This window comes from Mycobacterium sp. 852002-51163_SCH5372311 (assembly GCF_001667115.1).
GTDB lineage: Bacteria > Actinomycetota > Actinomycetes > Mycobacteriales > Mycobacteriaceae > Mycobacterium.
Map to the genome: position 1 here is coordinate 1 of NZ_LZIJ01000024.1, position 48,685 is coordinate 48,685.

Genomic DNA, 48,685 nt, shown 5'->3' on the forward strand with positions numbered 1-48,685 from the left:
CCCCGCCGGCTGCCCGCCCCCGCCCGGCGTGCCGCGCGCGGGCCGGCCGGGTCAGACGCCGCCGGCTGTGCCGGGCACGCCGGCGCCGCTGCCGGCCCACGCGCCGCCTGGCGCACGCACGGAGCTCCCCGGGCCGGTCACCGGTCCAAGCCCGCCGGCGTTGCCACCGGCCCCGCCGCGGGGCCCCGCTCCGGTTGGACCCGGGCCGCAGCTACCGGCCCCGTTCATCACCCCAGATGGGACGGGAGGTAGCTCGCAATGAGCACCATCTTCGACATTCGCCAGTTGCGACTGCCGAAAGTGTCTCGCACTGCTCTGATTATCGGCTCCATGGTGGTGGTGTCGGCGCTCCTCTCTCTTGCCGTCGGCACGCAGCTCTACCGGAGACTGACCAACACGACCGTCGTCGCATATTTCTCTGAAACGCTTGGGCTGTATCCCGGTGACAAGGTTCAGATCATGGGCGTGCGAGTCGGTTCCATCGACAAGATCGAGCCGGCCGGCGACCGGATGCGAGTCACCCTGCACTACAACAGCAAGTACAAGGTGCCCGCCAACGCCACCGCGTCAATCCTCAATCCCAGCCTGGTGGCGTCGCGCAACATCCAGCTGTCACCGCCCTACACCGGTGGGCCGGTGCTGAAGAACGGCGCGGAAATCCCGATCGAGCGCACCCAGGTTCCCGTGGAGTGGGACCAGCTGCGCGAATCGATCAGTTCGATCCTGCGCCAGTTGGGCCCCACCGCCGAGCAGCCGAAGGGGCCGTTCGGTGAGTTGATCGAATCGGCGGCAGACAGCTTGGCCCGAAAGGGCAAGCAGGTCAACGAAACCCTGAACAGTTTGTCGGACGCGTTGACCGCGCTGAACGAAGGCCGGGGGGACTTTGTCGCGATTACGCGAAGCCTGGCGCAGTTCATCAGCGCGCTGTACCAGAACGATCGGCAGTTCACTGCGCTCAATGGCAACCTGGCCGAGTTCACCGACTGGTTCACCAAGTCCGACCATGACGTCGCAGACACCGTCAAGCATGTCGACGAGGTGCTCACCACGGTCCGAAAGTTCCTGGGCGACAACAGCTCAGTACTGGCGCGCGATGTCAACAACCTTGCCGACGTGACCACCACGATTTTGCAACCCGAGCCGCGCGACGGGCTGGAGACCGCGCTGCACGTGCTGCCCACCTATGCGGGCAACTTCAACAACATCTACTACCCGCTGCACAGCTCGCTGGTGGGGTTGTTCGTGTTCCCCAACTTCGCGAACCCGATTCAGTTCATTTGCAGTACGATTCAGGCCGGCAGCCGCCTGGGCTACCAGGACTCCGCTGAGCTGTGCGCGCAGTATTTGGCGCCGGTGCTGGACGCCATCAAGTTCAACTACCCGCCCGCCGGTGTCAACCTTTTCAGCTCGGCGGCGACGCTGCCCAAAGAGGTGGCTTACTCCGAGGACCGGCTGCGCCCGCCGCCGGGATACAAGGACACCACCGTCCCGGGAATCTTCGCACGTGACACTCCGTTTTCGCATCGCAACTCTGAACCGGGTTGGGTCGTCGCGCCCGGTATGCAGGGCGTGAAGGTCCAGCCGGGTACCGCGAGTCAGCTGACGCCCGAATCTCTGGCGGAGCTGATGGGTGGACCCAACATCGCGCCCCCGCCGCCGGGAACCAATCTGCCCGGATCGCCGAACGCCTACGACGAGTCCAATCCGCCACCGCCGCCGGGTTTCCCGCCGCCCGCACAGACTAGGCCGGGACCGTGAAACGCCTCGTCGGCGCTGGCCGCCGCGGACTGGTGTTGCTGCTGACGGCAGCGGTATTGACGTCGTGCTCCTGGCGCGGGATCGTCAACGTGCCCTTGCCGATCGGCCGTGGCACGAGTTCGAATCACCTGACCGTCTACGTGCAGATGCCCGACAGCTTGGCGCTGAACACGAACAGCCGGGTGAGGGTCGCCGACGTATGGGTTGGCACGGTTCGGGACATCAGGCTGAAGAACTGGATGGCCGTCCTGACCTTGGACCTGGACCCAAACGTGAAGCTGCCGGCCAACGCTACCGCGAAAATCGGCCAGACCAGCCTGCTGGGCACGCAACACGTCGAATTGGCCGCGCCGCGAGACCCGTCGCCGCAGCCGCTGAAAAGCGGTGACACCATCGGCGTGGCGAATTCAACGGCCTATCCCACCGTCGAACGGACGTTGGCCAGTGTCGCGGTAATCCTCAACGGCGGCGGCATCCCGAATCTCGACCTCATTCAAACCGAGGTCATCAAGATTCTGGACGGTCACGTCGACCAGGTTCGCGAATTCCTCAAGAAGCTGGCCACCTTCACCGCCGAGTTGAACCGCCAGCGCGACAGCCTTACCCGCGCAATCGATTCCACCAATCACCTGCTGTCCGTTGCCGCCGACCACAACGACACGCTGGATCGGCTGCTCACCGACATTCCGCCGCTGATCCAGCATTTCGCCGACACTCGCGAATTATTCGCTGACGCAACGGAATCCCTGGGGCGGTTCAGCGACGCGGCCAATCGGGCGCTGTTGGATACCCGTCCCAACCTGCACAAGAGCCTGCAGTCGTTGCAGCGGCCGTTGCAGCAACTCGAGCGGTCGTCGCCGTACGTCGTCGATGCGCTGCGACTGGGCCTCACCGCGCCGTTCAACATCGACAAAGTGCCGCAGGTGATCCGCGGCGACTACGTGAATGTGTCCGGGGTGTTCGACCTGACATTGTCCACCATCGACAACACGATGCTGAGCGGCACGGGATTCTCGGGTTGGTTGCGCGCCCTCGAGCAGGCGTGGGGACGCGATCCCAACACGATGATCCCAGATGTGCGCTATACGCCGAACCCGAACGATGCCCCGGGCGGACCGCTGGTGGAAAGGGACGAGTGAAAGATGTTGACTCGGCTCATCAAAACGCAACTGGTGTTGCTCACAGGATTGGCGCTTATCGCCGTGCTGGTGCTGTGCTGGTACTACTTGCGGATACCGAGCCTTGTCGGCATCGGTCGGTACACGCTCTATGCCGATTTGCCGCAATCGGGTGGACTGTATCGCACGGCCAACGTTACTTATCGGGGCGTCACCATAGGGAAAGTCACCGCGGTCGCACCCACTGAGCGGGGCGTACGCGCAACGATGAGCATCGACAACGGTTTTGAGATTCCCACCGATGCGTCGGCGAATGTGCACTCGGTTTCGGCGGTCGGTGAGCAATACATCGACCTGGTGTCGAGCCGCAAGGGTGGCCCGTATTTCGCCAATCAGCAGACGATCACCAAGAGCACGGTGCCCAGCCAGATCGGCCCGGCGCTCGACGCCGCGAACCACGGATTGGAGGTGCTGCCGAAAGACAAAGTGGCGACGCTGCTTCGCGAGACGTCACAAGCTGTGGGCGGACTGGGTCCGGCTCTTCGGCGGCTGGTCGACGCCACCCAGGCGATCGCGCACGATTTCAGGGGCAGCATCGACGACATCGACGACATCATCGCCCGTTCGGCGCCGATCATCGACAGTCAGGTCAATTCCGGTGACGACATCGCACGCTGGGCCGCCAACCTCAACATGCTGGCCGCGCAGACCGCCGCGCAGGATCCGGCGCTGCGCAGCATCCTGGCCAATGCGGCGCCGACTGCCGAACAGGTGAACGCCACGTTCGGCGAGGTTCGGGAGTCGCTGCCGCAGACGCTGGCCAATCTCGAGATCGTGATCGACATGCTCAAGCGCTACCACAACGGCGTCGAGCAGGCGTTGGTGTTCTTGCCGCAGTCCGGCGCGATCGCCCAGTCGGTCACGTCGCAATTTCCCGGCCAGGCCGCACTGGGCGTCGGCGCCCTGGCACTCAACCAGCCGCCGCCGTGCATGACCGGCTTCATGGCGGCATCGGAGTGGCGGGCACCGGCGGACACCAGCACCGCGCCACTACCCAAAGGCACCTACTGCAAGATCCCGATGGATTCGACGAATGTGGTTCGTGGAGCGCGCAATTACCCGTGCGTGGATGTGCCGGGCAAGCGGGCGGCGAGCCCGCGGGAGTGCCGCAGCAACGCGCCCTACGTGCCAATGGGTACCAATCCCTGGTACGGCGACCCGAACCAGATCCTCACCTGCCCCGCGCCGGCCGCGCGTTGCGACCAACCGGTGAAGCCGGGTCTGGTGATCCCGGCACCGTCGGTCAACAACGGCTTCAACCCGCTGCCCGCCGATCGGCTGCCGGGGACACCGCCGCCGGTCAGCGATCCTCTGCAGCGCCCCGGGTCGGGCACCGTCCAATGCAATGGGCAGCAACCTAATCCGTGCATTTACACCCCGGCTCCGGCGTCGATTTACGACGTGCAGAGCGGCAAAGCTGTTGGGCCAGATGGGGTTGTCTACTCGATTCAGAACTCAAGCCAGTTCGGAGATGACGGGTGGAAGCAGATGCTGGCACCTGCCGGGTGAGTTCAGGATTTGGGCTCTCGCGGGCAGGAGGTCACATCCGTCACACCAGTCACCGGAACGAGGTGGTTGTCTTTTAGTCCGGCTCCGAGCGACAAATCGATTGTGGAGCTTGGTTAGTGGATGTTGACTGCGTAGCTTGCCGACCGTGAGCTATCGGGACGGAGCTTCTACGCCGCTGGCGATATATGACCGGAGCTGGGCGGCCACCGCTGGTGGCAAGTCGCGGTGGTTTACTCCGCCAGCAGCGACAGGTCGCTTCCACCGGTGGTCGAGTAAACGCTTACCAAGTGAACCGTCCTGTAAAAGACGCGGTCCCCAGATCCGAACTTCTTTGAGAACACCCCGAGTCCACTCGGCAGTGAAATGGGTGGGGCGGAACTGGTGCACGAAGTCTTGGCCGTTGTAGCCGCAGGTCATGTCGGGAAGGCTCCCGGGAGTGATTTCGAAGCGTGCATGAAAGTTCCCATTCTCGGATTGACCTGCTCCCACTGGCCGGTCCCGCGGGTCGACGAGTACACCGAACTGGCCGGGACCGGATCCATCGGTACCGGTGGTGGCGGCGGGTGCTGGTTTAGCGATGTCGGCGACGACGCTGGCATGGTCGGAAGCGCCGCTCGTTCGGGGTTCATGCAAAATTGCGACGTCCGAGATTGAACAATGCAGTGCTGGGGAAACAAAGATGTAGTCCAAACGAAACCCGTTGTAATCGTGTGACTTCCCAGTGGTTTTGTCTTTGCGTTTGGAATACCAGGTGTAGTCCAGGATTTCGGGGTGAAGGTGTCGCCACATGTCGACGAACCCGATGTCAGCGAGATACTTCATATAATGCGACATCGCGAACATTTCGCCCTCGGTGTCGATGCGGAATCCAGTATTGAAGTCGCCCATGATGATTGCCCGGCGTTCCTTGTGGTCGACGGCATACTTAATGGTGCGTTCCCAAAGCAACTCCTTGCGTTTGGCGCCGGAAATGCCGCGACCATCCTCGAACTTGTGGTCCGGGGCGCCGGGGATGTGTACGGCAAGTACATCTAGGTCTAGCTCGGTGACGCGAACATTCAGCCATCGTTCGCAGTCGATATCAGGCGAATGCTGATCCGCGGCTTGCTCGAGTTGCCACTTGCTCGCGACGAGTATGCCGTTCTGATTGACCACTGGATTCGACGTCGCGATGAACGGATAGCCAAGTCGCTCCAGCTCGGTGCGTAGCGTTGGTTCATTCCGAGTCCGGAACTCCGTGAGCGCCAGCAGGTCTGGGCTGACACCCCCAATGTGGCGGCATATCGCTGTGATTCGCGATCCGCCCCCGTGGCCAATGTTCCAGTTGAGAATGCGCATCGTTATCACCCTAGCCGGACCTCGCCGGCACTTCGGTCATTGCCTCCGCGGCTACGTCCGATTCGCGGCTGCTAGCTCACTTCGCGGCTGTACGATACGCACCTGTCGGCGGGTGGGTCGGTGGCTGAGCCAAATGTCGACGTCCGCACACGCTGGGACACCATCTAGTGGCTGCGGATCAATCGGCCAATCGTGTTGTCCTTCTCGCTGACCCCTGCATGAGCTGCCGCTCGAAAGAGGCAACGTCGGGCATCGTCGATCCCTCCGATATGGAGTGGTGGCAGGTGCGTCAACGTCGTCAATTATGCGCCGTCAAGTGTCAAGCGGCGCCGGTACGCCAAGCACAGGCCCTTTGCCGCTCTAGTGGATTAACTGGCATTAGCCCGGAGGCAACCGGCGTCGAGTTTCGCGGCGAACTGCGGCGATCACCAGGCAAGCGAATGTGAGGGCGCCGACCGCTATAAGCGCGGTCGCTGTCCCCGTAAGCGACAGAGGAATCAGACGCAAATGGAGGACGTCCGCCGCGACAATCAGCAGGACGATTCCGGCCGCTTCAAGAAGTGCAGAGAGGCCGAGGAGGGTCTTGTCGCGTCACGACGGCGCGATCATTTTGAGGAAAACCAGCAGCCCGGGCTGTGCCGGTGGCTGATCTCGGTTTCGTCCCCCGGGATCGTTCTGGTCCATCGGCCCATAAGCAGGCCGGATGAGGCGTCGTGGAGTGCCAACGCCTGAGCTCACAAACTTGTCGGTGGTCGGCGTTACCTTTGGGTCAGCTTCATGAGACGCCGTCGCCAAGCTCCGACTGGATGGCGCGCCAACCCCACGCTCGTGGGTGGCTCGGATGACGAAGCGACCGGTACCGACCGGTGCCGGTAAGGGCGCCACCAGGCGGAGGCTCTGACATCGGAGGTATCAATGGCGCATTTCTCAGGCTCGTCGCCGGAATCTCAGATCATTCTGCTTGGTGACCACGACACGGTAGTAGGCCACCGCACCGACTTGTCCGAATATGCGGCGCACCAGGGATGCGCTATCGCCGAGGCGTTCTCGTTTGCACCGGGCGAGCCCGCATCCCATGACGACCTGACCGAGGTTGAGGCGGTGGTCTCGGCGCTGGGCCGCGCGATCGCGCGCCGCATGCACATCTGGGTTCCCTTCCCGGGTCCGGATTTCGGACGTGAGCAACATTGGCGGCGACTGAGTTTGGTCCTGCAGCGCCACGGCCTCACCTTTTTGTTCGGTCGGGAAATTGAGCCGTGCCCCTCCAGCGGAGGATTCAGCGAGATCGACTACGCACTGCGACGGGAAGTCCAGGCTGTAGACGAGCTCGACAATGCGGCTCTCGCCGTCGCGGGAACCGAAAGTCTCAGCCGCGAAATCGAATTGGCCTTGGTTACCAGCAGCACCGCGGCGCCCGTGGGATCCGCAGTGCGCCGGCTCGCTGCGGGCGGTGGTACCGATGCCGCTCCGCGCACGGAAACCGTTTCACCGCCGACGCTTCCGGCGCCGACGGCAGCGTGGGCGCATCGTCAGCCGGTGCTGAAGCGTTACGTGCGCTGGCTCGTGCACGAGTGCGGCGTCACGCAAGTGGCCACCGCTCGGGTTCTCAATTCGGCGGGACAGCGAACTCCGAAAGGCCGCCTGTGGCAATCGAGCTCAGTGTCAGCGCTGCTGAACGGTCGCTACGACCGCGGCGGCGAGTCGTGCCGGTGACGCATTCGCTGCGGCGGCGGGCACAAGGGCGTTACCGCATTATTGCGAGAGACACGCCTGCGTAGTCAAGTGCGTCACTGAAAAGTCGCTAATAGGTGGACATTTCGATGAGTGCGTCCGGAGCAGTGACTCCTGTTACAAGTGTGACGAACCGACGGGCGCCAAAGCACCGCGTCATTCGCTGAACAGCGCCATCGACGCGGTAAACCCGTGCAACGCATTGCGGCCCGCGATCGGACCGATCTCACCCGCGGCGAAAAAACCGGCGAGCGGAATTCCGCCGAGTAGATCCTCGATCGTGGACGCGTCGTGATCAGCCACGCCAAACATCCGACGGCCACGCCCGTTACAGGTGAACAGCAACGCGCCGACGGGACGGCCGGGCATCGAGGCTCCGGCCCGCTCGACTGCCAGGCGCAAATCCTTGTCGGCGCCTACCGCGTCACGAACCTGGAACTGCAGCGTCGCGCCGACTTCGACAACCTCGCCGATCTCGATCGCCCCGGTCGACGGGTCGGCGCCGAGCAGCCCGCGGATCAGGAAGTCCCCTTGACCCGGAGCCGCAAGGTGCTCGTCGACAACGATCCCGACGTGCAGCCCGCGGCTGACCAGTTCCTGTTCTTCGCGCCTCAGTCCCTCAACAATTTCACGCAGCCGGTGCAGCGGCGGCCGCCCGCCCAGTTCGGTGATCACCGCGCCGTCCGCGCCAGTGACAATGTATGGATTGCCGATCGGCCGGCAGCCCTGCGACACGATCGGGATTCCGCGCATGCCGGGCAGGCGCACGCCAACAAGGCCAGACGTCACCACGTCCTGGTCACGGAACAGCCTGGTATCACCCGGTCCCCGCCCCCCGCTCACCACGCCGCCGACCACGGTCGTTCCCGGCAGGTCGGCGTTGAGGTGCTCGATGAGCAGGCTCGACGGGAAGGTATACGGATCTGGCAGTAGCAGGTGCAGATCCTGCGCGGTGCGGTCGAACCGGTAACCCGTCAGCAGGCCGCCCGAGCCGGTGCGGACGAAGTCCAACTGGAACGTCTCGGTGGTGAGGCCGGACGCCAGCCACACGGCGACGGCGGCCTTGTCTTCTATCTCGCGGCGGCCGGCGACGACTCCTTGTGCAACGCAACCGATCAGCGCGGGCGGCTCGACTGTCTCCTGCACCGCCTCCAGGATGTCGGCAGCCGCGTCCGTATGCGCTCGCGAGCCGAGTAACACGGCCAGTGACGGCGCCTCACCCGTGAGTTCGTCACGCGCGTGCGCGGCGGCCTCGACGGCGGCCTGCCGTGCATTGGCCGCGGTGGAAATACCGACTCCGATCCGCACCCTTCCATGATGCGCCGCTCAACAGCATGACGACACGTTCGGCGCAGGAACGTTGCGTAACGCGGCCGTCAGGCGGCGCGACCGTGTCGGTGGAAGGCGGTTAGATGCACGTCATCGCCCGGGAGGTTGTAGTACCGGCGCTTCCGCGGAATCACTTGGCGTGGGCTCGTGCCGAATGCGTTGACGACCGTCGGCCACCTCGCCTGACAAGTATATTGGTTCTGATATAAGATGGGTATCGCTCTGAAACCTGTCAGATGGCTGGGCACCACTCGCAACGACATCCGTGAGCAACGCCCGGCCATCCGTTATCAGTTTGGCCAGCAGCTGTTTCGACTTCAGATGGGGCTGATGCCGAATAACTACAAACCCATGGGCGCCGTGGGTCCTGGTGCGTACGAGATACGAGTGCAGGATGCCAACGGAATTGCGCGACTTGTTTACGTCGCGAAGTTCCATGGCGTGATTTGTGTCCTGCACGTCTTCACGAAGAGGTCGCAGGCGACACCGAAGGAGGATCTCGACCTTGCCAGGAAGCGCTATCGAGAGGCAAGAGATGGCTGACAGTGTGTTCTACGACCTTGCCGATACCCAAGAGCAGGCAGCCAACTTAACTGCGCGCGGTCTACTCATGGTCGCGATCGAGCAGCGGATCAGGGAAGAAGGTTGGACGCAGACCGAAGCCGCCGCGCGGCTTCATGTGACGCAGCCTCGGGTTTCAGATCTCTTGAACGGAAAGATCAATAAGTTCAGTCTTGACGCCCTGGTCAACATGCTCGCACCAGTGGGCCTCACGTTCGATGTCCGGCGCCTGGAATCCCGGCGGGCTCCGAAGAAGGCGAGAAGCGGCCGTGTGCATCGTTCAACCAGAGCCAGATCGCAGCCGTAATGCGCTCTCAAAGCGCTGACGATCAGACTTGCTCGCTCAACGACGCTATAGGCCCAACGCGGCCCGCAGCCGGCCCACGTTCATGCCGCCGCGCGCAGCCGCATCGGCGGGGAAGCTGTCGAGCAGCTTCATCAGGTCGCCGCGTCGGGTGGGATCGTCGGCGGCCTGGCGCGGAGTCTGGCCGTCGAGCGCGGGAATGGGTAGGTCGAGCCACTTCGTCTCGTACTCGCGGATGAATTCCTGGATGACGGTGGACATTTCGGGATCGTCTGGATCGAGCGCGTCCTCGTCGGCCATTGCGAACTGCTCGGCCATCTCGGCGGCTTCATCAACGTCGCGCACCGGATGGCGGGAGTCGTCGAGCACGCTCATATCGGGGTCCAGACGCGCCAGCGTGGCCAGCACGCGATCCATTCGCTTCTCGCTGTTGGTTTGCACCCGCAGCGCTTCGCCCTCGAGGACCAGCGTGGCCCGGATCCGCGACATGCCGTGGGTGCTGACGTGCTCGAACCACCGCGGCTCGTCGCCGACCCGATCGTAGGTGCCGTCGAGCAAGCCCTCGATCTCGGCCGCATCGGTGACCTCCACGATGGCCTCGCAGATCGCCAGCGGATCGCCCTCGGTATTGGTCAGGGTGGCCGGCACAAACCGGCGGCTCAGCTGCGCCACCAACGACACCGGATCGGGGTCCGTGTCGAGCAGGTCGATCAGTGCGTCGCGCTCATGCAGCGCAACCGGTTCCAGGCCGCCGACGAACTGCATGCTGTCTCCGGCCGGCACCACACGCGCGCACACCAACTGCCCTGGCTTGAGCTGGCGGCTGGCCGTCGCTTCGCGCACCTCGTGCGTGTCGCCGGTGCGGACGTCGCGCACAGTGACGGACTGTCCGCGGCGGACCTGTTCCACCTCGAACACAGACCGGTCAACCAGCAGCCACTGCTGCGCAAGCAGCCGCTCGTCGTCGGGCAGCAGCTTGCCGCGGATGTCCAAAAACTCCTCAAACACGCCGCCCTCGAACAGCACCGCGTCCAGTACCAGCGGATCATTCATCGCTTCAGTCAGATCGTCAGGATCTTCGAGGGAATAACGGCAGCGCTCGTAGGCCACCTCGGCCAACAGCTCGTTCCACTCGGTCAGCACGGTGTGCTGGCAAGCCTTCGCATACAGCCAACCCACCCGCTCGGCGAGCGGCAACTGCTCGCGCCCCAGGTGGCATTTCTTGTATTTGCGGCCAGATCCGCACCAGCACAGCTGATTTCGGCCGAGGTCACGACGAGGCTCGCTTCGGTGGCGCTCCAGTAGTTCGACCAGTGGGTCGTCAGGCGAGGCTTCGGCGCGACGCAGCAGTGCCAAACCGTGCTCGACGTCGCCGCGATCGGAGGCGAAGCGGGCCAGGTCCAGCAACGGCAGCGGCCACTCAGGATCCATCGACTCGGCCGCCAGCAGTTCGCGTTCGGCCGCGTCGATGTCGCCGATCCGTTCCAGCGCCACGGCACGCAGCCACCGACACGCCACCCGCGCCGGGCGGGCCACCTTCGGCTCCAGAACTTCGGCGAAGACGCCCAGCGAGGCCGGCTGGCCACGTCCGGCACCGATTGTTTCGTCCACCAGCAGACCGGCCAGTAGCGGATCGGCAAGGGCGGCTGCGACCTCGGCGACCGGATTATCGTCGTCTTGCCCCGCTGCGTCGTCGGGTGCCGTCGGCACCGCATCTGGTACCACGTGATCCGCGCCGACGGCTTCTACTATCTGCGACACCTGCTCGTATAGCTGAACCAGCGTGTACAGGATGGCCGCATCGTCCTCGTCAAGGTCATATCGCCTTGCCAGCGCTGCCGACCCGCGATCGAATTCCCAAGAGGCGAAATCGAATCCGGCGGGCGCGAGCCATTCGTCGCGACGCGCAAGACCGAAGTCGTCGACGATTTCGCAGAGCGGCAACAGCGGCTCGGTGAACAGCGCAGGGTCCGCGACACACGCGGTCCATACCGCGGAGTCAAAGTACACCGGCTCGTCGGGATCGAGCGTTGCGGCCAGTCGTTCTCCCGCCGCGCCATGCCCGACCGCTGTCACCCGCTCGACCACAAACCCGTCATCGCTCAGCCGCACGCCGACCACGTCGCCCTCGGCGACGCCCAAACCTTCCAGCGTGCCCGGCGTCAAGAGCAGTGCCCCATACCCGACCACCTCGTCGGAAATGCCCCGCTGCTCGAGCAACTCGTCGTCGAAGTCCGCCATCGCCACTTGCGCTGGTGAACCATCGGCGAAGCGCTGATACTGCTCGTACTCGCTCAGGGTGGTAATCGGGGCGAGGTCCGGCGTCACCCGCAGTAGGTCGTGGGCCACCTCGTCTGCGCCGAGCCGATGGGTGAACACCCGGCCGGCTATCAGTGTCGGCAGCCAGATCCAGCGATCGTCGACCAATTGCCTTGTGGGGAACTCGATTTCGATACGGACCGCGCGCAATATCTGATCCGGATCGACCACGCCGCTGTCGCGCAGTCGTCGTTCGATCTCGGCCTCGTCCAACGGGCCGTGTTCGGTCAGAACTCTCGCAAGGACCTGCTTCGCGTCGAACGGTTCCGCCACGGAAAACCACCCTATGCCGCTGGCGGCAACGGTGGGGAGCCGCCCGCCCGTTGTCGCCATTTTCGATATCCACGCCGTGCCGCGAACGCACCGACGATGGCGGTCACGCACCACACCGCGATCGCTGCGTATGCCAGCGGCGCCGACCGGTCCCGGATCGAAGCGCCGAGCGCGGTGTAGACGAATGCACGCGGCGCCGAGCCAATGAACGAGCCGACGGCCATCTGCCACAACGGAACTCCGAATGCCCCGAAGGCATACGAAGCAAGTGCATCTGATATGCCGGGGACGAACCGCTGGCCGACGACCGCCCATAGTCCACGTCGTTCCACCAGCGCGTCAATGCGGTCCGCGCGCTTCGTCCCCAATAGTGCCCGCGCGCCGTCTCGGCCGGCCCGGCGCCCGACACGGCTCGCGACGATAGCGGTTCCCACCGCCGCACTCAGCGTCACCAAGATCCCGACCACAGGGCCGAACAGCAACCCGCTGCCCGCGGCCAGGATCGAACCCGGAACGAACACCGCGCCCAGGAGGGCCGATGCCACCACGTAGGTCAGTGGCGCCACCGGCCCCGTCGCCGGAACCGCGCGACGCACCGCCTCGACGTCGATGACTCGGGCGACGGCTACCAGGTAGAACATTCCGAGCAGGAAGCCGGCGAACAGGCTGAGCTGCACGACGTGGCGTCGTCGGGACGGGGGCACGGGGGCGTCGTCAACCATATCGCCTGCGATTCTTCCGCACGGGCAGAAGCGTGGGTGCCTCGGAGGAGGCGGGACCTGGCACCGTCTGCGCAGCGATTTTCGCGGTATTGACTACCGCGCTCGGAAATTTCCTGCGGCAACGGCATTCAAGTCACACCAGCCACATCAGTCCCCTGCGTGGCTTGTCCAGATATTTGGCAAGTGATATCGCCGGCGCTATCAATTTGCGAGCCATAACATGGCCTGCGTTTTGGTACCAAAGTGGCCTGTGTGACGAGCGGCTCGACTCGTCACGGACGTACGGTCCCACGTAGGCGCTGCGCCAGACCGCTGGCTCGCGCCGCGCGGCGGCCGATCGCAGCCCGGACGGACGCGTCCGAACCGACCACGCGCACCTTGCCCTCGGCGCGAGTCACCGCGGTGTAGAACAATTCCCGCGTCAGCAACCGCGAGTCCTCGGACGGCAACAGCACCGTCACTTCGCCGGCTTGGCTGCCCTGGGACTTGTGGATCGTCATCGCGTGCATGGTCTCGACGTCGCTCAACCGGCTGGTTGCGAAGTCCAGCGGCCCTGTGGCAGCGGCGACGGCAGCGCGCAGACCGTCGGGACCTGCCACCGTCACACCGGTATCACCGTTGTAGACCCGCAACCCGTAGTCGTTCGCAGTCACCAGCAGCGGGCGCCCGGCGTACCACTCCGACCACGGCGGCAGACCCGTCTGCTCCGAAAGCCACTTCTCCACTTGCCGATTCCAGTGCCGAACACCGAAAGGCCCATGCCGGTGGGCGCACAGCAGCCTGTGTTCGTCCAGCGTCGCCAGTGCGGTATCGGCCGCCCCCAGCACCGCGGCCTCCCGCAGCCGAAGCGCGTGCGGCATCAGGATCGACCGCAGCCGCTCGGTCGGGTCCTCGTCCTCGATGAACTCGATGTGCTCGTCACCCGATCGCAGCAGCGCCAACGCATTGTCCGCTTCGCCGGTGCGGATCGCCTCCGCGAGCAAGCCGATCGACCGCCCGAACCGATACGACGTCCGCAGCTCCGCGACCCGCACATCGTCGCGGCCCGACAGGCCGTCCACCAAGTCCGCGAGCACCGCACCGGCTTCCACCGACGCGAGTTGGTCGGCATCGCCGACCAGGATCAGCCGTGCATCCGGACGTACCGCTTCCAGTAGCCGCGCCATCAAAGTCAGCGACACCATCGAGGTCTCGTCGACCACAATCACGTCGTGTGGCAGCCGATTAGCGCGATCGTGCCGGAAGCGTGACGACGAATCGGGTCTGCGACCCAGCAGCCGATGCAGCGTCGTCGCCCGCAGCTCTACCAGCCGCGCGCGATCGGACGCATCAAGCTTGGCAACCTGCCCCTGGACCGCTTCGGCCAGTCGCGCCGCGGCCTTGCCAGTCGGCGCTGCCAACGCGATCCGCGGCTGCCCCGAGCCGCCGAGCTCGGCCTGCTCGGCAACCAGCGCCAGCAGTCTTGCGACCGTGGTGGTCTTGCCGGTGCCGGGACCGCCGGTGAGGACCGTGACCGCTTGCGACAGAGCGACTTCCGCCGCTTCCCGCTGCTCCCGGTAGCCTGAAGGGAAAAGTCGCTCACAATCGGGCATCTTGACGGGTGTCGTCGAAGCCAGCCGCGCGAGCAGGTCGTCGCACACCTGCTTTTCCTCGCGCCAGTAGCGGTCAAGGTAGAGCAGGTGGTCGTCGTGGAGATGCAGCACCGGCGGGTCAGCCAACAGCGTGCTCGAGCGCACCGCGGCCAGCCACTCCGCCGGATCGGGCCACACCGCATCGTCTTGCAAGGCCGATCCCACCACACGCGCGACCGTCGCCAGGTCGACGCACACCGATCCGCCCCGCAGCGCCCGCACGGCCAGCGCTACCGCCAGCGCCACCTGTTCGTCCGTCTCCTGGCCCAATTCGCAGAGCCGTTGCGCAACACGCACATCGGCCACGTCAAGCACACCGGCTTCGTTGAAGGCCCGCAGTACGCCGGGTGCTCGGATGGCGACCTCGACATCGGTGAGCGTCATGCCGCCCGCCGCCCCTCGTCCAGACGATCGGACAGCGCCGTTACCAGCCCGGCCGGCGGCTGCCAGCTGAACACTCCGCACGGATGCCCGTCGACCACCGGCGTATCCGCGCCGCACATGCCCCGCACGAACACGTACAACACCCCGCCCACGTGCCGCGCCGCGTCGTAACCGGGCACCCGCCAGCGCAGAAAGCGGTGCAGCACAACGGTATACAGCAACGCCTGCAACGGATAATCCGAATGCAACATGGCCTCTGCCAACCGTTCGCGGCGGTAATCGGCAGCGGTGTCGCCGAGGTGGTTGGTCTTGTAGTCAACCACCAGGTAGCGCTGGTCGGGAAGGCGCAGTACCGCATCGATCGAGCCCGTCAGATATCCGCGCAGCGACTGATCACCCAACCCGCCCGAGGCCAATCGGTCGGCGTACGACGCCAGTGGGTCATCGGCGGGCAGATGCGCTCGCAGCAGCTCACCTACGTCCGACAAGGAGACGTCAGGCGCGGCGCCACGCGCGTCGCCGCCGGCCAACGGAATCTCGAACTCCAACTCGCGCAACCGATCCCGCAGCCCGATCTCGCGTAGCGTCAACCCGCCGGCCAACGGTCCCAGCGGGGTGTCGTTCATGGGCACCAACGCGGCCCCTAGCTCGGTAGCGCCGACACCGATGGGCCACCACGCCAACTGTCGACGAACCTGCTCTGCCAGCGCGGCCGCCAAGTCGGGCACACCCGGATCCGTGGCCTCGAGCACCGCGTGCACCAGCGACCCGAATGCGGCACCGGCCGGCATCCCGGTCAGCGGCGAAGCTAAGTCATCGAAGTCGTCGCCATCGCCAGGCACGGTGACCACGACGTCGTCCACCTCGTCGTCGCGCACGTCAACCTCCGGTTCGCTCTGGGTGCCGACGAGACCGGCGGATTCGCTGCCACGAATCAAGGCCGAATAGGAAGTGCGTCGCCAGCTGGTGTCGATTGCCCGATGGAAGTGCCGTACTTCGAAATGGGAATCCGGCAGCGCGGCGGGCTTAACCGCCGGCGTCGCTATCGTCGATTCCTCCACCGCGGGTCCGCCGGCGTCCTGCCACCGGCCGAACAACGTCCACGCGTCTTCGTCGGTGATCGCGGAGTCGCACTTGTCCGGCACCTGCGCCTCATCCAGGCTGCGACCGCGCAACAGCCTGGTCAAGCCGCCGTTGCGCTCGTCCCACGACGGCGCCCACCATGCCACGACCTGTGACTGCGCCCGGGTCAGCGCGACATAGGTGAGCCGAATGTTGTTGCGCGCCTCTTCGGTTCGGTGCAGTTCTTCGACTTGGCGGCGATCGGGGCTGCCCTTACCGCCGATGTGCAGACAGCGTGTTCCGTTCTCTTCGTGATACAGCAGAATGTCGCTCTTGCGGACATTCCGGTTGAAGGCGAACGGCAGATAGACGATCGGGAACTGCAGTCCCTTGGCCACGAAGACCGTCATGATCTGCACCGCGGCCGCGTCGCTGTCCAGACGGCGGTTGCGTTCGGACTCACCGCTGCGGTCGGCGCACTGCCGCCGCAGCCAGTCCCGCAGCGCCGGTAGCCCGGAGTGCTCCCGATGCGCGATCTCGTGCAGCAGCTGCGCGATGTGGGCCAGGTCGGTCATGTGCCGCTCGCCGCCGTGCTGCGCGAGCACCCGGCGGCCCATGCCGTGCAGCTGCGCGGCTTCGAAGACCGCTGCCATGCCGCGCTGCCGAGCGTGTGAGGCCCACTCCCGCAGCGTGGCGGCCACTCGGTCGGTGAGCTTATCGCCTTCGGCGGCAAGGGTTTCCGCGGTCTCCCCGAAGAACATAGTGCACGCCGCGGCGCGAACCAGCCCGCTGCGGTGCGGGGCATCGAAGGCTTCCAGCAGACACAGCCAGTCTTTGGCGGCCTGCGACTCGAACACGTCGGTGTCGCCGGTGTAGATCGCCGGAATACCGGCGGCGGCAAGGGCGTCCCGGCAAGCGCGTGCGTCCTTGTGCTGCTCGACGATCACCGCGATATCCCCGGCCGCGACCGGCCGATCGTCGTAGGTGGCGCCGGAGGCGAGCAGCGATCCGATGTCGGCGGCCAGATCCCTCGGAATGTGCCGCCGCAGAATGTCGATCGGGATGTTGTCTATTTCGTCGTAGCCCAGAGCGGGGCGTTTGACGACGCGCAGCCGGAACGGCGCGTCATGCGGAGCACCGGTGAGGCGGCGTCCGTGGTGACGAGCGTGGATTTCGTGTACGACGATGTCCGGGTGGCCGAGTGCCGCCCCGCGCAGCACGGTCTGCAAGCTGTCCACCAGCGCGGAGTCACTGCGCCAGTTGACGCCCAGCGTGTACCGGGCTTCGGCTGTGCGGGCGGCCTCCAGATAGGTGTGGATGTCACCGCCGCGGAAACCGTAGATGGCCTGCTTCGGGTCACCGATCAGAATCAGGGTGGAGTGACCCGCGAACGCGCATTCCAGCACCCGCCATTGGATCGGATCGGTGTCCTGGAACTCGTCGACCAGGACGATGCGCCACCGCCCGCGCATCCGCTCTCGTGCCGGTGAGTCTTCTGCGGCAAGAGCTTTCGCGAGCCCGGTCAACAAATCGTTGAAGCCGACGACGCCCAGCCGGCGTTTGCGGCGTTCGAGTTCGCCGCACAGGGCCGCGGCGAACCGTAGTCGGGCCGCGGGTGCGCTCTCCGGTTCGGGATCAAGCGGTCGCAGCTGCGCACACGGGTCGTCGACGACGTCACGGGCGAGGGTCAGCGCATCTTTGTAGGCCAGCACGGGCTCGTTGTCGCCGCCCCCGAACCGGGCGAGGTAGAGGTCGTCGACGATTTCGCCGACCAGGTCGTCGAGACTCTCCTGAAGCGCGACGTCGGCGGCGGTATCCCCGGCAACGCCAAGCGATTTCAGTACCGACCCGCAGAATTCGTGCGTGGTCGCGATGGTGGCCGCGTCGAAGTTCGCCAGCGCGTCACGCAGACGCGTGCGACTTTCGTCGCGCTCGCTTTCGGTGCCACGCATGAGGTGCGCGACGAGGTCGTCTGCCGGTGGCATGCGGCCCTCCAAGGCGGTCAGCGCCCGAAAGATCTGATCGCGCACCCGTTCCCGTAGCTCCCGGCTGGCGGCGCGGTTGAACGTGATCAGCAACATCTCGTCGAGCGTCGCGGCGGTCTCGGCGAGATAGCGAGTGACCAGCGCGGCCAGCGCGAATGTCTTGCCGGTGCCGGCGCTGGCTTCCAGCACCGTGGTGGAGCCCGGCTTCGGCAGCGGGCCCACCAAGTCGAACGGGTCCATCAGGGCTTCCTTTCGGCAGCCAGCAGCGGTAGCCACAACCGGGCGGCAAGCGCACCCAACCGGGTTTCCTCGCCCGGCATTTCCAGGCCGGGCACGGGCGGCCCGAGCAACACGTCGAATGGAGCTTTGAATCCCCAGACCCGCACGTGCGCGGGCTCCCCGTCTTCGCCGTCGTGAAAATTGTTGGACTCCCATTTGCCGCGGGCGTACTGCACCGGATCGCGCCCGCGGTGGCGGCGTTCCGCCCACGCGTAGGACGTCTTGAGCGGCAACGCCAGCGGCTCGCGCCGGCCCGCGGCGAAAATCGCTACCAGATCGCGCAATACGGCCACCGGATCTGGCGGCGAGCCGAGCGCACAGACCTCGATGGTGTCCTTGCTGCCTCGCCCGACGCAGATGGCGGTCCAGTCGCGGTCCGGGTGACCGGCGGCCAGCGCGACCAGCGAGATCCACGCCTGCAGTTTGTGTTTGGCGGCCAGTCTGGAATAGCTGACCTCGACGATGCGGTTCTCGAAGACCCGGTTGACGGTACCGGTGACACCGCGACCGTCCCCGAGGTCGACAGCGATGTCATGAGCGAGCGCCTGCACCCGCTGGTGGCTTTGCGCGATGCCGGCCAGCTGTGCGGCGGTTTGGCTGATCGTCTCGGCCTTGCGCCAGCCCAACCGCAGCGGAGGCAGCGTGCCGCGGCGCCATTCGGCGTTGATCGCGAACTTGCGGTCCCTGCCCCGCAGCAGGTCATGCAGCATCCGGTCGCCGACCACCCACGCCTGTAGCGGGTCGATGTCGACGGGCATTGCATCCTCGATCCCGTCGACATCCCACGGCAACGTGCAGTCGAGTGCCCGGAAAAACCCTTTGACCGGATCCTTGAAGAAGTCGAGCAGATCGGCCAGCTCCACGTTCAGGACCGGCCCGACGGGTAGCGGCTCGGTTAGGAAAGCTTTTGGCGCACAGCGAGTTCCGGAGGCCGCCTGAGCGGCGGCCAGCGCCGCCGGGTCGAAGGTGAATGCCTCACCGGGTGCCAGCGCACCCGGAGTGACGTTCTTGCGGTCGAACGGCTGCAGCGGATGTTGGGTCAGGATGTGCTGGCGCACCGGCGTTTCCGTCGTCTGGTCCAGCGCATCGAGCACTTCGGCGAGCGGCACGGCTGGCGGCCGCGGGTGCCCGGTGTGCTCGTCGTTGCCCGTGTAGGTGATCACCAGCGTCTCGGTGGCCGAGCACACCGCGTCGAGCAGCAACTGCCGGTCCTCCGAACGGATGTCACGTTCCCCGGTCATCGGTTCGCGGGCCAGCGCGTCGTCGCCGTCCGGGACGTCGAGCCGAGGGAATACGCCGTCGTCGAGTCCGACCAGGCAGACCACCCGGTGCGGTACCGAGCGCATCGGCACCATGGTGCACACGGTCAACGTGCCGGTACGGAAGTTGGCCCGGGTCGGGCGCCCGGCCAACTGCGTGGACAGCAGGGCACGTATGTCGGGTAGCCGCAGCGTTGTCGATGCCCGGGAACCGGCCTGCGCGACGACGTCGGCGAACTCACGTTGCAGCTGCGCGTGTTGCCAGGCATCATCCGACTGCGTGAGCAGGCCGATGCCCGCCGTCAGCGCTTCCACCCAGCCGGCCAATGGCTTTGTGCCGCTGAGGGTTTCGATCACACTCTGGAGGCGCTCGACGTATTCGGCGAGCCGTCCGGCCAGCTCGACGCGATTGCTGCCGACGTCGTCCAGTGGCAGCGCCGTGCCGACCCAAGCTTGCGAGTCGTCGGACATCGCCACCCCCGTCAGGATGCGGTCGAGCCCGAACCGCCAGGTGTTGTGCACGACATTGTCAAGGCCGTACGGCCGGCGGTGGTCCGGATCGAATCCCCACCGGATGTTTGCCTCGCGGACCCATTCGGTGATCGCGTCGAGGTCGTCGTCGGTAAACCCGAACCGGGCCCGCACCGGCGCGGCCTGCGCGAGGTTGAGCACCTGGCTGGCGGTGGCCCGGCTGTCGGCGATGGCGAGCAGCTCGGCCGCCACCCCGAGCAGGGGATTGGTCTGCGTCAGCGCACGGTCGGCGAGCCGGACCCGCAGTCGATGCGCGGGATGGCCGTCCCCGGCCATCTCACCGAGGCCGAATCCGGCGACCACCAGCGGTGCGTACGTTTCGATGTCGGGGCACATCACCACGATGTCGCGAGGCTCGAGCTTCGGGTCGTCTTGCAGTAGGCCGAGCAACGCCTCGCGGAGCACGTCGATCTGTCGCGCCGGGCCGTGGCAGCTGTGCACCTGGACAGACCGGTCGCCGGCGGCGAGCAGCCGGCCATCGGGGCGGACCGCGTTGGCGGCGATGTCGGCTTGCAGCCAGCCCAGCAATGTATCGGGTTTGCCTGTGCCACTGACGAATTCGTCGATCGACGGCCCTGCTGGTAGTGCTCGCTGCAGCTCGCGCAGGTCGCGACCCAGCGTTTCCAGCAGTGGATGGCGTGCCGCGGCTCGGCTGGTGTCCGTGCGCCGTGGCACCGCGTCGTGGAGGCCGCTGAGTGCCCGCCACAGCTCGTCGCTGGGATGCGGCAGCCACAGGTGCAGGTCGTGATGGGTGGCCAACGCGTCGAGCAGTTCGATGTCGGTGCATGCCAGGCGGGTGTGCCCGAACAGCGAGAGCCGCGGAGACAGGTCGATCGGTCCTTCGCGGAGCCGCGCGACGGCCTTCTGATGCCGGATGTGCGGTGGGTCGGCGGGCACGGCCGCGACCAGGGTGCGCCAGAGCGCGGGCTGCCAGGCCAGGTCGGCATCGAGGTCACCCGCGCTGCCGTCGAGCCAGTCGACCAGAAGCTGCGGCCGCTGCCGGGCGTAGGAGGCGAACAGCCCGGCGAGCCGGCGGGCGACCGCGTAGCGACGACCCCGGCGCAGCTCCGCCTCGGCGACGTCAGTGTCGAAGTGGCCCAAGTGTTTTGCCAGTGTCTTACACCAAGGCTCGTCGAGACTGGTGTCGATGACCTCCAACAGCGGCCACGTCATCGCCTCCGGTGACCAGGGATCGTCGTCACGGGCGCCGGTGATTTCAGCGATCAGCGAGCCTGGATTGCGAAACGCCACTCCGGCGCACACCCCGTCGCCACTGCCCGGCCGGCAGCCGAGTACGTGCGAAAGCCGCTGGCTGAGCCAGCGTTCCACGCCGCGGGCCGGTACCAGCACCAGCTCCTCGGCAAACGGGTCCGGCAGCGGCGCGGCCAACAGCGCGCCGAGGCCGTCGGCAAGCAGATCGGTGCGCTCGGCACGGTGGAGATGAAGCGCCATCGCGGGCCACCCTAGACCGCGCTACCGACAGCGATGGCACCCTGGTTAGCAAGACGAATGCCGGAGGGGTGCGAGAAAGGCGAGTGATGGAAACCTGGGATGCGATCTGTGCCCGGCGCAATGTGCGGCAGTACACCTCAGAACCGGTGTCGGAGGCAGACCTGAATCGCATCGCCGAGGCCGGCTGGCGCGCACCGTCGGCGAAAAACCGCCAGCCGTGGGACTTCGTCGTCGTCACCGACCGGACCCAACTGCAGGAACTGTCCACCGTCTGGCGAGGAGCCGGCCACATCGCCTCAGCCGCGGCCGCGATTGCCTTCGTCCTACCGATACCACCGGACGAACGCAGAAAGGTGACAGACAACTACGACGTCGGTCAGGCGACCATGGCGATGATGATCGCCGCAACCGACCTGGGTATCGGCACCGGCCATTCGTCGGTCGGGGATCAGGAGAAGGCGCGGGCCATCCTGGGCGTTCCCGACGACCGTCAGGTGGCCTTTCTGCTCGGCGTCGGATATCCCGCCGATCGCCCACTTCGCCCGATCCGCAAACCCGATCGGCGGCCCTTCGCCGAAGTCGTGCATCAGGGCCGCTGGTGAAGGAAGATCCGATGGCACACAAAGCAGAGGTAGCGACGCGCGAGCACCGGGGCGACTACGGCTACGACGGGTCCTTCCACACCGTCTCGGCCGGGACACAGCTGCTGGGCGTGGGGGCGGGATCTGCGGCTCTGCTGGCGACGTCGGGTATCAGCGCGGCCCGCGGCCGGCGGTTGGTGGCAGTGCTGACGGCGGCGTTGGCGGTCGACCTGATCGGGACCGCGACCTGGTACATCTACGCGACACGCTCGGGCAAGTTCCGGGTATGGGACCGCATTCTCGACGACTTGCGGCTGCGCGGCGACGAGACGGTGCTGGACCTGGGCTGCGGACGTGGCGCGGTGTTGCTCGCCGCGGCCAAGCGGCTGCCCCGGGGTCGAGCGATCGGGGTCGATCTATGGCAAGCCGACCAGACCGACAACTCGCCGCAGGCCACCCTGAAAAATGCCGAGCTGGAGAATGTCGCCGACCGCATCGAGCTGCACACCGCCGACATGACCGCGCTGCCGTTGGCCGACGAGAGCGTCGACGTGATCGTCAGCAGCCTGGCCATCCACAACATTCCGACCCGCGCGGGTCGCCGGCAGGCACTGCGCGAGGCGGTTCGGGTGCTGCGCCCGGGCGGCCGGCTCGCCATCGCGGACCTGTGGGAAACCCGTCAGCATGCCGAGCATTTGCGGGAACTGGGCTGGCGAAATGTGCGGCGCCGCAACCTGGGATGGCGCATGTGGTACGGCGGCCCCTGGTTTTCCACCCGTCTGGTCAGCGCGACCAAGCCGGACTGAGCTTGCGGGTCGGTTTTGCGCGTGAAGCCTGGGCTTCGCGTGTGAAGCCTGGGCTTTGAAAGTGAAGCCTGGGCGAAAAGTCGGCCCAGACTCCGCCCTACGTTCACGATCAAAGCCCTGGGTTCACGCTCAAAGCCCTGGGTTCACGCTCAAAGCCCTAGGTTCACGCCGAAAGCCCACTGACCGGACATGAAACGGGTCGAGCGGCGCAGCGGCGGGTATGAACCGGCGGGAACCGGGTATTTCCGCCGAGTGCATCCTGGATTCATGAACAGAAGCGAGATCACTGAGCAGATCGTGGTTGCCCGCCTGGCCAAGGGGCTGAGCTGGCAGGAGCTGGCCGATGCCATCGGAAGGCCGGCCGTATGGACCACGTCGGCGTTGCTCGGCCAGCACCCGATACCTGCCGAGCTCGGCAAGGTGCTGGTGGAAATGCTGGGTCTCGACGAGTCAGCCGTGCCGGTGCTGGCGGCGCCGCCGATGCGTGGCGGACTGCCCGCCTTCTCAAACGCGGGTGTGCCCACCGACCCGACCATTTACCGCTTCTACGAAGCGCTTCAGGTATACGGCGGGGCCATCAAGGAACTTATTCACGAGCAGTTCGGTGACGGGATCATGAGCGCCATCAACTTCAGCGTGGACATCCAGAAGAAGCCGCACCCTTCCGGTGACCGGGTGGTGGTGACGTTCGACGGGAAATACCTTGCCTACGATTGGGTTTCGGGCGAAAGCTGACCACGGCGCGCGTCCGCCCCTCGACGCGTTGTCGCGGAGCGGGCGAACCCGGAGCGCCGACACCCGCACCTAGGCTCGAACACTGAGGGGGACCAATGACGACGACTTCGCTGAAGGCGGATCTTGTGCTGTCCGGTGGCGGTGTGAAGGGCATCGGGCTGTCGGGCGCTGTCGTCGCATTGATGGACGCCGGTTACGAGATCCCGCGCATCTCGGGCACCTCAGCCGGCTCGGTTGTCGGTGCGATCTTGGCCGCCGGGTTCGACCAGTTGACCCCCGAGGAGGTCAGGCAGCTCACCATGACAGTGCCCTACCGCAAATTCCTCGACCCGACACACATCACCGGGATCCCGATACTCGGCGCGGCCTGGGGTCTGCTCAGCGAAGAAGGCATCTACAAAGGCGATTTCGCGCACGACTGGATTCGGTCTCAACTGAAAAACCTGGGTGTCGGCACGTTTGGCGACCTTGCGCTGCACGACGACGCCCTACCGGCGGAACGGCGCTACCGGCTGGTGGTCACCGTCGCTGATGTGACCACCGGCCAACTGGTGCGGTTGCCCTGGGACTACCGTCGGGTCTACGGTCTCGATCCAGATGAGCAGCAGGTCGCCGATGCGGTTCGCGCCTCGATGTCGATTCCGTTCTTCTTCCACACCGTCAAACTGACAAGTGCCAGTGGGTTGACGTCCACCCTGGTCGACGGTGGAGTGCTGTCGAACTTTCCGATCGACTCGTTCGACCGGTCCGACGGCAGACCGCCGCGCTGGCCCACATTCGGAATAACGCTGCTGCCCAATCTTCCGCAGGGCAATGACAAGGTGATCCCGGCGTTGGCGCCGTTGCATTGGCTCGGCGGGCCCACCCTATTGGAAGACGTGCTCACCACGATGATCGTGGGCCGGGATCAGGCCTACCTCAACCAGCCGTGGGTCAGCGCGCGGACAATCCGCGTGGACTCGACCGACATCGGATTCCTCGACTTCGACATCAAGGAAGAACAGATGGAAGCCCTCTACCACAAGGGCTACGACGCAGTCGAGGCGTTCCTGTCCACCTGGAACTGGACGCAATATCTCGAACGCTTCCGCCGATGAAGTGGCTGAAAAGGAATTTCAATGGCTGACGATCCGAAAAACGCCGACCTCATTCTCTCCGGCGGAGGCGTCAAGTTCATTGGCCTGGTTGGTGCGATTGTCAGGCTGATGGAGGAGGGCTATTCGTTCCAAAGGGCGTCCGGCGTGTCGGGAGGCTCAGTGGTCGCCGCGATCGTGGCGGCCGCATCCAAAGACGATCAGCTAACCAGTGACCAGGTCAAGGAACTCGGATTGTCTGTGCCGCTGAGCAAATGGCGCGACGCCGCGCCGATCCCATTCCTCGGCCCGGCACTGGGCCTGCTGCGTGACTCTGGCCTGTATCGCGGTGACTTCGCCCACGACTGGGTCCGGGGCGAGCTAAAGAACTTGGGCGTCACCAAGTTTGGTGATCTGGCCATCGATGACGACGACCTCCTCGAGGAGCGGCGCTACCGGGCTGTGGTCACCGTCGCCGACCTGACGACCGGACAGCTCGTTCGGTTGCCGTGGGACTACCGCCGCCTTTACGGTCTCGATCCCGACGAGCAGTTCGTCGCCGACGCGGTGCGCGCCTCGATGGCAATCCCGTTTTTCTATCGCCCGGTGACCTTGCGCAGCGCCAGCGGAGTGGAGTCCACGTTGGTCGACGGTGGTCTGCTGTCGACCTTTCCGATCGACTCGTTGGATCGGCCGGACGCCAAAGCGCCACGCTGGCCGACCTTTGGGATCACCGTCGTTCCGAAGCTCTTCGAGGGCATTGAGAGTGCCCTCCCGGGGTTGCGGCCGCTGCGTCGTCTTGGCCCGCCGACGTTGCTGGAGAAGCTGATACTGACCATGGTGCTCGGTCACGATCTGACCCGCCTGAATGAGCCGTGGGTCAGCGCGCGCGCCATCCGGGTGGTTTCGACCGAAGTCAGTGCACTGGACTTCAATATTTCGAGAAAGCGTCTTGAGGAGCAGTACGACAAAGGGTATGGGGCTGCGCGAGAGTTCCTGTCTACCTGGGACTTTCCGGCGTACCTCAACCGGTTCCGGCGATACCAGGGCGTCTAGCGGGTCGTCGCCATTGGACCTAGACTCCGAACTCGGCTGCTATTCCGTCGATTCCGGCCCGGATGGCCTTGAGCGCGTCGGCGCGGGTGCGCAGCTTGGTCGCGGCGTGAGCCTGCTGGTTGAGACCGGCGAATTCCTGTGCGGCTTCTTCGGCGCGGCTGCGGACCATTTCGGGCAGCACGATCTCGTCGACAAAGCCTGAGGCGAGGGCGGTTTCACCGAAGAACGTCTTGGCAAGCCCGGCGGCTTGCTGATACGCCGACTGGGTCAGCCGCAGCTTCATGATCTCCAGGGCGGCATAGGGAATCGTCATGCCGATCGCGACTTCGTTGGCCTGAATGTTGTACGCGTGGGCGGCAACCCGGTGGTCGCCGGACGACAACAGGAATGCCCCCATCGCGATGGCATGGCCGGTGCACGCCATCACCACCGGCTTGGGGTAGGACAACAGGCGATACGACAGCTCGAAGCCGCCGCGGAGCATGTCGATAGCCGGCTGTACCTGGCCGGAGGTAAGGATTTTCAGGTCGAAGCCGCCGCTGAAAACCCGCTCGTTACCCGTGATCACCAGGGCCCCGACGGCATCGCCGTCGGCTTGGTCGATCGCTTCGTTGAGGGCCTGCTGCATGGTTGGGCCCAGCGCGTTGACCTTGCCGTCGTCCATCCTGATGACCGCGATGGAGTCCTTTTTGGTGTACATGACGGGGCCGCTCATGGGGTACTCCTTCGCTTTTCGCTTCGGGGTGCGCCGCGCCGAACAGGAGGTGCCGGCGGGCCACCGTCACACGCGCTGGTTGCGATGCTTGCCCAGTTCGTCTTCGGCGGCACCCCAACGCAGGTTGACGTCGGTCGGGTGATCGAGCTGCCGGACACGCCACCGGTCCTGAGTCTCCTGGACGGCGGCGTTGATTCGTTCGATTTCGCTGCGGAACACCTCGGGACGTGTTTCCTTGCTCGCGTAGTGGAAGTAGGTGAGCAGGCTGCGCAGCAGTTCCAGCTTCTGCTTCTCCCGCTTCGCCAGATCATGCGACGTCATCAACTCGATGCGCTGAACGGGCGGCAGGGCATCCCAGTCCAGCACCACCTTGGTCTCCAGCGGTTTGCGCGGGCGCCTCCAGAACCGCCACCCCTTCGGTTGCTCGGGGCGGTCGTAGTAGATGACAGACCCTTCGAACCGGGACTCGATGGCGTTGCCGATCTCGGCGCGGTCGAGCGCGGAGTCCCATACCATCCGCCACTCCTGGCCGGGTGCCAGCGCGGGCAACTCGCGGGGGAGCTGCAGTTCGACGACGTCGGCGTAGCCGTCGGAGGCGTTTTCGTATGCCGCGACGGTCGGTGGGGTCGGAAACGAAAATCGAATGTCGTAGGCGGCGGTGCGACCGAAATTGCGGACCACGACCTCGATCACGTGCCAGTCGGTGACATGCGGTTCCATCAGCATGCCGACATGGGGCCGAATCTGCTCAGCGGCGAGCTGGCGGTTGCGCCGGATCTGATAGTTGGTGAAGACAAGCGCCACGATGCCGAGTGCGAGCGCAGCCCACACCGACCACACCAGCCAGGCGTTGGACCCAAAGTCTGTGGCCCCGGACCAGCCTTGAGCCCACCCCATTGAATCCACCTCCCGCTTATACCACAGTTATCTTTTGCACCAAATTCGGCGAAAACCTGGTTGAGATGCTTTTCGCGTGCCTCAACCGCCCATCAACATTCGCCACTGGTCGAGATTTCGGGCGCGATACACGTAGTTGGAACGCTTGACCTCCGACAACGACGCGCTGGGTTCGGCCGCATACCAATGGCCCGGGAACACTGTCGGGTCGCCGGGGAGCTGGGCGAGTTGCTGCAGGCTGCGGTACATCTCGTCGGAGTCGCCACCGGGAAAGTCGGTCCGGCCACAGCCTTCCAGAAACAGGGTGTCCCCGGCGACCAGCCGGCCGTCCAGCAGAAAGCACTGGCTGCCCGGCGTGTGACCGGGAGTGTGCAGCAGCTCGATTTCGATGTCGCCGATGCTCACCTTGTCATGGTTCTCATGCGTGGTCAGGTCGCCCAGACCGATCCCGGTGACCCGCGAAACCCAAACTGCCTCATGGCTATTGACATGCACCGGCACCGCTTTGCGGTCCAGCAATTCGGCCAGGCCCTTCAGCTCGAAGCCCATCATCGACCCGCCCACATGATCCGGGTGATGATGGGTCACCAGCACCCCGGACAGGTGCATGCCGTCGGCCTCGAGCGCGTCGAGCAGATCACCGGCGGCGTAGGCCGGATCGACCACGACACAGTCACCGGTCTCACGATCACCGATCAGGTAGGCGAAATTGCGCATTTGCATCGCGAACATGTCGCCCGCGGCGAAATCGCGACCGGAAAGCAGTTGACGGAAGTAGAGCCGGTCCGAATCTGACACCCACTCAGACTATGACCCGCGAAGTCGACCTACCATTTCGGGCACGTCATCGGGTTTAAGGCCCGCGAAGGGCATCGAGTCCGGAGGTAATGTCTGGCCATGTTCAAGAAGGTCGAGATCGAGGTTGACGACGACCTGGTCCGAGAGGTCATCCGTCGTTACCACGTGCTGGACACGCAAGGTGCCGTGCATCTGGCGCTGCGATCTCTCCTTGGGTTGGCGGGTGAAGTTAACGCCGGAAAGCTGGACGAGGAGTTCGACGAGTTCAGCGATCCGAAGGCCTGGGTTCGACCGCCCCGCGGCGACGGGGGCTGACCGGCGCCTGCGGACCGCGGCTCGTACGCGTGGTTTGGTGACGTTGCGCGCCAGGCTGTACCCTCTTTTAGGCCCTAGAAAGCGCACCCGCACGACTGGTCGCTACGGGTGAACGGCCCCCTTAGCTCAGTCGGTAGAGCGTTTCCATGGTAAGGAAAAGGTCAACGGTTCGATTCCGTTAGGGGGCTCGGCGGACGCCGAGCAGGCTGGCGGCCCCAACCCACGGTGCCCGCCGAAGATGGGGTGGACCAGAGGCGATGTAGCTCAGTCGGTTAGAGCGAACGACTCATAATCGTTAGGTCGCCGGTTCGAGTCCGGCCATCGCTACAAAACAAAAAACGATCACGTGCGAAAGAGACCTGAGAGAGAACCGTCATGGCTTCCAGTACCGATGTGCGGCCGAAGATCACGTTGGCATGCGAGGTGTGCAAGCACCGTAACTACATCACCAAGAAGAACCGCCGCAATGATCCCGACCGGATGGAGCTGAAGAAGTTCTGCCGCAATTGCGGCAAACACCAGCCGCATCGCGAGACACGGTAGTCGGTCCAAACCGTATTTGCCGGGAATTACTAGGTAGGTTTTACAGCCGTGGCTTTGACTACAGACATTGTCGGGATGCATTACCGCTATCCCGACCACTACGAGGTGGAGCGGGAAAAGATCCGCGAGTACGCGGAGGCCGTCCAAAACACCGACGACGCATTCTTCACGGAGGATGCGGCCTCCGAACTCGGCTACAAGGCGCTGGTGGCCCCGTTGACCTTCATCTGCGTATTCGGCTATAAGGCACAGTCGGCGTTCTTTCAGCACGCGAACATCGCGGTACAAGACTCGCAGATCGTTCAGGTCGATCAGGTGCTGAAATTCGAGAAGCCGATCGTGGCCGGTGACAGGCTGTACTGCGACGTCTGGGTGGATTCGATGCGGGAGGCGCACGGCACCCAGATCATCGTGACCAAGAACATCATCACCAACGAAGCGGGTGACATTGTGCAGGAGACCTACACGACCCTGGCGGGCCGTGCCGGTGAGGACGGAGAAGAGGGATTTTCTGATGGCGCTGCGTGAGTTCAGTTCGGTCAAAGTTGGAGACCAGCTTCCCGAGAGGATCTACCCGCTGACCCGCGGGGACCTGGTGAACTACGCCGGGGTGTCGGGTGACTTGAACCCGATCCACTGGGACGACGAGATCGCCAAGGTCGTCGGGCTGGACACCGCGATCGCCCACGGCATGCTGACCATGGGGATCGGCGGCGGCTACGTGACTTCGTGGGTCGGCGACCCGGGTGCGGTCACCGAGTACAACGTGCGGTTCACCGCCGTGGTGCCGGTTCCGAACGACGGCAAGGGCGCCGAGCTCGTCTTCAACGGCCGGGTGAAGTCGGTCGATCCGGACAGCAAGTCGGTGACGATCGCTCTCACGGCAACCACCGACGGTAAGAAGATCTTCGGCAGGGCGATCGCTTCGGCGAAACTGGCGTAGGCATGGCACTCAAGACTGATATCCGCGGGATGATCTGGCGGTATCCGGACTCCTTCGTCGTGGGGCGCGAGCAACTCCGCGCCTTCGCCAGCTCGATCAAATGCGACCACCCGGCTTACTACAACGAGGACGCGGCGGCCGAACTCGGCTATGACAACATCGTCGCGCCGCTGACGTTCGCCACTATCCTTGCGAAGCTGGTCCAGACCGACTTCTTCCAGAACGTCGACGTGGGCATGGAGACTATGCAGATCGTCCAGGTCGATCAGCGGTTCGTCTTCCACAAGCCGATTCTCGCCGGCGATGTGCTGTGGGCCCGGATGGACATTCATTCGGTCGACGAGCGTTTCGGCGCCGACATCGTGGTGACGAGAAACATCTGCCATAACGACGAGGGTGAGCTGGTCCTCGAGGCCTTCACAACGCTGATGGGTCAGCAGGGCGACGGCTCGGCCAGGCTCAAATGGGACAAGGATTCCGGGCAGGTCATCAGAACCGGATAAACCTCGGATTTCCTGCGCTCAACTGGTATCTAGTACACTCGGACGTCGGGGTTTTCCCAGCATCTGCGCCCTTTCCGCGACGAGTCCGTGAATCGACCGAGCGGAGGGCGCGCGTGTCATGTAGGCCCCGACACAAGGTGGCCTGGCCGGACTGGATCCGTCCTGCCAACCGCGAAGGGGCGTAGCTCAACTGGCAGAGCAGCGGTCTCCAAAACCGCAGGTTGCAGGTTCAAGTCCTGTCGCCCCTGCTGAAGGCGCTCCGGCCAGCCTCGTGAGGATGCAGGCCGGGACGGGCCTGCGGAGGGGCCGGATACAGGTAGCGTGACATAGGTGGACACTGGGAAGCAGTGCCCGGTCGGACCAGATCGGGGGGGGCATGGCCCGGCGGATAGCTAGCGAACGAAGGAGCATGCGGTGAGCGACGAAGGCGACGTTGCCAACGACGCCGCAAGCGACGGCGGCGAGACCGAGGAAAGTGGCGGTCGGACGGCGTTGGTGACAAAAGCTGTGACGCGGCCGCAGCGTCCCACCGGCAAACGGACTCGTCAGAAGGTGGCCGATGCCGACGCCGAGTCGTCGGGCGATGTAGAGGTCGCCAAGGAAGAGAAATCAAAGAAGTCCGCAAAGCGTGCGAAGGCCAAGACGGCCCAGAAATCCGTCAAGGCAAAGAAGAAAGCCGGCTCAGCCAACCCGATCGTCTTCGTCTTCAACTACCTGAAGCAGGTAGTTGCCGAGATGCGGAAGGTGATCTGGCCGAACCGCAAACAGATGCTCACCTACACCTCGGTGGTGCTGGTGTTTCTGGCCTTCATGGTGGCACTGGTCGGGCTCGCGGATTTCGGCCTGGCCAAGCTGGTGCTACTGGTGTTCGGCTGAGGCTTGAGAGTGACAGGAAGGACTGCAAACCGTGACTACCTTCGACGGTGACACGTCCGCGGGTGAGGCGGTCGACGTGCAGGAAGCCGGCACCGAGCAGGTCGCCGAGGCTCCGCCCGAAGAACTGGACCCAGCCGCCGCGCTCAAGGCAGAGCTGCGTAGCAAGCCCGGCGACTGGTATGTGATCCACTCCTACGCGGGTTACGAGAACAAGGTGAAAGCCAACCTGGAAACCCGCGTGCAGAACCTTGACGTCGGCGACTACATCTTCCAGGTGGAGGTGCCCACCGAAGAGGTCACCGAAATCAAGAACGGCCAGCGCAAGCAGGTCAACCGCAAGGTCCTGCCCGGCTACATCCTGGTCCGCATGGATCTGACCGACGACTCGTGGGCGGCGGTACGCAACACGCCCGGAGTCACCGGGTTCGTCGGCGCGACATCGCGTCCGTCGGCCCTCGCGCTCGACGACGTGGTGAAGTTCCTGTTGCCGCCGGGAGCGACGAAGAAGGCCGCCAAGGGTGCGGCCAGCACCGCTGCCGCCGCCGAGACCGGCGGGCTGGAGCGTCCGGTTGTCGAGGTCGACTACGAGGTGGGCGAATCGGTGACGGTGATGGACGGACCGTTTGCCACGCTGCCCGCCACGATCAGCGAGGTCAACGCCGAGCAGCAGAAGCTCAAGGTGCTGGTCTCGATCTTCGGCCGGGAAACGCCGGTGGAACTCACCTTTGGCCAGGTCTCCAAGATCTAGCCGGTCGCGTACGCCATACCAGGCCAATCCCAAGGCCGGACAAGCCTAAGCAGGACCCTAAGCAGGACAAGGAAGGATAGGGACACCCCATGCCCCCGAAGAAGAAGAAAGTCGCCGGGCTGATCAAGCTGCAGATCGTGGCGGGGCAGGCCAACCCCGCGCCGCCCGTCGGCCCCGCGCTCGGCCAGCACGGCGTCAACATCATGGAGTTCTGCAAGGCGTACAACGCCGCCACCGAGAACCAGCGCGGCAACGTCATCCCGGTGGAGATCACGGTCTACGAGGACCGCAGCTTCACGTTCACCTTGAAGACGCCGCCGGCTGCGAAGCTGCTGCTCAAGGCGGCGGGTGTAGGTAAGGGTTCGGCGGAGCCGCACAAGAACAAGGTCGCCAAGGTCAGCTGGGACCAGGTTCGTGAGATCGCCGAGACCAAGAAGTCGGACCTCAACGCAAACGACATCGATGCGGCCGCCAAGATCATCGCCGGCACCGCGCGGTCGATGGGCATCACCGTCGAGTAGTTTTCGGCGCGCGTCGCACGACGATGCGGGCCGGCTAGCGGCCCGAGGAGAAGTCCGACAAAATTAAGCAGCGTGGGAGGGCCAGCTTCGGCCCGTTAGGTAACCACGACCCAACACAGATTGGACAGTCAATGAGCAAGACCAGCAAGGCATATCGCGCGGCCGCCGAGAAGGTGGATCGCAGCAACCTGTACACCCCGCTGCAGGCGGCCAAGCTTGCCAAGGAGACGTCGTCCAGCAAGCAGGACGCGACCGTCGAGGTGGCGATCCGGCTCGGCGTCGACCCGCGCAAGGCGGACCAGATGGTCCGGGGCACGGTCAACCTGCCGCACGGTACGGGCAAGACCGCCCGGGTCGCGGTGTTCGCGGTCGGTGAGAAAGCGGAGCAGGCCGAGGCCGCGGGAGCCGACATTGTCGGCAGCGACGACCTGATCGAAAAGATTCAGGGCGGATTTCTGGACTTCGACGCCGCCATCGCGACGCCGGATCAGATGGCCAAGGTGGGCCGTATCGCCCGAATCCTGGGTCCGCGCGGCCTGATGCCGAACCCGAAGACCGGCACCGTCACCCCCGACGTCGCCAAGGCCGTGACCGACATCAAAGGCGGCAAGATCAACTTCCGCGTCGACAAGCAGGCCAACCTGCACTTCGTCATCGGCAAGGCGTCGTTCGACGACAAGAAGCTTGCGGAAAACTACGGCGCCGCACTCGACGAGGTGTTGCGGCTGAAGCCGTCGTCGTCGAAGGGCCGCTACCTGAAGAAGGTCGTCGTGTCGACGACGACCGGGCCGGGTATTCCGGTCGACCCGTCCGTCACCCGCAACTTCACCTCGGAGTAATTTTTCTGCGCGAGCAGACGCAGAATCGCACAAATATCGCGTCGCCGATGCGATTCTGCGTCTGGTGGCCGGATACGCTATCCGCCGCACTCGGCGATACGTCGCCGCAGGAAGTCGCGGCCGGGCTCAGATCCGTTGTGCTGCAACGCCTCTCGATACCAGATAAGAGCTTCTTCCCGGCGACCCGCCCGGCGCAGCAAGTCGGCGCGCACCGACGCAGCCAGATTGGACCGGGCAAGCCGGGGATCGTGCGCCACCTTCTCCAAGGCGGCCAGGCCGGCATCGGGTCCATCGCGGAACCCGACCGCCAGCGCGCGGTTGGCGAGCACTACCGGCGAGTCGGTCATCTGCAACAGCCGGTCGTATGCGGCGCAGATGGCGGTCCAGTCGGTCTGCTTCCAGGACGGCGCCGTCGCGTGCAGAGCGGCTATCACCGCCTGAGGCAGATACGGCCCGGTTGAGCCCTGGGCCCGCCGCAGCCGATCCAGGCCGCGGCTTATGCGGCCGCCGTCCCACCGGCGACGGTCCTGCTCATCGAGCGGCACCAGCGCGCCCGCACCGTCCACCCGGGTTGCCCGACGCGAATCATGCAGCAGCACAAGAGCCGCCAAGGCGTGCGCCTCCGGCTCCTGCGGCATCAGCGCACACAGCTCCGCAGCCAGCCGGACGCCCTCGTCGCACAGTTCGTCTCGGATGGCCGACGGGCCGGCGGTCGACCAATAGCCCTCGGTGAAAACCGAGTAGATGCAGCTCAGCACGTGAGGTGTGCGTTCTGGCAGCAGTTCGGCGGGTGGCACTCGCAGCGGGATGTTGGCATGCCGGATCTTGTTCTTGGCCCGGGTGATTCGCTGACTGACGGCTGCTTCGGCCTGCAATAGGGCGCGAGCGATCTCAGCGACGGTCAACCCGGACACCAGCCGCAACGTCAGCGCCAGTTGCGACTGCCGGTCCAGCGCCGGATGCGCGCAGGTGAACATCATCCGTAGCTCGTCGTCGCGCACCGGATGCGGGTCAGTGTGATCGGTACGGGCCCGAATATCGTCTAACACGGCCGCCAATTCCTTTCCCGGACGGGCAGATTCGCGGCGTAGCCGATCCCGCGCCCGGTTGCGTGCGACCGTTACCAGCCACCCGCCGGGATTGTCCGGCACCCCGTCGCGGGGCCAGGTACGAAGAGCCTCGGCACAGGCTTCCTGAACGGCGTCTTCGGCGACGGTGAGGTCGCCCGACCATCGGGCCAGGGCGGCCACAGCCGGGCCCCACTCGCGCCGGAAGACGCCGCTCAGGTCGGTCATGCGGGGCCTACAGGTGGGAGACTCCGGCCAGCTGCCGCAACTGCACGGCCGAAGCGGGAATCATCGCGGCCAGTTTGACCGCCTCGTCACGATCGGTGGCGGTCAGCAGATAGAAGCCGGTGGCGATCTCCGCTCCTTCTGCGTAGGGCCCGTCGGTCAGCAGCACCTGACCGTCGCGGACACGCACCGTCGTCGCCGTCGCCGGCTCGTGCAAAGCGGCGCCGCCGGCAATGTGATCGCCTGCGGCAGCGGCGAATTCACCGTGCCGGGCCGCCTCCGCCTGCCACTCCGGAGTACCCGGCGTGTGTGCGGATGCGGGTGGTTCCTGTAGCAGCGCCAGCCATTGGCCGCTGCCCGCCCGCGTCCATTCGGGATCGAACACGTGGTAGGTGGGCCGAACCTCGATCGTGCCGTAGGTGGCGACGGGGATATCGCGCGCCAGAGCCAGTGCCTCGTCGAGGTTCTCCGCTTCGAACACGTAGTAGCCGCAGGCTACCTCGGCGCCTTCGGGGAATGGGCCGTCGGTGACGAGCGGCGCGTTCGGGCCGCCTGTGATGCGCACCGCGTCCGCCGCAGGTGTCAGGGCGTCGCCGGCCCGGATTGCCGACGCGGCTTTCGCATGAAAGCTCTCGAATGCCGCCATCATGGAGTCGCGTTCGTCAGGTGTGAGTTCCGGCTCCCGGCTGATCAACAGCGCCAAGTACTGCATTGTGGTCACCTCCGAATAGTGAGCGAAACCCTGTGTTCCACTCTCTACCTATCCGACGAACAGCGCGCCCACAATCCGACAGGGTCTCGTGGCGATTTCGGCGAACGGCCGGATGCAATGTGATGGCACCCGTGCTATCGCATTGCAAAACAACTACATTGCCGCTTTTCTGGTATCCGAGTGGCAGGAGTGACGCAAGCGCGAAGGTTAAGCAGCCGCGCCCGGCTTCAGGTAAGTCACCAGGCTGCAGTCCAGCATCTCGTCGGTGAAGTAGTGCTCGCAGCCGCGCAGGTACTTCATGTACCGGTTGTAGACCTCTTCGGAGGTGACCTCGATGGCCTTCGCCTTGTTGGACTCCAGCGTGTCGCCCCAAATTCGCAATGTCTTGATGTAGTGCGGCCGCAGCGAAAGAGCCTCGGGCACAATGAAACCGGCCTTTTCGCCGTGTTCGACCATCATCTCGGTGGACGGCAACCGACCGCCGGGGAAGATCTCGGTGATGATGAACTTGATGAATCGGGCCGTCTCGAAGCTCAACTTCTTGCCGCGGGCGGCCATCTCGAACGGGTGATAGCTGACGCTGCTCTGGACGGTCATCCGGCCGTCCTCCGGCATGATGTTGAAGCACCTCTTGAAGAAGTCGTCGTAGTTCTCGTGCCCGAAGTGTTCGAAGGCTTCGATCGACACGATCCGGTCGACGGGTTCGCTGAAATCTTCCCAGCCCTGCAGCCGCACCTCGCGTGAACGGTTGGTGTCGATGCTGTCCAGCACCTGCCGGCAGCGGGCGTGCTGGTTCTTCGACAGGGTCAAACCGACGACGTTGACGTCGTACTTCTCGACGGCCCGCCGCATGGTGGTGCCCCAACCGCAGCCGATGTCCAGCAGCGTCATGCCCGGCTTGAGGTCCAGTTTGCTCAGGTTGAGGTCGATCTTGGCGTACTGAGCATCCTCGAGCGAGATGTCCGGCGGCTCGAAGTAGGCGCAACTGTAGGTCCGGGTCGGGTCCTGGAAGAGGGCGAAGAAGTCGTCGGAGACGTCGTAGTGCGCCTGGATGTCTTCGGAGCGGGTCCGGATCTTCGTCGGGCCAGCCTGGTTGTCAGCCATTGTCGTTCTGTTCTCCTGAATGAATTTCGCTATCTAGACGCACGCACCGACGTGCCACCATACCCAATACTCAATCTGGCGCTTGAATTACTTCTCCAAGGTGAACTGGTTGCAGTCGACGTAGCCCATGCGAAAAGCCTTGGCGCAGCCGGTCAGGTATTTCATGTAGCGCTCGTACATCTCCTCGGACTGTAGCGCGATGGCCTCGTCCTTGCGCGCTTCCAGGGTCTGCGCCCAGAAGTCGAGCGTCTTGGGGAAGTCCGTCTGAAGCGACTGCACGTGGGTCACCGTGAAACCGACCTTCTCGCAGTGCTCCTGAACGGTCTCGATCATCGGCAGGCGACCGCCCGGGAAGATGTCGGTGACGATGAACCTGATGAACTTGGCCATCTCCATCGTCAGCGGAATGCCCCGCTCCATCACCTGCTTGACGTGCAAGCCCGTGATGGAGTGCAGCAGCATCCGTCCGTCGGGCGGCAGGGCCTCGTACACGAACTTGAAGAAGTCGTCATACCGGTCGTAGCCGAAGTGCTCCAGCGCCTCGATGGTGACAATGCGGTCCACCGGCTCGCTGAACTCACACCAGTCGTTCAGCAGCACCCGGTACGACCGATTCGTGTCCACTCCGTCGAGCACCTGCCGGCAGTAGGCGTGCTGGTTTTTGGAGATGGTCAGCCCGACGACGTTGACGTCGTATTTCTCCAGGGCGCGTTTCATGACGGAACCCCAACCGCAGCCGATGTCGAGCAGCGTCATTCCCGGCTCCAGCGCCAGCTTGTCCAACGTCATGTCGATCTTGGCGAGCTGTGCTTCTTCCAGGGTCATGCCCTCGCGCGGAAAGTATGCGCAGCTGTATGTGCGCGTCGGATCCACAAACAGCGCGAAGAACTCGTTGGAAAGGTCGTAGTGCGCCTGGACGTCTTCGTCGTTCGGCCGTGTATTGACAGAGCTCATTGGGTTTTTAGACATGAGCGCTCCCTAGTGCTCCCACTGTTGACGGGCACCCTTCACGAGGTAGCCATCCCCGCGACCCTACACGCGGCGGGGCACATCCCTGGCATTTGACGTCGCGTGACCCGGGTTTTCTCGTCCGAAGTCCGTCAGATATCAGCCTGACTGGCGCAAGCACTATTTCTCCAGCGTGAATTGGTTGACGTCGATGTAGCCGACGCGGAATCCGTTGGCGCAGCCGGTCAAATACCTCATGTACCGCTCGTACACCTCTTCGGACTGGATCTCGATGGCCGCGTCCTTATTCGCCTCGAGCGCTGCGGCCCACAGGTCGAGGGTTCTGGCGTAGTGCGGCTGCAGCGATTGCCGGCGAGTCAGCGTGAAGCCCGCTTTCGACGAGTGGTCCTCGACCTTCTCGATCGACGGCAACCGGCCGCCGGGGAAGATCTCGGTGACGATGAACTTGATGAAGCGAGCCATCTCGAAGGTCAGCGGTATGCCGCGTTCGACGCACTGCGGGCCCGTCAACCCGGTGATGGTGTGCAGCAGCAGCACGCCGTCATCGGGCAGCACGCCGTAGGCCATCTCGAAGAAGTCGTCGTAGCGGTCGTGGCCGAAGTGCTCGAACGCGCCGATCGACACGATGCGGTCGACGGGCTCGTCGAACTCTTCCCAGCCGTTGAGCAACACTCGCTTGCTGCGCGGACTGTCCAACTCGTCGAACGACTGCTGCACATGCGCAGCCTGGTTTTTCGACAACGTCAAGCCGACCACGTTGACGTCATACTTCTCGATGGCCCGGCGCATGGTGGCGCCCCAGCCGCAACCGACGTCGAGCAGCGTCATCCCCGGCCGCAGGCCCAGCTTGCCCAGTGCCAGGTCGATTTTCGCGAGTTGGGCTTCCTCCAGCGTCATGTCGTCGCGCTCGAAATAGGCACAGCTGTAGGTCTGGGTGGGGTCGAGGAACAGCCGAAAGAACTCGTCGGACAGGTCGTAATGCGCCTGCACATCGGCAAAGTGCGGCGTCAGCTTTTGGGCCATGATGTTTTGTGTGCCTTCCTGGGCCGTTCCGGGCCGTACTGAGACGTTCAAGGCCTCCCGGGCGCTGCTGTCGCCAAGCACCGGCGCTGCTGTCCGGAAATGGTATCCGATTCAGCGCCGCAGCACGAAACCGAACGCGCGTTGTCGCAGCTCAGCCGGTGTGCCGCTATTTCGTCAGGGTGAACTGCCCGACGTTGATGAGTCGCCTGCGGAAACGGTCTGCGCAGCCGGTCAAATAGTGCATGAAGTTGTTGTAGGTCTCTTCGGACTGCACCGCGATGGCACGATCCCGGTTGGCCTCCAGATTGGCCGCCCACATGTCCAGCGTCCGTGCGTAATGTTGCTGCATCAATTGGGTCTCTTCCAAGAAAAACCCTGCGGCCTTGGAGTTTTCGACGATGTCGTCTTCCGACGGGAGTTCGCCGCCGGGAAATATCGACTCCCGCAGGAACTTCAGAAAGCGGATATCTTTCATCAGCAGCGGAATACCCTGCTCGTGCAGCCACCGGCGGTCGTAAGTGAACAAGCTGTGCAACAACATTCGGCCGTCGTCGGGCAGGATCTCGTAGGCGCGTTCGAAGAAGGCTGGATAGCGCTCTTTCTTGAAGGCATCGAACGCCTCGATGGTGATGATGCGGTCGACCTTCTCGTCGAACTCCTCCCAACCCTGCAGTCGCGCCTCGGCATGCCGCTGCGTAGGGATGGCGGCCAGCCTGGCTTTACTGCGCTCACAGTGGTTGCGGCTCAGCGTGATTCCGATGACGTTGACGTCGTACTTCTCCACCGCGCGGACCAGCGCTCCGCCCCACCCGCATCCGACGTCGAGCAACGTCATCCCCGGCTCGAGGTTCAGCTTGTCCAGCGCAAGGTCCAACTTAGCCAGCTGCGCTTCTTCCAGCGTCATGTCGTCACGCTCGAAGTAGGCGCACGTGTAGACCCAGGTGGGATCGAGGAATAGCCCGAAGAAGTCGTCAGAAATGTCGTACGCCGACTGCGACTCTTCGTAATACGGTGTCAATTTGGACATTTTGCGACAACCTCCCGCCTGATAACCGTACAACCCTGTGAGGCATGTTTGTCGTACCCACGAGGCAAAGTGTTAAAGCATGCTGCTCGGCATCACCCGGCTGCAACAAAGTTACTTCGCAGCTCGTTGATCACCCGATCCCACAGTTGCTGCGGCAGATCATGACCCATTCCGTCGAATAACACCAATCGTGCTCCTTCTATCGCGCGCGCGACCGCGCGGCCTCCGAGTGGCCGCATCAACTTGTCTGCCCGCCCGTGGATCACCACGGTCGGCGCGGCGATGCGCCGGTCATAACGCAGCAGGCTGCCGCTCCCGAGGATCGCACTGAAATGCCGCGCAACCCCCCAGGGATAGTAGCTGCGGTCGTAGCTCTCGGCGGCCTCGGCACGGACTTGTTCCACCGGGGCGCGGTAGGCCGGACTGCCGATGATCTCGGTGACGCGCACCGCGTTCTCGACGATGACGTCGCGCGGCGAATCCGGCGGCGGTCCTTTGAGAAGCGCCAGCAGGGCCCGTGGCGCCGGCGGCGGCAGGAACGGGCGATTGTTGCTGGAGAAGATCACCGCGAGGCTCTTCGTCCGTTCGGCGAAACGCGCGGCGAAGATCTGTGCGATCATGCCGCCCATCGAAGCTCCGACGATGTGGGCCCGCTCGATTCCGAGGTGATCCAGCACCGCCGCGGCGTCGTCCGCCATGTCCTCCAGGGTGTATGCGGCGCGCCCGGGCAGGCCGATCCAGAAACGCAGCATCCGGGCCGGCAGCGACTGGCCGCCGCCCCGCCGCTCGGTCTTGTCGGAAAGGCCGACGTCTCGGTTGTCGTATCGAATGACCCGCAGGCCGTTGTTGACGAGTTGCTCGCAAAAGGCGGTCCGCCACAGCAGCAGCTGAGCGCCCAGACCCATGATCAGCAGTACGGGCGGATGGCCGGGATCGCCCATGTCCTCGTAGTAGAGCTTCAGCTCGCCTTCAGGGCCGGCCCCTGATTTGGCATAACCGCTGCGGACCTCCACTTGCGCCGCCTCCTCAGGCCTCGACATCGGGTTGATGCTCCCGGCTGACCTCGACCATGAAGTTCGCGAAGTACCCGGTCAGTTGTGGGTCGGACATCATCTGCCACTTCGGCGCCAGCAGCTTCATGTACCGCTCCACGTACAGAAACTGCTTGCCGATCAGCACCAGCTCGCGCGGCAGTTTGACGTCGTAGGCGTCGGCCAGCGTCGACAGCTGCCGGCCGATGTCGGCGTATGACATGTCGCCCAGCGTCGTCATGGTCAGCGGTGTGGCGAAGCTGGCCAGGTCCTTGGCGGCCTGTTCTTCGGGCTTCATGGTGCCGACCGCGCCCATCAGCACGACGATCTTGCCCGCCGCGGCGTGGTCCTTCTTCACCAGCAGGGCGTACACCAGCTCGCGCAGCAGCCAGCGGGTGCGCGGGTCGATGCGGCCCATGATCCCGAAGTCAAAGAACACGATGCGGCCTTGGTCGTCGACGTAGAGGTTGCCGGCGTGCAGGTCGCCGTGGAACAGGCCGTGCCGCAGTCCGCCCTCGAACACCGAGAACAGCAGCGCCTTGACCAGCTCGGTGCCGTCGAAGCCGGCTTTGCGGATGGCGGCGACGTCGTCGATGCGGATCCCGTGCACCCGTTCCATCGTCAGCACCCGCTCGCCGGTGAATTCCCAGTGCACTTTCGGCACCCGGATGTTCTTGCCCAGCGGGGAGGTGTGCAGGTGGGACACCCAGGCCTCCATCGACTGCGCCTCCAGACGGAAGTCCAGCTCCTCGGCCAGGTTGTCGGAGAAGTCGGCGACCACGTCCTGGGCGGACAGCCGACGACCCAGCTTGGCCAGTTCGACGGCCTGGGCGAAGCGCTTCAGGATCTGCAGGTCGGCAGCGACCCGCCGGCGGATTCCCGGCCGCTGAATCTTGACGACCACTTCCTCGCCGGTCTTCAGGGTCGCGTAGTGCACCTGGGCGATCGACGCCGACGCGAACGGCTCTTCCTCGAAGCTGGCGAACAGCTCGGACGGCTCACCACCGAGTTCCTCGGCTAACAGCTTGTGCACCTCTTGGGTGTCGGCCGCCGGCACCCGGTCGAGCAGACCGCGGAATTCGCGGGACAGCGTCTCGCCGAACGCCCCCGGGCTGGACGCGATTATCTGCCCGAACTTGACATACGTCGGGCCCAGGTCGGCGAAGGTATGCGGGATCTCCCTGATCACCTTCTGCTGCCACGGCCCCTTGCCGGGCAGGTTGGTGACGACCCGGGCGGCGGTCCGGGTGACCTGCCAACCAGTGACGGCTACCCGGGCAGCTTCGACCGGCAACGGCACCCGGTCGAGCTTGACCACCTCGCGGTGTTTAGCGGAGCTCATTTGAGCAGTGTGCCAAATTCCGATAGTCAACTCCCAATTCGCGTGAGCCCGCTCACGTGCCGTGTTATGCCCGCCGAACGTGTAATCACGGCGAAAATCCGGCCCGAATTTGGCCGTGATTACACGCTCGGCGAATCGCTAATCCGCTCGCGCAAAGTTCTCGGTGAGTATCTCGAGGATCGGCCGCCACACCGGTTCGGGAAGGTCGTGACCCATTCCGTCGACCACGACGAATCGGGCGCCAGGGATGGCCGCGGCGACCGCGCGCCCGTTACGCGGTCGCACCATCGGGTCCGCCGAACCGTGCAGCACCACCGTCGGCGCGGTGATCGCCTTGCTGTAGGCGAGCAGGCTGCCGGTGCCCAGCACGGCGTCGAATTGGCGCAGCATGCCGGGCGGGTAGGTGCAGCGGTCTGCGAGCTGCCGGACGCGGTGCCGGAGCTCGCTTTCGGAGGGCAGGAAGTTCGGTCCGTTGAACACAGCGATGTTGCGAACCTCGAAGGACAGCTTCTCCTCGGCTGATGCGTCCTTGGCCGGTGCGTCGAACGCCAGCTTGATGACCCGCCAGGCCGGCGGCGCGGACAGCGGCTTGCCGGTAGTCGACATGATGATGCCCAGCGACGCCACCCGGCCCGGCTCGGTGGCGGCCAGGATCTGCGCGATCATGCCGCCCAGCGACGCGCCGACGACATGCGCCCGCCCGATGCGCAGATGGTCCAGCAGCGCCACCACATCTCGGGTCATGTCGACGAGGGTGTAGGGCACGGGGCTGGGCCTGCCGAACAAATAGCGGCCGATCCGTCGATAGACCGGGCCTTGGGCCCGTAGCCCGTGCATCTTGGCCGACAGCCCGGTGTCGCGGTGGTCGAACCGGATCACGCGGTAACCGGAGCCGACGAGCTGCCGGCAGAAGCCGTCGGGCCACATGGGCAACTGTGCGCCGAGACCCATGATGAGCAGCACCGGCGGGTTGTCCGGCTCGCCGAGCACCTCGTAATAGAGTTCGACGGTACCGTCGGGCGTCTCGCGGCGCGCTATCCCGCTGCTGGTGGACACGCTGACCTCGTCACCCGGGAGACCAGGGCTTGACCCAGCCTTCGATCTCCCAGCCCTCGCGCCCGGCGATCAACTCGTACATGGTGGCGCCGTCGATGCTTTCCCGGATGATGTCCGCATGTCCTGCGTGCCGGGCCAGCTCGTTGATCACATGCAAGATCGCCCAGCGCACCGACCAGGCTTCCAGGTTCTTCGGGAACCACGGGATGTCGTGCGGTACCGGCACCGCGGTGTCGAGGTCGGCGGTTTCCACCAGCTGCAGCGAGATGGCGTTCTGCGCTTCGAACGCTCGCAGCAGCCCGTCCAGCGTCTCGTCCGGCCGCATCACGTGCTGGTCGGCGAAATCCCTGGCGACCTCGTCGAAAGGCCGGGTGTCCTTGGGCGGCAGCCCCGGGGCGGCGGCGACTCGGCTCATCCAGCTGCGCTGCATGCCGGTTGCGTGTTTGACCAGTCCGCCGATCGACAGCGCGCTGACCGACGGCGTGGACCGAGCCTGTTCGTCGGTGAGGCCGAAGGACACCGCGAAGTAGGCGCTTTGGTGATAGGCCAGGTATTCGCGCAACGCACTGCGTTCGTCGGACACGGGTGGGGCGAGTGCGGGCATTTCTCAATCCGTCCAGTCGGCGCGCTGATGGCGGTAAAGGTCTCGAAGACAAGCGATTTCGGCACCATGGTGGATCGCTTCCCTGTTGATGTGCAAGACCAGCTCGCTAATCGGGTGTTCCGCGTACGGCCCTTCGGCCGGACCGCACGGCTGGGTAAGGTCGCGGTCGGTCAGCGACCGCACTCCGGCGATCCACCCCGAGTAGGCCTCATCCAGTTGCCGCAGTGCGGTGGCGGCGTCGGTGGCGTAGTCCCAACTCTGGTAGTCCGCGGGCGGTCCGCCGAAGTGGTGGTGGTTGCGCATCGCGAACACCCCGACGATGACGTGGGCGAGACGCCACGCGATGGTCGTGAACGGCGCGGGGCTGGGCTCTGGGAATGCAAAATCCACCGACCCGCCGGGACGGACCGTCCAGCAATCGCGCACCGGCTGCCAGAAGTATTCGTCGTCGGTCAGGCCGTCCATGCGGGGACGCAAATGCTCGCGCCAATGCCAGTCGAGCTGGTCGGCCAGTTGTGTGGTCATATCCGCCATGGCACCGAGCCTCCCACCAAGGGGTGACAGGACGGCGGTAATGCAACGTAAAGTGCGGTCATGCGGGTGGTTTCGGGCGAGTCGACCGAGCTGTTCGTCGGCCCGCCGGACGCGCCGCTGCAGCTCGCGCGCATCACCGTCAGCGGGTGCACCGAGCCCACGCCCATCCGAATCGACGGCGACGGACTGACCGGAGAAGCGGTCGCGGGGATCGGCGGGGCCGGTCAGGAGGCTGTCGAGGTTCCCGTCACGGTGAAGAACCCGGTCGTCGGTCAGCGGCGGGGCGCGCGGGCGCACGCCGGCGAGTCCAGTCACGCCTTCGAGTTCACGATCGCCGAGCCCGGCTGGACCATGTATATGGTCAGCCACTTCCACTACGACCCGGTGTGGTGGAACACCCAGGCCGGCTACACCAGCCAATGGCGCGAAGATCCGCCCGGACGGGCCCGTCAGACCAATGGCTTCGAGCTGGTGCGCGCACACCTGGAGATGGCTCGTCGCGAACCGGAGTACAAGTTCGTGCTGGCCGAGGTGGACTACCTCAAGCCGTATTGGGACGCCCGCCCCGAGGATCGCGCCGACCTGCGCCGCTTCCTCGCCGAAGGCCGCGTCGAGGTGATGGGCGGCACCTACAACGAACCGAACACCAACCTCACCAGCCCCGAGACGACCATCCGAAACCTGGTGCACGGCATCGGGTTTCAGCGCGACGTGCTGGGTGCCGACCCGGCCACCGCGTGGCAGCTCGACGTGTTCGGCCACGATCCGCAATTCCCCGGGATGGCCGCCGACGCCGGGCTGACGTCGAGTTCCTGGGCCCGCGGGCCACATCACCAATGGGGCCCGGCGCAAGGTGGTGACGTCGACCGAATGCAGTTCTGCAGTGAGTTCGAGTGGATTTCGCCGTCCGGCCGCGGCCTGCTCACCCACTACATGCCGGCGCACTATTCGGCGGGCTGGTGGATGGACTCGTCGACCTCGCTGGCCGAGGCCGAGGACGCCACCTACGCGCTGTTCGACCAGCTCAAGAAGGTCGCGCTGACCCGCAACGTGTTGCTGCCGGTCGGCACCGACTACACGCCGCCCAACAAGTGGGTCACCGCCATCCACCGCGACTGGGCCGCTCGCTATACCTGGCCGCGGTTCGTGTGCGGCCTGCCGCGGGAGTTCTTCGCGGCGGTACGCGCCGAGCTGGCGGAGCGAGGGCAGGTGCCCTCGCCGCAGACCCGGGACATGAACCCGATCTACACCGGGAAAGACGTGTCCTATATCGACACCAAACAAGCGAACCGCGCCGCCGAGGACGCTGTCCTGGACGCCGAACGGTTCGCGGTGTTCGCGGGGCTGCTGACCGGAGCCGAGTATCCCCAGGCGGCGTTGGCCAAAGCCTGGGTGCAGCTGGCCTACGGCGCTCACCACGACGCGATCACCGGTTCGGAGTCCGACCAGGTGTACCTCGACCTGTTGACCGGCTGGCGCGATGCGTGGGAGCTGGGCCGGACGGCGCGGGACAACTCGCTGGCGCTGCTGTCCGGCGCCGTCGATGTTCCCGACGACACGCTGCTGGTCTGGAACCCGCTGACCCACCCGCGCACCGACCTGGTCACCGCCCGGCTCGACGCGCCGCTGCACTCGCGGGTGCGAGTGCTCAACTGCGACGGCGAAGAGGTGCCTGTCCACGTCGAGCACGGCGGGTGCTCGATTACCTGGCTGGCGCGCGATGTGCCGTCGCTGGGGTGGCGTGCCTACCGGCTGGCCCCCGGACGTGGTTCCACCGGCTGGGAGCCGGTGGCCGGAAACGAGATTGCCAACGAGCACTACCGCCTGACCGTCGACTCGGCGCGGGGTGGGGCGGTGTCTTCGCTTGTCCACCTATCCGGCCAGGGCGGCCGCGAGCTCATCGCCGATGGCAAGGTCGGCAACGAGCTCGCCGTCTACGAGGAATACTCCTCCCATCCGACGCAGGGCGAGGGCCCCTGGCATCTGCTGCCCAAGGGGCCGGTGGTCGGCTCGTCGGAAGCGGCCGCCGAGGTGCAGGCATACCACGGCCCGCTGGGTCAGCGGCTCGTCGTGCGCGGCCGGATCGGCACGGTGCTGCGCTACACCCAGACGCTCACGTTATGGCGGGATGTGGCACGAGTGGACTGCCGCACCACCATCGACGAGTTCACCGGGGTCGACCGCCTGCTCCGGCTGCGCTGGCCGTGTCCGGTGCCGGGCGCCATGCCGGTCAGCGAGGTTGGCGATGCCGTCATCGGGCGTGGCTTCGCGCTGCTGCACGAGGGGCCGCAGTCGGTGGACACCGGGCAGCACCTGTGGACGCTGGACAACCCCGCCTACGGCTGGTTCGGGCTTTCGTCGGCGGTGCGGATTCGTCTCGGCCCCGACGCGGTGCGCGCGGTGTCGGTCGCCGAGGTGGTGTCGCCCTCGGAGGCGACGTCGGGGCCGCTGGCCCGCGACCTGATGGTCGCGCTGGTGCGCGCGGGCGTGACGGCCACCTGCAGCGACGCGGACAAACCGCGCTACGGCCACCTCGACGTCGACTCCAATCTGCCGGACGCGCGTATCGCGCTGGGTGGGCCGACCCGCAACGCGTTCACCAAAGCCGTACTGGCCGAGGCCGACCCGGTCTACACCGCCGAACTCGAGCGGCAACTCGCCAAGACCGGCGGGGCCAGGGTGTGGGTGCCGGCCGCGACACAGTTGGCCGCGGTGTGGGTGCCCGACGCTGACCTGCGTGCGCCGCGCGCCTTGCCGGTGCTGGTCATCGACGGCCGCGACGACAAAAGCCTGCGCGCTGCGATCGCGTCGCTGACCGACGACCTCGCCGACGCCGAGATCGCGGTGTCGCAGCAAGCGCCGCGGGGATCCGAACCTTTCGAAGCGCGCACTGTCGCGCTGCTCAACCGTGGGGTGCCGAGCTTCGCCGTCGACTCCCACGGCACCCTGCACACCGCGTTGCTGCGCTCCTGCACCGGCTGGCCGTCCGGGGTGTGGATCGACGAGCCGCGCCGCACCGCGCCGGACGGCTCCAACTTCCAGCTTCAGCACTGGACACACGAATTCGACTACGCGCTGGTCTGCGACGACGGCGACTGGCGGCGCGCCGGGATCCCGGCGCGCAGCGCGCAGTTTTCGCACCCGCTGCGGGCGATCACCCCGCACAAGCGCGGCGGCACGCTGGCACCGGTCGGCTCGCTGCTACAGGTCGAGCCGGTCGGCGCGGTGCACCTGGGCGCACTCAAAGCCGCCGGCAACCCGCTCGCCGCAGGAAGCGCTGAGCGTGTCGACCCTGCGGTGGTGGCGCTGCGGCTGGTGGAGACTACCGGCGGGGACGCCCGCGTCACCCTCGGCTCCCAGCTCGGGAAGGTACGCGCCCTGCAGCTGGCCGACCTGCTGGAAAGGTCGCAGCGACGCAAACGGGCGATCGACCTGCACGGCTATCAGGTCGCCACCGTGCTGGCCCGGATCGACGTGCCCAAGGTGCTGGCCGGCAGCAGCGAACTCGCCCCGCAGGCCGAGGCGGCCCAGCCGCTCTTCGCGCGTTATTGGCTGCACAACCGCGGCCCGGCGCCGGTCGGCGGGCTGCCGGTCGTCGCTCACCTGCATCCGGCGTCGGTGACCGCCGAGCCGGGCGAGGAATTGGTATTGCGACTTACCGCGGCCAGCGACAGCACCGATTACACCCTGACCGGTGAGGTGGAGATTCTGTCCCCGGGCTGGTCGGCGATGCCCGCCGTGCTGCCGTTCACACTGTGCGCCGGTGAGCACCTGGAGGCCGACGTTGCGCTGACGATTCCGCCCCACACCGAGCCGGGACTGTATCCGGTTCGCGCTCAGCTGTGCGTCACCGGCGAGTACGTGCCGGCCGCCTGGTGTCAGGTGGTCGAGGACGTGTGCGTGGTGACCGTGGGTGCTCCCGAACACTCCGAGCTGGTCTTCCTGGCCGGCGGTCCGGCCGAGGTCGAGTTGAAGGCCGGCGACTCGGGCCGGCTGGCCGTCACGGTCGGCAGCCGTGCCCGGGCCGACCTGGCGCTGGAGGCACACCTGATCAGCCCCTGGGGTACTTGGGAGTGGATCGGCCCGGCTGCTGTCGGCGCGACGCTGCCGGCCGCGGGGACCGTCGAATTGGGCTTCGATGTCGTCCCGCCGGCCTGGCTGGAGCCCGGCCAGTGGTGGGCCCTGGTGCGGGTCGGCTGCGCGGGCCGGCTGCTGTACTCGCCGGCGGTCAAGGTGACGGTGACATGAGCACGCCGGTCGCTACCGTCGCCGGCACCCCGATTTCCGTCGACGAGGTGGACGAGCGGGAGGTGCGACTGCGCAACGGTTTCCGCGCGGCCACGCTGCCGGCGAGCGGCACCAGTGAGGGCCGGCAGCTCCGCCGCTGGCTGACCCAACTGATCGTGACCGAGCGGGTGGTCGCCGTCGCGGCGGCTT

At 65.4% G+C, this 48,685-nt stretch carries 42 protein-coding genes, 3 tRNA genes, 2 pseudogenes and 1 riboswitch; of the genes and pseudogenes, 26 read left to right on the forward strand and 21 right to left on the reverse strand.

Annotated elements, in window-relative coordinates:
* From A5791_RS27010 to A5791_RS03220, 4 genes and pseudogenes are all read left to right on the forward strand, one after another.
* Positions 1-252: pseudogene (locus tag A5791_RS27010) on the forward strand (hypothetical protein); the annotation flags it as partial.
* A 6-nt stretch (positions 253-258) separates the two neighbouring features.
* Positions 259-1,758, forward strand: a complete 1,500-nt coding sequence (locus A5791_RS03210) for a virulence factor Mce family protein (RefSeq protein WP_067230945.1) — start codon at positions 259-261, stop codon at positions 1,756-1,758.
* A complete protein-coding gene (locus A5791_RS03215; protein ID WP_067230949.1) occupies positions 1,755-2,897 on the forward strand; it encodes a virulence factor Mce family protein in 1,143 nt (380 codons plus the stop codon). The genes A5791_RS03210 and A5791_RS03215 overlap by 4 nt, the downstream gene beginning before the upstream one ends.
* 3 nt (positions 2,898-2,900) lie before the next feature.
* A complete protein-coding gene (locus tag A5791_RS03220; RefSeq protein ID WP_067230952.1) occupies positions 2,901-4,445 on the forward strand; it encodes an MCE family protein in 1,545 nt (514 codons plus the stop codon).
* Positions 4,446-4,595: 150 nt separating this feature from the next.
* Here A5791_RS03220 and A5791_RS03225 read toward each other — a convergent pair whose 3' ends face one another.
* Positions 4,596-5,783 carry an endonuclease/exonuclease/phosphatase family protein gene (locus A5791_RS03225; RefSeq protein WP_082966713.1) on the reverse strand — a complete coding sequence of 396 codons (1,188 nt, stop codon included), beginning with the start codon at positions 5,781-5,783 and terminating at the stop codon, positions 4,596-4,598.
* Positions 5,784-6,556: 773 nt separating this feature from the next.
* A riboswitch (SAM riboswitch) is annotated at positions 6,557-6,668 on the forward strand.
* Positions 6,669-6,698: 30 nt separating this feature from the next.
* On the opposite strand from A5791_RS03225, the gene A5791_RS03235 reads away from it, so the two are divergent.
* Positions 6,699-7,496: a hypothetical protein gene (locus A5791_RS03235; RefSeq protein ID WP_067230960.1), complete on the forward strand. Its 798-nt coding sequence runs from the start codon at positions 6,699-6,701 to the stop codon at positions 7,494-7,496.
* A 174-nt stretch (positions 7,497-7,670) separates the two neighbouring features.
* Here the strand turns inward: A5791_RS03235 and A5791_RS03240 are convergent, their stop codons facing one another.
* Complete coding sequence (locus A5791_RS03240) at positions 7,671-8,822, reverse strand: FIST N-terminal domain-containing protein (protein WP_067230964.1); 1,152 nt, start codon at positions 8,820-8,822, stop codon at positions 7,671-7,673.
* A 231-nt stretch (positions 8,823-9,053) separates the two neighbouring features.
* Here A5791_RS03240 and A5791_RS03245 point away from each other — a divergent pair, with 231 nt between their 5' ends.
* Complete coding sequence (locus tag A5791_RS03245; protein WP_067230967.1) at positions 9,054-9,386, forward strand: type II toxin-antitoxin system RelE/ParE family toxin; 333 nt, start codon at positions 9,054-9,056, stop codon at positions 9,384-9,386.
* Positions 9,379-9,711 carry a helix-turn-helix domain-containing protein gene (locus A5791_RS03250; protein ID WP_067230970.1) on the forward strand — a complete coding sequence of 111 codons (333 nt, stop codon included), beginning with the start codon at positions 9,379-9,381 and terminating at the stop codon, positions 9,709-9,711. The genes A5791_RS03245 and A5791_RS03250 overlap by 8 nt, the downstream gene beginning before the upstream one ends.
* A gap of 45 nt (positions 9,712-9,756) precedes the next feature.
* Here A5791_RS03250 and A5791_RS03255 read toward each other — a convergent pair whose 3' ends face one another.
* The 5 genes from A5791_RS03255 to recC form a co-directional block, all read right to left on the reverse strand.
* Positions 9,757-12,300 (reverse strand): SEC-C domain-containing protein, encoded by a 2,544-nt coding sequence (locus tag A5791_RS03255; protein ID WP_067231076.1) that lies wholly within the window; start codon positions 12,298-12,300, stop codon positions 9,757-9,759.
* 11 nt (positions 12,301-12,311) lie between these two features.
* Positions 12,312-13,022 (reverse strand): TVP38/TMEM64 family protein, encoded by a 711-nt coding sequence (locus A5791_RS03260; protein WP_067230973.1) that lies wholly within the window; start codon positions 13,020-13,022, stop codon positions 12,312-12,314.
* 272 nt (positions 13,023-13,294) lie between these two features.
* Positions 13,295-15,037, reverse strand: a complete 1,743-nt coding sequence (gene recD / locus A5791_RS03265; protein WP_067230977.1) for an exodeoxyribonuclease V subunit alpha — start codon at positions 15,035-15,037, stop codon at positions 13,295-13,297.
* The gene (recB, locus tag A5791_RS03270) at positions 15,034-18,324 is read right to left on the reverse strand and encodes an exodeoxyribonuclease V subunit beta (protein WP_067230980.1); all 3,291 of its coding nucleotides are present in this window, start codon (positions 18,322-18,324) and stop codon (positions 15,034-15,036) included. Before recB ends, recD begins: the two co-directional genes overlap by 4 nt.
* A complete protein-coding gene (recC, locus tag A5791_RS03275; protein WP_067230983.1) occupies positions 18,324-21,605 on the reverse strand; it encodes an exodeoxyribonuclease V subunit gamma in 3,282 nt (1,093 codons plus the stop codon). The genes recB and recC overlap by 1 nt, the downstream gene beginning before the upstream one ends.
* 86 nt (positions 21,606-21,691) lie before the next feature.
* On the opposite strand from recC, the gene A5791_RS03280 reads away from it, so the two are divergent.
* The 5 genes from A5791_RS03280 (at position 21,692) to A5791_RS03300 (ending at position 25,856) form a co-directional block, all read left to right on the forward strand.
* The gene (locus A5791_RS03280; protein ID WP_067231079.1) at positions 21,692-22,207 is read left to right on the forward strand and encodes a nitroreductase family protein; all 516 of its coding nucleotides are present in this window, start codon (positions 21,692-21,694) and stop codon (positions 22,205-22,207) included.
* A gap of 11 nt (positions 22,208-22,218) precedes the next feature.
* Positions 22,219-22,992: a class I SAM-dependent methyltransferase gene (locus tag A5791_RS03285; protein WP_067231083.1), complete on the forward strand. Its 774-nt coding sequence runs from the start codon at positions 22,219-22,221 to the stop codon at positions 22,990-22,992.
* Positions 22,993-23,259: 267 nt separating this feature from the next.
* Entirely contained in the window at positions 23,260-23,727 is a 468-nt protein-coding gene (cynS, locus tag A5791_RS03290) for a cyanase (protein ID WP_067231086.1), read from the forward strand.
* 95 nt (positions 23,728-23,822) lie between these two features.
* Positions 23,823-24,824 (forward strand): patatin-like phospholipase family protein, encoded by a 1,002-nt coding sequence (locus tag A5791_RS03295; RefSeq protein ID WP_067230987.1) that lies wholly within the window; start codon positions 23,823-23,825, stop codon positions 24,822-24,824.
* 21 nt (positions 24,825-24,845) lie between these two features.
* Complete coding sequence (locus A5791_RS03300) at positions 24,846-25,856, forward strand: patatin-like phospholipase family protein (RefSeq protein ID WP_067230990.1); 1,011 nt, start codon at positions 24,846-24,848, stop codon at positions 25,854-25,856.
* A gap of 19 nt (positions 25,857-25,875) precedes the next feature.
* On the opposite strand, the gene A5791_RS03305 is transcribed toward A5791_RS03300, so the two are convergent.
* From A5791_RS03305 to A5791_RS03315, 3 genes are all read right to left on the reverse strand, one after another.
* Complete coding sequence (locus A5791_RS03305) at positions 25,876-26,571, reverse strand: crotonase/enoyl-CoA hydratase family protein (RefSeq protein WP_067230993.1); 696 nt, start codon at positions 26,569-26,571, stop codon at positions 25,876-25,878.
* Between the two features lie 66 nt (positions 26,572-26,637).
* The gene (locus tag A5791_RS03310) at positions 26,638-27,468 is read right to left on the reverse strand and encodes a hypothetical protein (RefSeq protein WP_067231090.1); all 831 of its coding nucleotides are present in this window, start codon (positions 27,466-27,468) and stop codon (positions 26,638-26,640) included.
* Between the two features lie 81 nt (positions 27,469-27,549).
* Positions 27,550-28,266, reverse strand: coding sequence for an MBL fold metallo-hydrolase (locus tag A5791_RS03315; protein ID WP_067230997.1), 717 nt, complete (start codon positions 28,264-28,266; stop codon positions 27,550-27,552).
* A 99-nt stretch (positions 28,267-28,365) separates the two neighbouring features.
* On the opposite strand from A5791_RS03315, the gene A5791_RS03320 reads away from it, so the two are divergent.
* The 12 genes from A5791_RS03320 (at position 28,366) to rplA (ending at position 33,554) form a co-directional block, all read left to right on the forward strand.
* A complete protein-coding gene (locus tag A5791_RS03320) occupies positions 28,366-28,581 on the forward strand; it encodes a type II toxin-antitoxin system VapB family antitoxin (RefSeq protein ID WP_067231001.1) in 216 nt (71 codons plus the stop codon).
* A 115-nt stretch (positions 28,582-28,696) separates the two neighbouring features.
* Positions 28,697-28,769 (forward strand) — tRNA-Thr (locus A5791_RS03325).
* Positions 28,770-28,834: 65 nt separating this feature from the next.
* Positions 28,835-28,908 (forward strand) — tRNA-Met (locus A5791_RS03330).
* 48 nt (positions 28,909-28,956) lie between these two features.
* Positions 28,957-29,124 carry a 50S ribosomal protein L33 gene (gene rpmG / locus A5791_RS03335; RefSeq protein WP_067231004.1) on the forward strand — a complete coding sequence of 56 codons (168 nt, stop codon included), beginning with the start codon at positions 28,957-28,959 and terminating at the stop codon, positions 29,122-29,124.
* 48 nt (positions 29,125-29,172) lie between these two features.
* On the forward strand, positions 29,173-29,652 hold the full coding sequence (gene hadA, locus A5791_RS03340; protein WP_067231008.1) for a (3R)-hydroxyacyl-ACP dehydratase subunit HadA: 480 nt from the start codon (positions 29,173-29,175) through the stop codon (positions 29,650-29,652).
* Positions 29,639-30,067, forward strand: a complete 429-nt coding sequence (gene hadB, locus A5791_RS03345) for a (3R)-hydroxyacyl-ACP dehydratase subunit HadB (protein ID WP_067231013.1) — start codon at positions 29,639-29,641, stop codon at positions 30,065-30,067. Before hadA ends, hadB begins: the two co-directional genes overlap by 14 nt.
* A 2-nt stretch (positions 30,068-30,069) precedes the next feature.
* A complete protein-coding gene (hadC, locus tag A5791_RS03350; protein ID WP_067231016.1) occupies positions 30,070-30,570 on the forward strand; it encodes a (3R)-hydroxyacyl-ACP dehydratase subunit HadC in 501 nt (166 codons plus the stop codon).
* A gap of 175 nt (positions 30,571-30,745) precedes the next feature.
* Positions 30,746-30,818: transfer RNA gene (locus tag A5791_RS03355), tRNA-Trp, on the forward strand.
* Between the two features lie 166 nt (positions 30,819-30,984).
* Positions 30,985-31,446: a preprotein translocase subunit SecE gene (gene secE / locus A5791_RS03360; RefSeq protein ID WP_067231019.1), complete on the forward strand. Its 462-nt coding sequence runs from the start codon at positions 30,985-30,987 to the stop codon at positions 31,444-31,446.
* Between the two features lie 31 nt (positions 31,447-31,477).
* Positions 31,478-32,194 (forward strand): transcription termination/antitermination protein NusG, encoded by a 717-nt coding sequence (gene nusG / locus A5791_RS03365; RefSeq protein WP_067231023.1) that lies wholly within the window; start codon positions 31,478-31,480, stop codon positions 32,192-32,194.
* An 89-nt stretch (positions 32,195-32,283) separates the two neighbouring features.
* Complete coding sequence (gene rplK, locus A5791_RS03370) at positions 32,284-32,715, forward strand: 50S ribosomal protein L11 (protein ID WP_067231025.1); 432 nt, start codon at positions 32,284-32,286, stop codon at positions 32,713-32,715.
* Between the two features lie 131 nt (positions 32,716-32,846).
* On the forward strand, positions 32,847-33,554 hold the full coding sequence (gene rplA, locus A5791_RS03375) for a 50S ribosomal protein L1 (protein ID WP_067231028.1): 708 nt from the start codon (positions 32,847-32,849) through the stop codon (positions 33,552-33,554).
* A 77-nt stretch (positions 33,555-33,631) separates the two neighbouring features.
* On the opposite strand, the gene A5791_RS03380 is transcribed toward rplA, so the two are convergent.
* The 11 genes from A5791_RS03380 to A5791_RS03430 all read right to left on the reverse strand — a co-directional run bounded on the left by A5791_RS03380 (position 33,632) and on the right by A5791_RS03430 (position 44,248).
* Entirely contained in the window at positions 33,632-34,849 is a 1,218-nt protein-coding gene (locus A5791_RS03380) for an RNA polymerase sigma factor (protein WP_067231031.1), read from the reverse strand.
* Positions 34,850-34,856: 7 nt separating this feature from the next.
* Complete coding sequence (locus tag A5791_RS03385) at positions 34,857-35,558, reverse strand: YciI family protein (RefSeq protein WP_067231036.1); 702 nt, start codon at positions 35,556-35,558, stop codon at positions 34,857-34,859.
* A gap of 207 nt (positions 35,559-35,765) precedes the next feature.
* Positions 35,766-36,662, reverse strand: coding sequence for a hydroxymycolate synthase MmaA4 (mmaA4, locus tag A5791_RS03390; RefSeq protein WP_067231040.1), 897 nt, complete (start codon positions 36,660-36,662; stop codon positions 35,766-35,768).
* Positions 36,663-36,749: 87 nt separating this feature from the next.
* Positions 36,750-37,631, reverse strand: a complete 882-nt coding sequence (locus tag A5791_RS03395) for a cyclopropane mycolic acid synthase family methyltransferase (protein WP_067231043.1) — start codon at positions 37,629-37,631, stop codon at positions 36,750-36,752.
* Between the two features lie 159 nt (positions 37,632-37,790).
* Positions 37,791-38,654, reverse strand: coding sequence for a cyclopropane mycolic acid synthase family methyltransferase (locus tag A5791_RS03400; RefSeq protein WP_067231094.1), 864 nt, complete (start codon positions 38,652-38,654; stop codon positions 37,791-37,793).
* Between the two features lie 166 nt (positions 38,655-38,820).
* Positions 38,821-39,681, reverse strand: a complete 861-nt coding sequence (mmaA1, locus tag A5791_RS03405) for a mycolic acid methyltransferase MmaA1 (protein ID WP_067231047.1) — start codon at positions 39,679-39,681, stop codon at positions 38,821-38,823.
* Positions 39,682-39,773: 92 nt separating this feature from the next.
* Complete coding sequence (locus A5791_RS03410) at positions 39,774-40,694, reverse strand: alpha/beta fold hydrolase (protein WP_067231051.1); 921 nt, start codon at positions 40,692-40,694, stop codon at positions 39,774-39,776.
* 13 nt (positions 40,695-40,707) lie between these two features.
* Positions 40,708-42,054 (reverse strand): AarF/ABC1/UbiB kinase family protein, encoded by a 1,347-nt coding sequence (locus A5791_RS03415; protein ID WP_067231054.1) that lies wholly within the window; start codon positions 42,052-42,054, stop codon positions 40,708-40,710.
* Between the two features lie 138 nt (positions 42,055-42,192).
* Positions 42,193-43,110 carry an alpha/beta fold hydrolase gene (locus A5791_RS03420; RefSeq protein ID WP_067231058.1) on the reverse strand — a complete coding sequence of 306 codons (918 nt, stop codon included), beginning with the start codon at positions 43,108-43,110 and terminating at the stop codon, positions 42,193-42,195.
* Positions 43,111-43,120: 10 nt separating this feature from the next.
* Positions 43,121-43,693, reverse strand: coding sequence for a DinB family protein (locus A5791_RS03425; RefSeq protein ID WP_067231061.1), 573 nt, complete (start codon positions 43,691-43,693; stop codon positions 43,121-43,123).
* Positions 43,694-43,717: 24 nt separating this feature from the next.
* The gene (locus A5791_RS03430; RefSeq protein ID WP_067231064.1) at positions 43,718-44,248 is read right to left on the reverse strand and encodes a DinB family protein; all 531 of its coding nucleotides are present in this window, start codon (positions 44,246-44,248) and stop codon (positions 43,718-43,720) included.
* A gap of 60 nt (positions 44,249-44,308) precedes the next feature.
* Here A5791_RS03430 and A5791_RS03435 point away from each other — a divergent pair, with 60 nt between their 5' ends.
* Positions 44,309-48,496 (forward strand): NEW3 domain-containing protein, encoded by a 4,188-nt coding sequence (locus tag A5791_RS03435; RefSeq protein ID WP_067231068.1) that lies wholly within the window; start codon positions 44,309-44,311, stop codon positions 48,494-48,496.
* Positions 48,493-48,685: pseudogene (locus A5791_RS03440) on the forward strand (malonyl CoA-ACP transacylase); the annotation flags it as partial. The gene A5791_RS03435 and the pseudogene A5791_RS03440, both read left to right, overlap by 4 nt.

Excerpts from the sequence above, each read along its gene's own strand:
- A5791_RS03210 (WP_067230945.1), top strand. The coding sequence starts at position 259 with ATGAGCACCATCTTCGACATTCGCCAGTTGCGACTGCCGAAAGTGTCT.
- A5791_RS03220 (WP_067230952.1), top strand. The coding sequence starts at position 2,901 with ATGTTGACTCGGCTCATCAAAACGCAACTGGTGTTGCTCACAGGATTG.
- A5791_RS03225 (WP_082966713.1), bottom strand. The coding sequence starts at position 5,783 with ATGCGCATTCTCAACTGGAACATTGGCCACGGGGGCGGATCGCGAATC.
- A5791_RS03235 (WP_067230960.1), top strand. The coding sequence starts at position 6,699 with ATGGCGCATTTCTCAGGCTCGTCGCCGGAATCTCAGATCATTCTGCTT.
- A5791_RS03245 (WP_067230967.1), top strand. The coding sequence starts at position 9,054 with ATGGGTATCGCTCTGAAACCTGTCAGATGGCTGGGCACCACTCGCAAC.
- A5791_RS03250 (WP_067230970.1), top strand. The coding sequence starts at position 9,379 with ATGGCTGACAGTGTGTTCTACGACCTTGCCGATACCCAAGAGCAGGCA.
- A5791_RS03260 (WP_067230973.1), bottom strand. The coding sequence starts at position 13,022 with ATGGTTGACGACGCCCCCGTGCCCCCGTCCCGACGACGCCACGTCGTG.
- recD (WP_067230977.1), bottom strand. The coding sequence starts at position 15,037 with ATGACGCTCACCGATGTCGAGGTCGCCATCCGAGCACCCGGCGTACTG.
- recB (WP_067230980.1), bottom strand. The coding sequence starts at position 18,324 with ATGGACCCGTTCGACTTGGTGGGCCCGCTGCCGAAGCCGGGCTCCACC.
- recC (WP_067230983.1), bottom strand. The coding sequence starts at position 21,605 with ATGGCGCTTCATCTCCACCGTGCCGAGCGCACCGATCTGCTTGCCGAC.
- A5791_RS03280 (WP_067231079.1), top strand. The coding sequence starts at position 21,692 with ATGGAAACCTGGGATGCGATCTGTGCCCGGCGCAATGTGCGGCAGTAC.
- A5791_RS03285 (WP_067231083.1), top strand. The coding sequence starts at position 22,219 with ATGGCACACAAAGCAGAGGTAGCGACGCGCGAGCACCGGGGCGACTAC.
- cynS (WP_067231086.1), top strand. The coding sequence starts at position 23,260 with ATGAACAGAAGCGAGATCACTGAGCAGATCGTGGTTGCCCGCCTGGCC.
- A5791_RS03295 (WP_067230987.1), top strand. The coding sequence starts at position 23,823 with ATGACGACGACTTCGCTGAAGGCGGATCTTGTGCTGTCCGGTGGCGGT.
- A5791_RS03300 (WP_067230990.1), top strand. The coding sequence starts at position 24,846 with ATGGCTGACGATCCGAAAAACGCCGACCTCATTCTCTCCGGCGGAGGC.
- A5791_RS03305 (WP_067230993.1), bottom strand. The coding sequence starts at position 26,571 with ATGAGCGGCCCCGTCATGTACACCAAAAAGGACTCCATCGCGGTCATC.
- A5791_RS03310 (WP_067231090.1), bottom strand. The coding sequence starts at position 27,468 with ATGGGGTGGGCTCAAGGCTGGTCCGGGGCCACAGACTTTGGGTCCAAC.
- A5791_RS03320 (WP_067231001.1), top strand. The coding sequence starts at position 28,366 with ATGTTCAAGAAGGTCGAGATCGAGGTTGACGACGACCTGGTCCGAGAG.
- rpmG (WP_067231004.1), top strand. The coding sequence starts at position 28,957 with ATGGCTTCCAGTACCGATGTGCGGCCGAAGATCACGTTGGCATGCGAG.
- hadB (WP_067231013.1), top strand. The coding sequence starts at position 29,639 with ATGGCGCTGCGTGAGTTCAGTTCGGTCAAAGTTGGAGACCAGCTTCCC.
- hadC (WP_067231016.1), top strand. The coding sequence starts at position 30,070 with ATGGCACTCAAGACTGATATCCGCGGGATGATCTGGCGGTATCCGGAC.
- rplK (WP_067231025.1), top strand. The coding sequence starts at position 32,284 with ATGCCCCCGAAGAAGAAGAAAGTCGCCGGGCTGATCAAGCTGCAGATC.
- rplA (WP_067231028.1), top strand. The coding sequence starts at position 32,847 with ATGAGCAAGACCAGCAAGGCATATCGCGCGGCCGCCGAGAAGGTGGAT.
- A5791_RS03380 (WP_067231031.1), bottom strand. The coding sequence starts at position 34,849 with ATGACCGACCTGAGCGGCGTCTTCCGGCGCGAGTGGGGCCCGGCTGTG.
- A5791_RS03385 (WP_067231036.1), bottom strand. The coding sequence starts at position 35,558 with ATGCAGTACTTGGCGCTGTTGATCAGCCGGGAGCCGGAACTCACACCT.
- mmaA4 (WP_067231040.1), bottom strand. The coding sequence starts at position 36,662 with ATGGCTGACAACCAGGCTGGCCCGACGAAGATCCGGACCCGCTCCGAA.
- A5791_RS03395 (WP_067231043.1), bottom strand. The coding sequence starts at position 37,631 with ATGTCTAAAAACCCAATGAGCTCTGTCAATACACGGCCGAACGACGAA.
- A5791_RS03400 (WP_067231094.1), bottom strand. The coding sequence starts at position 38,654 with ATGGCCCAAAAGCTGACGCCGCACTTTGCCGATGTGCAGGCGCATTAC.
- mmaA1 (WP_067231047.1), bottom strand. The coding sequence starts at position 39,681 with ATGTCCAAATTGACACCGTATTACGAAGAGTCGCAGTCGGCGTACGAC.
- A5791_RS03415 (WP_067231054.1), bottom strand. The coding sequence starts at position 42,054 with ATGAGCTCCGCTAAACACCGCGAGGTGGTCAAGCTCGACCGGGTGCCG.
- A5791_RS03430 (WP_067231064.1), bottom strand. The coding sequence starts at position 44,248 with ATGGCGGATATGACCACACAACTGGCCGACCAGCTCGACTGGCATTGG.
- A5791_RS03435 (WP_067231068.1), top strand. The coding sequence starts at position 44,309 with ATGCGGGTGGTTTCGGGCGAGTCGACCGAGCTGTTCGTCGGCCCGCCG.